General features: G+C 67.8%; 44 protein-coding genes (1 of these 44 running past the window's edge). 20 read left to right on the forward strand and 24 right to left on the reverse strand.

The genetic code is table 11. The annotated features are described in order from the left end of the window. Both K2R93_12735 and K2R93_12740 read right to left on the reverse strand, forming a co-directional pair. On the reverse strand, positions 1-1,723 hold a 1,723-nt coding region (locus tag K2R93_12735), incomplete at its 3' end, for a DPP IV N-terminal domain-containing protein (GenBank protein ID MBY0490700.1). 78 nt (positions 1,724-1,801) lie between these two features. Then, the gene (locus K2R93_12740; protein ID MBY0490701.1) at positions 1,802-3,610 is read right to left on the reverse strand and encodes an alkaline phosphatase family protein; all 1,809 of its coding nucleotides are present in this window, start codon (positions 3,608-3,610) and stop codon (positions 1,802-1,804) included. A gap of 63 nt (positions 3,611-3,673) precedes the next feature. Here K2R93_12740 and K2R93_12745 point away from each other — a divergent pair, with 63 nt between their 5' ends. From K2R93_12745 to K2R93_12755, 3 genes are all read left to right on the forward strand, one after another. Beyond that, positions 3,674-4,813, forward strand: a complete 1,140-nt coding sequence (locus K2R93_12745; GenBank protein MBY0490702.1) for a TonB-dependent receptor plug domain-containing protein — start codon at positions 3,674-3,676, stop codon at positions 4,811-4,813. A gap of 2 nt (positions 4,814-4,815) precedes the next feature. Continuing rightward, positions 4,816-5,229, forward strand: coding sequence for a hypothetical protein (locus K2R93_12750; protein ID MBY0490703.1), 414 nt, complete (start codon positions 4,816-4,818; stop codon positions 5,227-5,229). A 97-nt stretch (positions 5,230-5,326) separates the two neighbouring features. Beyond that, entirely contained in the window at positions 5,327-8,638 is a 3,312-nt protein-coding gene (locus K2R93_12755) for a hypothetical protein (GenBank protein ID MBY0490704.1), read from the forward strand. Between the two features lie 148 nt (positions 8,639-8,786). Here K2R93_12755 and K2R93_12760 read toward each other — a convergent pair whose 3' ends face one another. Beyond that, positions 8,787-12,047, reverse strand: a complete 3,261-nt coding sequence (locus tag K2R93_12760; GenBank protein MBY0490705.1) for a hypothetical protein — start codon at positions 12,045-12,047, stop codon at positions 8,787-8,789. 77 nt (positions 12,048-12,124) lie between these two features. After that, the gene (locus K2R93_12765) at positions 12,125-13,342 is read right to left on the reverse strand and encodes an NADP-dependent isocitrate dehydrogenase (GenBank protein MBY0490706.1); all 1,218 of its coding nucleotides are present in this window, start codon (positions 13,340-13,342) and stop codon (positions 12,125-12,127) included. 300 nt (positions 13,343-13,642) lie between these two features. On the opposite strand from K2R93_12765, the gene K2R93_12770 reads away from it, so the two are divergent. Then, positions 13,643-15,829, forward strand: a complete 2,187-nt coding sequence (locus K2R93_12770) for a carboxypeptidase-like regulatory domain-containing protein (GenBank protein ID MBY0490707.1) — start codon at positions 13,643-13,645, stop codon at positions 15,827-15,829. Positions 15,830-15,841: 12 nt separating this feature from the next. Here the strand turns inward: K2R93_12770 and K2R93_12775 are convergent, their stop codons facing one another. The 4 genes from K2R93_12775 to rpsP are packed head-to-tail and all read right to left on the reverse strand — an operon-like array spanning position 15,842 to position 18,022. Next, entirely contained in the window at positions 15,842-16,354 is a 513-nt protein-coding gene (locus K2R93_12775) for an asparaginase (protein ID MBY0490708.1), read from the reverse strand. Continuing rightward, positions 16,351-17,154 (reverse strand): tRNA (guanosine(37)-N1)-methyltransferase TrmD, encoded by an 804-nt coding sequence (gene trmD / locus K2R93_12780; protein ID MBY0490709.1) that lies wholly within the window; start codon positions 17,152-17,154, stop codon positions 16,351-16,353. Before trmD ends, K2R93_12775 begins: the two co-directional genes overlap by 4 nt. A 24-nt stretch (positions 17,155-17,178) precedes the next feature. Further along, the gene (gene rimM, locus K2R93_12785) at positions 17,179-17,679 is read right to left on the reverse strand and encodes a ribosome maturation factor RimM (protein MBY0490710.1); all 501 of its coding nucleotides are present in this window, start codon (positions 17,677-17,679) and stop codon (positions 17,179-17,181) included. 28 nt (positions 17,680-17,707) lie between these two features. Further along, positions 17,708-18,022: a 30S ribosomal protein S16 gene (gene rpsP / locus K2R93_12790; protein ID MBY0490711.1), complete on the reverse strand. Its 315-nt coding sequence runs from the start codon at positions 18,020-18,022 to the stop codon at positions 17,708-17,710. A gap of 334 nt (positions 18,023-18,356) precedes the next feature. On the opposite strand from rpsP, the gene ggt reads away from it, so the two are divergent. Next, complete coding sequence (gene ggt, locus K2R93_12795) at positions 18,357-20,081, forward strand: gamma-glutamyltransferase (GenBank protein MBY0490712.1); 1,725 nt, start codon at positions 18,357-18,359, stop codon at positions 20,079-20,081. Between the two features lie 180 nt (positions 20,082-20,261). Here the strand turns inward: ggt and K2R93_12800 are convergent, their stop codons facing one another. The 5 genes from K2R93_12800 to K2R93_12820 form a co-directional block, all read right to left on the reverse strand. Continuing rightward, positions 20,262-20,840, reverse strand: a complete 579-nt coding sequence (locus tag K2R93_12800; protein MBY0490713.1) for a DUF2911 domain-containing protein — start codon at positions 20,838-20,840, stop codon at positions 20,262-20,264. 150 nt (positions 20,841-20,990) lie between these two features. Continuing rightward, positions 20,991-23,972: a hypothetical protein gene (locus K2R93_12805; protein MBY0490714.1), complete on the reverse strand. Its 2,982-nt coding sequence runs from the start codon at positions 23,970-23,972 to the stop codon at positions 20,991-20,993. 240 nt (positions 23,973-24,212) lie between these two features. Continuing rightward, the gene (locus K2R93_12810) at positions 24,213-24,608 is read right to left on the reverse strand and encodes a hypothetical protein (GenBank protein ID MBY0490715.1); all 396 of its coding nucleotides are present in this window, start codon (positions 24,606-24,608) and stop codon (positions 24,213-24,215) included. A gap of 64 nt (positions 24,609-24,672) precedes the next feature. Beyond that, a complete protein-coding gene (locus tag K2R93_12815) occupies positions 24,673-26,301 on the reverse strand; it encodes a D-aminoacylase (GenBank protein ID MBY0490716.1) in 1,629 nt (542 codons plus the stop codon). Beyond that, positions 26,298-27,986: a D-aminoacylase gene (locus tag K2R93_12820; protein MBY0490717.1), complete on the reverse strand. Its 1,689-nt coding sequence runs from the start codon at positions 27,984-27,986 to the stop codon at positions 26,298-26,300. Before K2R93_12820 ends, K2R93_12815 begins: the two co-directional genes overlap by 4 nt. Before the next feature lie 118 nt (positions 27,987-28,104). On the opposite strand from K2R93_12820, the gene K2R93_12825 reads away from it, so the two are divergent. After that, positions 28,105-28,758: a carbonic anhydrase gene (locus K2R93_12825; GenBank protein MBY0490718.1), complete on the forward strand. Its 654-nt coding sequence runs from the start codon at positions 28,105-28,107 to the stop codon at positions 28,756-28,758. Positions 28,759-28,768: 10 nt separating this feature from the next. Next, positions 28,769-29,251 carry a hypothetical protein gene (locus K2R93_12830; protein MBY0490719.1) on the forward strand — a complete coding sequence of 161 codons (483 nt, stop codon included), beginning with the start codon at positions 28,769-28,771 and terminating at the stop codon, positions 29,249-29,251. A 94-nt stretch (positions 29,252-29,345) separates the two neighbouring features. On the opposite strand, the gene ffh is transcribed toward K2R93_12830, so the two are convergent. Continuing rightward, positions 29,346-30,704, reverse strand: coding sequence for a signal recognition particle protein (gene ffh / locus K2R93_12835; protein ID MBY0490720.1), 1,359 nt, complete (start codon positions 30,702-30,704; stop codon positions 29,346-29,348). A 306-nt stretch (positions 30,705-31,010) separates the two neighbouring features. Here ffh and lon point away from each other — a divergent pair, with 306 nt between their 5' ends. After that, complete coding sequence (lon, locus tag K2R93_12840) at positions 31,011-33,491, forward strand: endopeptidase La (GenBank protein ID MBY0490721.1); 2,481 nt, start codon at positions 31,011-31,013, stop codon at positions 33,489-33,491. Here lon and K2R93_12845 read toward each other — a convergent pair. Genes K2R93_12845 through K2R93_12860 form a run of 4 tightly spaced genes read right to left on the reverse strand, consistent with a single transcriptional unit; the run spans position 33,483 to position 37,834 of the window. Beyond that, positions 33,483-34,784, reverse strand: a complete 1,302-nt coding sequence (locus tag K2R93_12845; protein MBY0490722.1) for a DUF445 domain-containing protein — start codon at positions 34,782-34,784, stop codon at positions 33,483-33,485. The genes lon and K2R93_12845 overlap by 9 nt on opposite strands. A 24-nt stretch (positions 34,785-34,808) precedes the next feature. After that, the gene (locus tag K2R93_12850) at positions 34,809-36,110 is read right to left on the reverse strand and encodes a hypothetical protein (GenBank protein MBY0490723.1); all 1,302 of its coding nucleotides are present in this window, start codon (positions 36,108-36,110) and stop codon (positions 34,809-34,811) included. Between the two features lie 7 nt (positions 36,111-36,117). Continuing rightward, a complete protein-coding gene (locus K2R93_12855) occupies positions 36,118-37,008 on the reverse strand; it encodes a prepilin peptidase (GenBank protein MBY0490724.1) in 891 nt (296 codons plus the stop codon). A gap of 25 nt (positions 37,009-37,033) precedes the next feature. Then, positions 37,034-37,834: an RNA methyltransferase gene (locus tag K2R93_12860; GenBank protein ID MBY0490725.1), complete on the reverse strand. Its 801-nt coding sequence runs from the start codon at positions 37,832-37,834 to the stop codon at positions 37,034-37,036. 128 nt (positions 37,835-37,962) lie between these two features. On the opposite strand from K2R93_12860, the gene K2R93_12865 reads away from it, so the two are divergent. Next, positions 37,963-38,808 carry a M48 family metalloprotease gene (locus K2R93_12865; protein MBY0490726.1) on the forward strand — a complete coding sequence of 282 codons (846 nt, stop codon included), beginning with the start codon at positions 37,963-37,965 and terminating at the stop codon, positions 38,806-38,808. Positions 38,809-38,832: 24 nt separating this feature from the next. On the opposite strand, the gene K2R93_12870 is transcribed toward K2R93_12865, so the two are convergent. Genes K2R93_12870 through K2R93_12885 form a run of 4 tightly spaced genes read right to left on the reverse strand, consistent with a single transcriptional unit; the run spans position 38,833 to position 42,878 of the window. Then, positions 38,833-39,681, reverse strand: coding sequence for a purine-nucleoside phosphorylase (locus K2R93_12870; GenBank protein ID MBY0490727.1), 849 nt, complete (start codon positions 39,679-39,681; stop codon positions 38,833-38,835). A 31-nt stretch (positions 39,682-39,712) separates the two neighbouring features. Beyond that, positions 39,713-40,789 (reverse strand): adenosine deaminase, encoded by a 1,077-nt coding sequence (add, locus tag K2R93_12875; protein MBY0490728.1) that lies wholly within the window; start codon positions 40,787-40,789, stop codon positions 39,713-39,715. Beyond that, complete coding sequence (locus K2R93_12880) at positions 40,786-41,049, reverse strand: hypothetical protein (GenBank protein ID MBY0490729.1); 264 nt, start codon at positions 41,047-41,049, stop codon at positions 40,786-40,788. The genes add and K2R93_12880 overlap by 4 nt, the downstream gene beginning before the upstream one ends. Continuing rightward, on the reverse strand, positions 41,049-42,878 hold the full coding sequence (locus K2R93_12885) for a 5'-nucleotidase C-terminal domain-containing protein (GenBank protein MBY0490730.1): 1,830 nt from the start codon (positions 42,876-42,878) through the stop codon (positions 41,049-41,051). The genes K2R93_12880 and K2R93_12885 overlap by 1 nt, the downstream gene beginning before the upstream one ends. A gap of 244 nt (positions 42,879-43,122) precedes the next feature. Between K2R93_12885 and udk the strand changes: the two genes are divergently transcribed. From udk to K2R93_12900, 3 genes are read left to right on the forward strand one after another with little or no spacing between them, the layout of a single operon-like run. Continuing rightward, positions 43,123-43,791 carry a uridine kinase gene (gene udk, locus K2R93_12890; protein MBY0490731.1) on the forward strand — a complete coding sequence of 223 codons (669 nt, stop codon included), beginning with the start codon at positions 43,123-43,125 and terminating at the stop codon, positions 43,789-43,791. 23 nt (positions 43,792-43,814) lie between these two features. Further along, positions 43,815-44,537: a response regulator transcription factor gene (locus K2R93_12895; protein MBY0490732.1), complete on the forward strand. Its 723-nt coding sequence runs from the start codon at positions 43,815-43,817 to the stop codon at positions 44,535-44,537. Between the two features lie 30 nt (positions 44,538-44,567). Continuing rightward, positions 44,568-45,959, forward strand: a complete 1,392-nt coding sequence (locus K2R93_12900; protein MBY0490733.1) for a cell wall metabolism sensor histidine kinase WalK — start codon at positions 44,568-44,570, stop codon at positions 45,957-45,959. Positions 45,960-46,011: 52 nt separating this feature from the next. Here K2R93_12900 and K2R93_12905 read toward each other — a convergent pair whose 3' ends face one another. Then, complete coding sequence (locus K2R93_12905) at positions 46,012-46,695, reverse strand: PEP-CTERM sorting domain-containing protein (protein ID MBY0490734.1); 684 nt, start codon at positions 46,693-46,695, stop codon at positions 46,012-46,014. A gap of 190 nt (positions 46,696-46,885) precedes the next feature. After that, complete coding sequence (locus K2R93_12910; GenBank protein MBY0490735.1) at positions 46,886-47,716, reverse strand: NAD-dependent deacylase; 831 nt, start codon at positions 47,714-47,716, stop codon at positions 46,886-46,888. A 180-nt stretch (positions 47,717-47,896) separates the two neighbouring features. On the opposite strand from K2R93_12910, the gene K2R93_12915 reads away from it, so the two are divergent. The 8 genes from K2R93_12915 to pstB all read left to right on the forward strand — a co-directional run. Next, the gene (locus K2R93_12915) at positions 47,897-50,677 is read left to right on the forward strand and encodes a carboxypeptidase-like regulatory domain-containing protein (protein ID MBY0490736.1); all 2,781 of its coding nucleotides are present in this window, start codon (positions 47,897-47,899) and stop codon (positions 50,675-50,677) included. A gap of 144 nt (positions 50,678-50,821) precedes the next feature. Continuing rightward, on the forward strand, positions 50,822-52,576 hold the full coding sequence (locus tag K2R93_12920; GenBank protein ID MBY0490737.1) for a hypothetical protein: 1,755 nt from the start codon (positions 50,822-50,824) through the stop codon (positions 52,574-52,576). Between the two features lie 113 nt (positions 52,577-52,689). Next, a complete protein-coding gene (locus K2R93_12925) occupies positions 52,690-53,355 on the forward strand; it encodes a hypothetical protein (protein ID MBY0490738.1) in 666 nt (221 codons plus the stop codon). Positions 53,356-53,358: 3 nt separating this feature from the next. Continuing rightward, the gene (gene pstS, locus K2R93_12930) at positions 53,359-54,471 is read left to right on the forward strand and encodes a phosphate ABC transporter substrate-binding protein PstS (GenBank protein MBY0490739.1); all 1,113 of its coding nucleotides are present in this window, start codon (positions 53,359-53,361) and stop codon (positions 54,469-54,471) included. Beyond that, positions 54,468-55,418 carry a phosphate ABC transporter permease subunit PstC gene (pstC, locus tag K2R93_12935; GenBank protein MBY0490740.1) on the forward strand — a complete coding sequence of 317 codons (951 nt, stop codon included), beginning with the start codon at positions 54,468-54,470 and terminating at the stop codon, positions 55,416-55,418. Before pstS ends, pstC begins: the two co-directional genes overlap by 4 nt. A 77-nt stretch (positions 55,419-55,495) precedes the next feature. Next, entirely contained in the window at positions 55,496-56,341 is an 846-nt protein-coding gene (pstA, locus tag K2R93_12940; protein MBY0490741.1) for a phosphate ABC transporter permease PstA, read from the forward strand. Positions 56,342-56,376: 35 nt separating this feature from the next. After that, the gene (locus K2R93_12945; protein MBY0490742.1) at positions 56,377-57,156 is read left to right on the forward strand and encodes a phosphate ABC transporter ATP-binding protein; all 780 of its coding nucleotides are present in this window, start codon (positions 56,377-56,379) and stop codon (positions 57,154-57,156) included. Next, positions 57,153-57,671, forward strand: the 5' portion of a protein-coding gene (pstB, locus tag K2R93_12950; protein ID MBY0490743.1) for a phosphate ABC transporter ATP-binding protein PstB. Its footprint extends 267 nt past the window's final position; 519 of the gene's 786 nt are visible here — the first part of the coding sequence; it begins with the start codon at positions 57,153-57,155; its stop codon lies beyond the right edge, outside the window. The genes K2R93_12945 and pstB overlap by 4 nt, the downstream gene beginning before the upstream one ends.

The following is a 57,671-nucleotide window of genomic DNA, read 5'->3' on the forward strand; positions in this document are numbered from 1 at the left end:
CTGCTGCGCGCGCGCTGTCGCGCGGCGCGGCCGGCGCCGCGGCACTGTCGCGCGCCACGCGCGCCGTTTCGTCATCGCTCTCCGGCAGCAGCGGCGACGGCTCCCCCTTGGCGAGCACCATCAGGTACAGCGAGCGCGTCTCCGGCTTGTCATACGCCGACATGTCGAGCAGCGACGAATGCAGCCCCACGTTCGTGGACGCCATGAACCACAGGTACTTGCCGCTGGCATCCCACGCCGGCATCTCGGCGTCGGCGAGACCATCGGTGAGCTGCTGCACCTTGGCGGTTTCCGTGTCGTACACATAGAGCGCACGCATCAGCGACTTGAGGCGCTTGGGGTACGCGATGTAGCGCGAATCGGGGCTCCACACCGGGATGATCGAACGGTCGGCCATGAAGTACGGATCGGCATCCGCCACCTTGGCGGTGCCGGCAGCCACATCGACCAGCCACATGCGGAAGTGCGTGTCCTGGAAGGCGATGTACTTGCCATTCGGGGACCACGCGGGGTAGTACGGGCGGCTCGGGTCGGACCAGACAATCGTGCGCGCGACGCCGAGGCCGTCCTGCGGCGCAATCACCAGCTGGTACTCGCCGCTCTTGTCGCTGAAGTACGCCACCGACTTGCCGTCGGGGCTCCACAGCGGGGCGATCTCCGCCGACCCGCTGCTGTTGGTGAGGTTGCGAACATCCCCCTTCTCCGCCGGGATCGTGAAGATCTCCCCGCGCGCTTCCACCGCCGCGCGCTTCCCGGTGCTCGAGAGCGCAAGACTGCTGATGCGATTGCCCACGTCCTTCCACTGCGGCAGCATCCAGGGGAAGTCGCCCGCCGCGGTGATGGAGACGATCTTGTGCTGCCCCGTCTTCGCATCGAGTTCGTGCACGTACCCGCCCTGCTCGAAGACGACCGTGCTGCCGGCCGCATCGATCGACTTCACGTCGAAGTCAGTGAACTTCGTCACCTGCGCGAGCTTTCGCGCCTTGGTGTCGTAGCTCCAGACGTTCGACACGCCGTCCCGATCAGACAGGAAGTAGACGTTGTCGCCCACCCACACCGGATCCATTTCCTTTGAACCGGCGAACGGTGTGGTGTCGAGCGCGAAGCTCTTGAGGTCGAGAATCCAGATCGGCTTGTTCTGACCGCCGCGGTAGTTGCGGCGCTCTTCATCCCACGAGCTCGGCATGCGATAGGCCACGCGACCGCCGTCGGGCGAGATCTTCCCCTGATTGGCACGCGGCATCGGCATGGCGGTTTCCACGCCACCGTCCACCGGGACCATCCAGAAGCGCGGCGCCGCACTGGGCGCCCACGTCGCGCGCGGCGACGCAAACACGACGGACTTGCCATCGGGCGTCCACCCCTGCACCACGTCCGCCGACGGATGCCAGGTCAGTCGCTTGGGCTGCCCGCCTTCGACCGGCACCACGTAGACATCCGTGTTGCCACTGTACTCGGCGCTGAACGCGACCAGCTTACCGTCGGGCGAGAGCTTGGGGTTCTGCGTCTGCCCCTGGAAGGAGGTCAGCCGGCGGGCCGCCCCACCGGCACGGTCCACCACCCAGACATTGTTGGCGTAGGCAAAAGCGATGTGTCGGTCGCTGACGCTGGGCGTACGGAGGAGCCGGGTTCCCCCCTGCGCCGCGAGAGGAGAGAGCGCCGGGAGCAACGCGCAGCCGGCCGCGTACAGTGCCACACGCCGTGTGGCCGAGAATCGGGACATGACCATCACCGAAAGGAGGGAGACGGGCGCGCGCAGGCACGCCGTTCAAAGAGGCGCCGCTACGTTAGCGGGCGTGCGTCAGAAGGTCCACGGTACGCCGTCGCGGGCGCCGCGCACGGTGGTCTCGACCAGCGTTCTCGCCCAGCGCTCGGTGGACCCGTCGGCCCGCCGGCGGATCCCGTCGGCCCGCACCTGTACCAGGTAGGACTCCCCGGGTGTCAGATCGATGAGCCGGAGATCCCGTGCCGGAATCGCCCAATCGCGACCATCGTGGGAGCTGATCCATCGCGTCGCCGGTAGGGCCGTCGTGGCCATGAGCCGATCGCCCCGCGTCTGTCGAAGCGCCACCTGCAGCCACAAGGAGTCGGTCGGCAGGGGGCGGACGCCGTCGGCCACGCGCACCACCAGGAGCGGCGTGGTGTCGCCCCACACCGCGGGGAGCGTTGGCCAGCGGCTGGCGGTGAAGCGATCGGCACGCAGCATGGGCGCGGTCGCCACGCGAATCCAGGACCGGGGGGTGCCGGGGGCCAGCAGATCATCGAACCCACCGAAGCGACGGCGCACCGACATGGCGAGCTCGTCGGGCATCTCCTGGAAGTTCGTCATGACCACCCCCAGCGCATTGGTCGCCGACAGGGCGCCGTGGGTGCCGCCGAGCGGGCGCAGGCGGTTGGTCACCGACACGAAGCCGAGCCCGACGCGATAGCGATCGTCGAGCGACACGAGAATCGGTGCCGGATTGCGGGTCGCCTCCAGATGGCCGTGCACAATGCGCACAACGGCGGCGGGGTAGTTGTCGGCCGCCGTGTAGCGCAGCCAGGTGTCGGCGTCAGCGCCGCCTTCACCGAGGACGCCATCGCGCCGCATGCGCGCCACGGCGCTGTCGGCTCGCAGCGGGTCACCGGTGATGGGCTCGTACGCATAGCGCAGCGCGTCCGGCGCCCCGCTGGTACGAACGCGGGCCCGCCCCCGATCCGAGTCCACCTCGAACAGCGTACGACTGAGGCGGCGCGTCACGAGGTCCACTCCTTCGAGGCGGGCGATCACCCGCGACACGCGCTCCGTGGAATCCGGATCGCAGAAGACGCCGAAGCCGGTGGTGACACCATCCACGCTGAAGGCCACGTCGTTGGGCGCCTGCAGCGACTTGCTGGTCACGAAGCCGCGCGCCTTGAGCCCGTCCACGATGGGGAGAAACGTCGCGTCCCGCGCGCGATTGTGCCCGTGATCGGAGAGCAGCACGATCTCGAGCGGGCGCCCGGTGCGCTGCCGATACGCCTCCTGCAGCGTGGCGAGCGACTGATCGAGATACGCGAGATACTCGGCGATGTCGCCACGCGTATGCTGCAGGGCGTCCGGACCGACGTTGTAGATGTACACCGTGCGTCGGCCGCGGGTGCTGAGCACGGTCCGCATATCGGTATCGACCTCGCGGCGGGCGACCGGGGCCGAGATCAGATACGCACTGAGGTGATGGAATTTCGCATCGAAGGCGGCGTCCATCCGCTGCTCGTATTCGATCGGCCGGATCGCATCGAGCGGATCGCCGAGCACGGCGTTTTGCCGCAGGCTGTAGAAGACGCGCTGGTAGCCATCGGGCGGCTGCACGCCGAAAATGGCGTGCCAGGCGATATCGCTGATCGACGGAAAGGTCGAGATGAGCCGCCCCGGCGGGCGAAAGTCGCGGAATAGCCCGCGCTGTCGCGCCGTCTGGATATCCCGGTAGTCCACACCATCGAGCGCCAGCACCATGCGGCGCGGCAGGGTCTCGTCTCCGGCGCCCGTTGCGGCGGTGGGTGTGGCTGATCGACACGCCGCCAGCCCGCCCACCGGCAGCAGGCGACACAGGGCATGGAAAAGCTTGCTCGTACCGAGGGGCGCAGGCATCTATTCATCAATTACCCTCGTCGCGCACCCAGACAAGGTTCTGCCATGCTTCCCCGTCCCGTCATGGCTTCTCTCGTAAAGTGGCTGGCGCCGTGCTTCGGCCTCGCCCTCGCGTCCGCCCTGCCGGCGCAACCCGCCGGCAAGGGGCTGATTCGCGGCATTGTCCGAACCGACGGCGATGCCACGCTGGAAGGCGCCCAATTGCGCCTGCTGTTCGGGTCCGTGCCCGTGGCGCGCACGGAAACCGATGAAAGCGGGGCATACGCCTTTGCGAAGGTGGCCGGCGGCGCGGCGCGCATCGAGGCCAAGCGCATCGGCTTCAAGCCGGAGACGCTGCACGTCTCGGTGTCGGAATCGGAGCCCTTGCTGCTCGACATCCGGTTGACCCGGGCGGCGACGGAGCTGTCTGCCGTGCGCGTGCTCGGGCGCCGCGAGATCAATGGCCCCATGGCGGGCTTCTACAAGCGGCAGCAGACGGGCAGCGGGCGCTTCTTCAACTACAACGAGATCGCGCGGCGGAATCCGATCAACATGACGGATCTGCTGCGCAACGTGCCCGGCATTCGTATTGAAGGGCGCGGCCAGCAGAACTTCGTCCGCATTCGCGGCAATCGCTGCGCCCCGCTGGTGGTGCTCGACGGGCAAGCGCTGATGGCGGGCGAGGTCGATCTCGACGCCTGGGACCCCAAGTCGTTCGACGGTATCGAGGTCTACAGCGGCCCCGCGGCCGTCCCGGTCGAGTTTCAGCGCAATCAGCGCATGAGCAGCTCCTGCGGCACCATCGTGCTCTGGACGCGGATGCCCGAGCCGCGGGAACCCAGGCGCAAGAAGGGCGACCTCTCACCGGCGGCGCGCATTGCGGCCATGCTGGAGGAGGGGAAGACGTTCCTGCCCACCGAGGTGGATCGTGCGGCCAGCCCCGACTCGTTCAATCTGATCAAGCCGCTCTATCCGGACTCGCTCTTTTCGGAGGCGGTGGGCGGGCGGGTCGTGGCCGAGATCGTGATCAACACGTCGGGGGAGCCGATCATGGAGACCTTCAGCGCCGTCACGACCACGCACCGGAGCTTTGTCGAGCCGGTGCGGCGCGCGCTGCGCGAACAACGCTTCACCCCGGCGGTGCGCCGCGGTAGCGTTGTGCAGCAGGTGCTGCAGCTCCCCTTCGAATTCGTCCCCGACTCCACGGCCCGTCGCCGTCGCTGACTGTGCGCGCTCTCCTCGTTCTCTCCGCCACGTCCCTGTTCGCCGCTACCCGCCTCTCGGCGCAGGCGCTGCAAAGCATCGGCAGTACCTCGGCCGGAACGCCGGTCATGCTCGAGCCCAAGTCGGTAAGCCGTGCCAACGGCATCGTGACGGCGACGGTGCGGGTGCGCCTGGTGCCGCCGCTCAAGGCCGCCGAAGGGGAATTGCGGAGCTCACGCACGATCGCGATGTACGACTGCGCCAAGCACACGGTCGCCACCAAGGAATCGTGGTATTACCTCGATGACGCCGGCACCAAAGAGGGGATGCACAAGGTCGTGAAGGTCCCCGGCTATGGCCCGGTCTTCAAGGGCAGCTTGGCCGACGTGGCGATGACCTATCTCTGCGCGCCGGCCGCGCCCCCCGCCAAGAAGTAGCGGGCCCGCCCGTCAGGGCTCTCCGCACGGCGAACCCGTTCGACGCGCTGTACACTTGGGGATACTCCCGCTCCATATCCCCAAGCCCCTCTGGCCCATGCCAGCCATTCTGCCCCGGTGGCCGCTGTTCGTCGCGGCCGCTGCCCTCGCCCTGCCGGCCGCCACGGCGGCCGCTCAGGGCGCCGCCGATTTCAGCGCCATGCACTGGCGCGCCATCGGTCCGACCCGCGCCGGCCGCGCCCGCGCCCTCGCCGGCGTGCCCACGCAACCCAGCGTCTTCTACGCCGGCTTCGATAATGGCGGCGTCTGGAAGACCACCGACTACGGGTCGAACTGGTTCCCGCTGTTCGACAGCCAGCCCACCGGGTCCATTGGCGCCATCGCCGTGGCGCCGTCGAACCCGAACATCGTCTACGTCGGGAGCGGCGCCGGGATCATTCGCCCCGACCTCGCCGTCGGCGACGGCATGTACAAGAGCACCGACGCCGGCAAGACATGGACGCATCTGGGGCTCCGTGAAACGCAGATGATCGCGAATGTCGACGTCGATCCGAAGAACCCGGATCGGGTCTTCGTCGCCGCGCTGGGCCATCCGTACGGCCCCAACAGCGAACGCGGCATCTTCCGCTCGCTCGATGGCGGCAAGACGTTCGAGAAGGTGCTCTACAAGGACGAGTACACGAGCGCGAACGATGTGCGCATCGATCCGCAGAACCCGAACATCGTGTACGCGTCGCTCTGGCAGCAGCAGCAGAGCTTCATCGAAGGTCAGGGCTTCGGCAGCGGCGGTAACGGCATCTTCAAGAGCACTGACGGCGGCACCACGTGGAAGCAGCTCACGGTGGGGCTCCCCAGTGTGCTGCAGGCCAACATCGCCCTCGCCCCGGGCAAGTCGAACGTACTCTATGCCATGGTCGCGTCGGCGCCGCCGGCCAATGCCCCGGCGGGCGCCTCCGGCCCGGTGCAGTTCTACCGCAGCGATGACGCCGGTGAGCACTGGTATCTCGCGGTGAATGGGCCCAACGCGCCGGCCGGCGCGCCGCCCAAGATCGTGGACAACCGCCCGGTGGGGCGCATCGGCGGCGGCGACCTGCCCACCATCACGGTGGATCCGTCCAACGAGAACGTGGTGTACAGCGCCAGCACCGTCATGTGGCGCACCGAAGACGCCGGTCAGACATGGAGCGCCGTGCGCGGGGCACCGGGCGGCGACGACTATCAGAAGATCTGGGTGAATCCGAACAACCCCGATCTCATTCTCGTCGTAGCCGACCAGGGCGCGGTGGTGTCGGGCAATCGCGGCCAGAGCTGGAGCAACTGGTACACGCAGCCCACCGCCGCGATGTACCACGTGACCACCGACAAGGACTTCCCGTACCGGGTGTGCGGTGGTCAGCAGGACTCGGGTTCCGCGTGCGTCGCCAGTCGCTCCGACGACGGGCGCATCACCTTCCATGACTGGCATCCGGTCAACATTCAGGAGTACGGATACGCCGCGCCGGACCCGCGCAATCCGAACATCGTGTTCGGCAGCGCGCGGACCAATGTGTCCAAATACGACCGCAGCACCGGCCAGACCGTGAACGTGGGCCCCGATCTCTCGCAGCGCGGCCCCAAGGGGGAGAACTACGGGCGCAACGTCCGCACGATGCCCCTGCACTTCTCGCCCGCCAACGACGGCGTGCTCTTCTACGCCAGCAACGTCGTGTGGAAGTCGCTCGACCGCGGCCAGAGCTGGACGCGCATCAGCCCGGACCTGGCGCGCCAGGATTGGGCGGTGCCGGCCAACGCCGGGAAGTACGCGGCCAGTGTGAAGCCTGCGCCGGCCGGCGCTATCACCGCACTGGGGCCGTCGGCCCTCGATGTGAACGTGCTCTGGGCCGGTACCGACGACGGCAACGTGCAGGTCACCATGAACGGCGGCCTGTCGTGGAAGGACGTGACGCCGGCGGCGATCAAGCCCTGGACGCGCATCTTCAACATGGAAGCCGGGCACTTCGACACGAAGACCGCCTACATCGCCGCTAACACGCTGCGCCTTGATGACCTGCAGGCGCACTTCTATCGCACGCACGATGGCGGCGCCACGTGGACGGAGATCTCCACCGGCCTGCCGAACAACGCGCCGGCGAATTCCATCCGCGAAGATCCCAAGGTGAAGGGGCTGCTCTACGGCGCCACCGACACGCAGGTGTGGGTCTCCTTCGACGACGGCGATCACTGGGAGTCGCTGCGCATCGACATGCCGGCGATCTCGGTGCGTGACCTCGAGGTGAAGGATGACGCGAGCTGCCTCTGCAGCGATCTGGTGGCCGGTACGCACGGCCGCGGCTACTACATCCTCGACAACATCACTGCGCTCCGGCAGATGGCGAGGGCGCGCCAGCAGGTGGCGGCGGGCAAGCCGTATCTGTTCACGCCGGCCACCGCGGTGCGCGTGCGCTTTGCGGTGAACGACCCCACCCCGTGGCCGCCCGAAGTGCCGGCCGGTGAAAGTGCGCCCAATGGCGCGTTCATCGACTACGCGCTGCCGAGCGGCTACACGGGCCCGGTCACGCTCGAGATCCTGGATGCCACGGGGAAGCTCGTGCGCTCGTACCGGAGCACCGACAAGCCGTTCAGCCCGCACCCGTACTCCGAGCGCGACAAGTACAACGAGATCTGTAAGAAAACGCCGAGTGCGCCGTATTGCGGCCTCCCGCTCTACTGGCCCGGCCCGACGCAGTGGCTGAGCAACGAGCCCGGCGTGCATCGCTTCGCGTGGGATCTGCACTTTGATCCGGTCACGCCCGAAGACGCCATTCCGCAGGGCGATGATGACGCAACCGGCGCGGTGCCGGGGCGTACGCTCCCCGTGGTCAACGCCCCGTGGGCCCCGGCCGGTCGCTATACCGCCAAGCTGACGGCGGGCAGCGTGGTGCTCTCAGCACCGTTCACCCTCAAGCTCGACCCGCGCGTGAAGACCGCCCCGGCGGCACTCGCGCAGCAGGCCGCGCTGAGCGTGGAGATGTATCGCGGCGCGGTGGCCACCCATGCGGCCTTCGTGCAGGCGCGCGCGCTGGCCAAGCAGCTCGAGGGCATGAGCGGCGCCGACGTGGATGCGCTCAAGGCCAAGCTCGAAGAGGTCGCGCCGGCGTCGCAGACGCAGCGCGTCCGTCGCCGGCGCGGCCCCGGCGGTGGCGCCGCGGCTGGCCCGTCGCTCGAAACCGTTTCGAACGCGATGCTCGCCGCCGCGATGGCGATGCACAATTCCGACACCGCACCGACCGCCGTCCAGGTCGCTGCCTGCACCGCCGCGCGGAAGCAAGGCGCCGAGGTGATGCCGAAGTGGGACGCACTCAAGCGTGACGTCGCGGCAGCGAATGCCAAGCGAAAGGCTTCCGGCGAGGCGCCGATTGAGCTGCGGTAGCTGAGATCGCCGGAACAGCACGCACAGAGAACACAGAGGGTTGGAGAACACAGGGGCCCGCTTCGGATCGTTTCGAAGCGGGCCCTGTGTCCTCTGTGGCTCTGTGTTCTCTGTGCGATCAGTTCAACCCAACCATCCGCTCACTTCACTACGGCACGATACGCGCCGGCGCCCCACCCTTGTCGACGATCTTCGGCAATCCCTTGCCTTCGAGCGTCTGGTTGAGCGACGGCAGCTCCGCCTTGAGCAGCGCGTCGAGCGCGCGAATGGCCGCCTGATTCTCGGTCGTGAGAATCGACTGCACTTCCACCGCCTGGTTCGTGGGCTTGAAGTCGCTGACCGCGATGCCGTTCGAGAGATAGCCCATCTTGCTGATGAGCTTCGACCCGAAGCGCACCCCGTCCTGGCCGCCGCCGGTCTGCCGCAGATCGACCAGCTTCATCTCGGCATCGATCAGCTTCGCATCGAGGGCACGCATCTGGCGCACCGCATCGGCGTCGGCGAGCCGCTGCACCTGCTGGAGCTGGAGGCGCACCGTCTCGACGCGGGCCACGGCCACGGCCGCATCATCCAACTGCTGCTTGAGCCCCTGGAGCGAGCGGACCTGTTCGGCAATCTCGGCCACGGTGCCCGCGCTGTTCGGGTCCTTGCGGACCTCGAACGTCTGGGTCTGCACCTGCCCATCCACCGTGAGCCGCGCCGTGTACTGCCCCGGCGGCATCAGGATGGACAACCGGTTGGTGCCGGGCGCCACGCGCCCCTGCGGGCCGGGAACGATATGCTCGGCGTACAGGGGACTCGTGAAGAGCCGCACTTCCATGCTGGGCTCATCGCGCAGATCCCAGGCGAGACGATTCATCCCCGCCGCATTCGGGCCCCGCAGCGTGCGGACCAGCTTCCCGCTGGCATCGAGAATCTCCAGCGAGGGCACCGCCTTGGCGGGCGCCTTCAGGAAGTAGTTGATCGTGGCCCCGTACTCCGGGTCCTCGCCGGCCGTGGGATCATCGTACGTCGTGCTCGGTGCCGTGATCGGGCGATAGCGGTACGCCGCGCGCACCGGAAACAGATGCGCGGACTTCGCGAGCACCGCGGCATCGAGCTGCTGCAGCCACCCGATGTCGTCCATGATCCAGAAGCCGCGACCATAGGTGGAGATCACCAGATCGTTGAAGTGCTCCTGCACCACGATCCCCGACACCGGCGCATGCGGCAGGTTGTTCTGGAGCGGGATCCAGTGATCGCCACTGTCGTACGTCACATAGATCGCGTTCTCGGTGCCGAGGTACAGCATGCCTTTGCGGACGGGATCCTCGTACACCACCTTGGCATAGGAGAGCTGACTCACCGGAATGCCGGTGACGACTTTCACCCACGTCTTCCCGAAATCCGTGGTGCGATAGACGTACGGATTGCGGTCGTTCTCCTGGTGCGCGTCCACCGTGATCCATGCCGTGCCGGCATCCCATTTGGACGGCGCGAGCGAACGGACCGAGCCCCACGACGGAATGCCCGGGATGTTGGCGGTCACATTCGTCCACGTGGCGCCGTTGTCGCGCGAGAGTTGGACCAGGCCGTCGTTGGTGCCGACCCAGAGCAGCCCCTTCTGCTTGGCCGACTCGGCGATCCCGTATACCACGCCCGAGTACTCCACACCGATGTTGTCGCCGGTGAGTCCACCGGAGCTCTCCATCTTCGTGCGGTCATTCCGGGTGAGGTCGGGGCTGATCTCCTGCCAGCTCTGCCCGCCATCCGTGGAGCGGTGCACGTGCTGACTGCCGGTATAGAGCGTGTTGTGATCGTGCGGCGAGATCAGGAACGGCGCATCCCACACGAAGCGATACTTGAGATCCTTGGCCGGCCCGTTGAGCTGCTGCGGCCACACCTCGACGTTGCGGAACTGGCGACGGGCTTCATCGAAGCGCACCACGATGCCGCCCACCATGCCGGACCCCGACGCCGTGCTCCAGATGATGTTCGGGTCAACCGGATCGGGGGTGGCCCAACCACTCTCCCCACCACCCACGGAGTGCCACATCCCGCGTGAGATCCCGGCCGAGCGACCGCCCTGCACGCGACTGTTGCTCGGCCCGCGATAGCTCGGCTCGTCCTGCTTGTTGCCGTACACATTGTACGGAATGAGGTTGTCTACGGTGACGTGGTAGATCTGCGCGTTGCTCAACCGCTGCCGGAACCACGTCCGTCCACGGTTCTGCGTGATGGAGAGCCCCTGGTCGTGCGCCACGATCTGCCGATTGGCATTCGTGGGATCGATCCAGATGTCATGGTGATCGCCACCGGGCGCCTCCTGCCCATTCACCGGCAGGAGCGTGCGCCCGCCGTCGATGGTCTTGGAGTAGCCGGCGGTGAGGAAGTACGCCTCGTTGTCGTTGTCGGTGGCCACCGCCATGCGCGAGTAGTAGTGGGCTCGCCCCATGGCGTTGCGATCGCGTGTCATGAGCTGCCAGCTGTCGCCGAGATCGTCGGTGCGCCACAGCTGCCCGCTTTCGGTGGCCTCGCCGTTGTTGGGGACCCCGTCACCGGTCTCGATGAGCGCGTAGTAGCGCGAGGCGTTCGAGCGCGCCGAGGCGAGCGTCACCTTGCCGACCGGTTTGACGGGCAGCCCGTTGCCGCGCAAGCGCGTCCAGGTCACTCCGCCGTCGGTGCTGCGGAACAGCCCACCGCCGGGGCCACCACTGAACCGGCCCCACGTATGAATCACCATCGTCCACATGCCCGCGAACATGATGCGCGGATTGGCGGGATTGATGGCGAGGTCGGAGCAGCCCGTGTTCTCGTCGATGAACAGCACGCGCGTCCACGTCGCCCCACCATCAGTCGTGCGGTAGATGCCGCGCTCCTGCTGCGGGCCGTACAGCGTGCCAAGCGCGCACACGACCACCACATCCGGATTGGTGGGATGGATGATCACCTTGCCAATGCGGCCGGTCTTCTCGAGCCCCATGAGCTGCCAGTGCTTGCCGGCATCCGTGCTCTTGTAGATCCCCTGGCCCAGGGAGATGTGCGAGCGGATGTGCGGTTCGCCGGTGCCGGCCCACACGACGTTGGGATCGCTGGGCGCAACCGCGAGTGACCCGATCGACTGCACGGGCTGATCGTCAAAGATCTCATCCCAGTGCACACCCCCATCGGTGGTCTTGTAGATGCCGCCGGACGCGGCACCCACGTAGTAGGTCAGGGGGTCACCGGGGACGCCGACGGCCGCACTGAAGCGGTTGCCTTCGGGGCCGATGTGGCGCCACGCGACACCGCGCAGGTGCTCGGCGGACACCGCCGGGGCAGCGGCGTCGGCTGGCGCCGGCTTGGGCGTGGAACGTTGGCCACTCGCGGCGCTGGGCAGCGCCACCACGAGGGCGAGGGGGAGGAAGCGTCGAACAGCAGCGGGATGCATGACGGCCCCGGGATGGAGGAAGCTCTACGCTACCTCCATCGGCCGAGGCCGTCAAAGAACCACGCGCTGCCGCGGGATCAGGCCATCTTGGCCTGCAACCGCCGGTCGATCGCGTCGAGGAACGCCTCCGTATGCAGGTACGGGGTGTCCTTCGAAATGAGGATCGCGAGATCCTTGGTCATCTCACCCGCCTCGACCGCCTCGATGCACACCGCTTCGAGCGTTTCGGCGAACTTCACCACGGCGGGCGTGCCATCGAGCTTGCCGCGATGCATCAGGCCGCGCGTCCAGGCGAAGATGCTCGCGATGGGGTTCGTGGAGGTCTTGTTCCCCTTCTGGTGCTCGCGGAAGTGGCGCGTCACGGTGCCGTGGGCGGCTTCGGCTTCCATCGTCTTGCCATCGGGCGTGAGGAGCACGCTCGTCATGAGGCCGAGCGAGCCAAAGCCCTGCGCCACGATGTCCGACTGCACGTCGCCGTCGTAGTTCTTGCAGGCCCACACGTAGCCGCCTTCCCACTTGAGCGCCGAGGCGACCATGTCGTCGATGAGGCGGTGCTCGTACGTGATGCCGGCCTTCTCGAAGTCGGCCTTGAATTCGGCGTTGTACACGTCTTCGAAGATGTCCTTGAAGGCGCCGTCGTAGGCCTTGAGGATCGTGTTCTTCGTGGAGAGGTACACCGGATAGTGGCGCTGCAGGCCGTACGTCAGGCTCGCGCGCGCGAAGTCGCGGATGGAATCGTTGAAGTTGTACATCCCCATCGCCACACCGCCGTCCTGGCCGAACTTGGCGACTTCCATCTGCATGGGCGCGCTGCCATCGGCCGGCGTGTAGGTGATGGTCACCGTGCCGGGGCCGGGCACCTTGAAGTCGCTGGCCTTGTACTGGTCGCCGTGCGCATGACGGCCCACGACGATGGGCTTGGTCCAGTGCGGCACGAGGCGCGGGATGTTCGAGATGATGATCGGCTCGCGGAAGATCACGCCGCCGAGGATGTTGCGAATGGTGCCATTGGGGCTCTTCCACATCTTCTTGAGCCCGAACTCCTTCACGCGCGCTTCGTCGGGCGTGATAGTGGCGCACTTCACGGCCACGCCATGCTTCTTGGTGGCCTCCGCGGAATCGATCGTGACCTGGTCGTTCGTCGCGTCGCGGTGCTCGATGCCGAGATCGTAGTAGTCGAGCTGCACGTCGAGGTACGGCAGGATCAGCTTGTCCTTGATGAACTGCCAGATGATGCGCGTCATCTCGTCGCCGTCCATCTCGACGACGGGGTTCACAACCTTGATCTTGGCCATCGGTGCCGAGGAGTGGCTGGTGGTGAGCGGGTGGCCCGCCCAAGGGCGAGCCGGAGCCGACCGCCAGCGGCCGGAGCCGCGGCGGCGGGATGCGCGGAAGATGGGCGCGGTACCGGAGGCGGACCAGTGCCACGACGGGCAAAGGCGCGGACGCCGGTTACGGCATGCAGACGGCGCCGCGCGGTCGGCTGCGGCGCGGCGGTGACGTCGTGCCAGCCCGGTCTATTCCCGTCGGTTTCACGCGCAACCGCGTGTCATCGCGCGTCTTGCGCCGCTTCGCCTCGCGGCGCAGCGTGGGGGATGCGCTGGTCCCTCCCGCCCGCTGTCCGCCGTGCTGCCGTGGTGTGCGCCCTGCTCGCGCCGTGGCCCGCCGGTGCGCTCATCGCGCAGACGCTGCGTGGCACTGTCGTGCGCCCGGACGGTGCGCCGGTCGCCGGGGCCATCGTGCTGGCCGTGCGCAACGGGCGCGACTCGGTGCGCACCATTACCAGCGCGCGTGGGCTCTTTGCGCTGTCGGTGCGCGTGGCCGGTACGTATGCGATCACGGTGCATCGCATCGGGTACCGCCCGACGATTGGCCCCACGGTGTCGCTCACCGCCACCGAGACGCCAGACCTCCGGATCGTGACGACGTCCGAGGTCATCCAGTTGGGCACCATCACCGCCACCCGCGGCCGCAGCTGTCGCGGGCGCACCGATGAGGACGCGGTCGCCGTGGTCTGGGAGGAAGCGCGCAAGGCGCTCGAGGCGTCCACGCTCGCGGCCGAAGCGGGGCCCATTACGGGCCAGTGGATCGAACATCGCGGGACGCTTGCCCCCGATCTACAGGTGGTACGAGAACAGGCCATCGTAGTGCGCGAGCAGCCCACCCTGCAGGTGTTTCGCAGTGTGGCGCCGCAGGATCTGGCGACCAACGGCTTCACGACGCAGGGCGGTGACACCCTGGCGTACTTCGCGCCCGACCAACGGGTGTTGCTCTCTCCCGAGTTTGCGGCGAGCCACTGTTTTGGTCTCGAAGCGTCGGCCGGGGACTCGCTCATCGGTATCACCTTCACGCCGCGTGAGCCGCCGCTGGGCACGCGCACGGACATCACCGGCGTCGTATGGCTGCATCGCCGCAGTGCCGAACTGCGCCGGGTGGATTTCGAGTACGTGGGCGCCGTCGAGGCGGCTGCGCTCCCGCAGCGCGCGGGATCGGTGCGCTTTGCGCGGCTCGACGATGGGCGCTTCGTCGTGACCGGCTGGCGCGCGCGCCTGCCGCTCTTCACCGTGCGCCCCGGGCGCGTGGTGCCCGGCATGACGCGCATTGTGCGCCATGACACGCTCGTCCGCGCGGTCGCCGAAACGGGTGGCGATGTCCTCACCCTCGCCAACGGACCCGCGGTCCTCTTCCGGCAGCCGGCGCCGATGGCGCTCGTTCAGCTCGAGCCCGGACGTACGGGTCCATCCTTCAGCGGCGCGGAAGTCCTGGTGGCCGGCACGAATGTCGTGGCGAATGTGGACGCCACGGGGATCGCGCGGATCGGTCCGCTCCCCGTGGGGCGCTACGCGGCCACTGTGAAGGTGCCCGCCTATGACACGCTTGGCATCGAGCCGCTGTCGATCACGGTGAAGGCGGCGCTCGCGCCGGCCATCGATACGCTGGTCCTTCCCCCGGTCGCGACGCTCTTCGCGGGGCTCTGTGGGCGCGAAGCGGAGGACGGCGCGCTGCTCCGCGGCACCGTGCGGAACGCCGATGGCGAACGGGTTCGCGGCGCCCGCGTGCTCCTGAGCTATCTGCGCACCGACGCGCGCGCCATTCGCAGCGGGGGCTTCGCGCTCAAACCGGAGAGCCGCAAGACCGGCAGCGACATCCTGGGCGACTGGCGCTTCTGCGGCGTGCCACGCGGCACCGACGTGGTGCTAGCCATCGAAGGGCCCGACGGCGGTGCGGTGCGCGAGCGGTTCCGCATAGACCCAGCCCGCATGACCCTGCGACGCGACGCCGTCCTCATTCCCGGCACCGAGCGCCGCGCCACGCTGGGATTCGACGGCCCGACCAACTCCGTGGACTCGCCGACCAACATCGCGCTCGCCGGCCGCAGCGTGCTGGGCGAATTCGACAGCCGTCATCAGCGCGGCGAGGCCACCCAAAGCCTGTCGCGCCAGCAGATCCTCGATCGGCGCTTCGTCCAGACGTGGCAGGTGATCTCGGCGTTGCGCGCCGTGCGCGTCTACCAGACGCGCGAGGGCACGTTTGCCATGAGCGGCCGCAGCAACCTGCCGTCGCTGCGCACGGTGGGCGCAGCCTGCCCGTTCACCATCGTGCTCGATGGCATCACGATGGTGGCCCGCAACAGCAACGGCGTGGATCTGAATGAACTCCCGGCTCCGGAGCGCCTGCATGGCGTCGAGCTGTATGCCGGCGGGACGCGCTTGCCGGCGCTCTACGCGTCGCTGGCGGGTGCCGGGTTCTGCGGCGTCATCGGTCTCTGGACCGAGCGCTAGCGACGCGGCGCGCTACGCGCCGGGTGCCGGATCGATGAGGTCTTCAAAGACGCCGACGTCGCGATTCTTCCGCACCTGCCCGGCCGGGAAGCAGCGCCCATTCATGGCGAGATACACCCCCGGCGGCAGCGCCTGCACGAAGCTCAACGCGCTCCCGAGGTTGAACAGCCCGTCGGAGCTGCCAAAGGCGTAGGGGACCATGGCGCCGGTCAGCACGATGGTCTTCCCGGTGATCTCGGCAGCGAGCACCTGCGCCGTTTCGGCCATCGTGTCGGTGCCGTGCGTGATCACGATCTGCGACTCGGTCGCCGCCCGGCACGCGGCCACCACCTTCTGCCGATGCGCCTGCGTCATCTCGAGCGAGTCGATCATGAGCAGCACCTCGACCTGCACGTCGAGCATGCAGCGCCCGCGGCGCAGCATCTCGGGGAGATGCGTCTCCTCGAAGTGCAGCGTGCCGGTGAGTTCGTCGTACTCCTTGTCGAACGTGCCCCCGGTAACGAAGACGCGGACCGGCTGGTTCATGACGCCTCCGGAGATTTCGGGATTGGGCGTCCCTTGCGACGCGCCTTCTTCGCGGCCTTTTCGGCAGCCTTGCGCTCTGCCTCGGCGATGATTGCTTCGCGCGCCGCGATCTCGCGTTCACGGTGGGCCCACGCGTCGCGATCACGCGCCTCGGCCTCGCGCGTCCGCCGCAGACTTTCGGCGTCGCGCCACGCGGCCACCTTGGCGTGATCGCCGCTCATGAGGACATCGGGGACCGATACCCCGCGGAACTCGGCCGGCCGCGTATAACTCGGCGCGCTGATGCCGCGATCGTAGAACGAGTCCGTGCGGGCGCTTTCGAGATCGCTCATCGCGCCGGGGAGCAGTCGCACCGTGGCATCGACAATGGCGAGCGCTGCCGGTTCACCGCCACTCAGCACGAAGTCGCCAAGCGACAGTTCCTCGGTGGCGAGATGCGACGCCACCCGTTCGTCGATGTCCTTGTAGTGCCCGCAGAGCAGCGTGAGCTCGCTGCCATTCGCAAAGCGGACCGCATCGGCGTGTGAGAAACGGCGGCCACGCGGGGACAGCAGGACGATCGGGCTCGTGGCGCCGAGCGATTCCACCGCCTCGAAGAACGGACCGGGCTTCATCACCATCCCCGGCCCACCGCCGAAGGGGTAGTCATCCACGGTGCGATGGCGATCGTGCGTGAAGCTGCGCAGGTCCACCACGCGGTACTCGACGCCCCCCGCCGCCGCGGCCTTCGCCGGAATGCTCAGCGCGAGCGGTCCGGCAAAGAACTCGGGGAAGATGGTGACGATGTTGATGCGCAGCATGCGGGCTCCGTCGCTGGGCGGCGGTCAGCCGTCGAGCAGGCCGTCGGGGGGCGTGATCACGATCGTGCGCGATTCCTCATCGACCGACTGCACGAAGTCGTCGTGCCACGGCATGAGCGGACGGCCGGTGGCCGTTTCGATCTCGATGATATAGCCCTGCGGCGCATCGTACACATCCCGCACCGTGCCCACGACGCCCTGCCCTTCGACGGCCACCGTCATACCGATGAGATCGCCGACATAGATCTCGTCGTCGCCGGCGTCGGGGAGGTCGGCCGCATCGCACAGCAGGGCGCGCCCGCGCCAGCTGTCGGCGACATCACGGTCGGTGATCTCCCGCACGCGCACGAGCCAATCCTTGTTCATCGGCCGCCCGTCCTCGATGTGCAGCGGCTCGAGCGGCTCGATGAGATTGCCCTTGCGGTCGCCCGCATAAAGGACGGCGCCGGATGCGAAGATCGCATCCGGCGCGTCGGTCACCGATTCGACGGCCCAGGCGCCGCGCACACCATGCGCGCGACGCACCGTGCCGACCACGATGTATTCAGCCAGCTCAGGCCTCGCCGGCGGGCATGGCCACGGCCTGCGCCTGCAGCTTGGCAGCCAGACGGGCTTCGTGACGGGCCTTGAGGATGCCGGCACGACGGAGGAGCGAACGGACCGTATCCGTCGGCAGCGCGCCGACGTTCAGCCAATGCTCGACGCGATCGGCCTTGAGGTTGATCGCGTTCTCACCGCTGCGGGGCTGGTACTGCCCGATGATCTCGATGAAACGGCCGTCGCGCGGGCTCTTGGAGTCGGCGACCACGATACGGTACATGGGGGTCTTCTTCCGCCCTTCACGGCGGAGACGGATCTTGACGGCCATCTCGGATCTCTCGGAACAGTGGGGTCTAGACAGGCGAAGGCCGAGGGCCGACGCCTGAGTGCGGGTTCCTCGCGCGACCGGCGATTCCGGTGCGCACCCGGCCGCCCGGGCCTGATCGGCTTGGGGGCAGCCTTTAAGCGTAAACAAGGCTTGGCCTTGTGACAATACGTGGCTGATCAGAATTCCGACCTCGGGCTTCTGGGTTCCGGCTCTGACGGCTGGTTTCCCAGAGACCGAAGTCCGAGGCGGGACTGTTTCTGAGGTCGGAGGCCGGATCTATCGGCAGCGCGGGCTGGTGTCGTACCGTATGATCCCCGGACTTCTACCCCTGCCCATGCTCTCACTCCAGAACTCCTGGCGCCGCGGTTCCGCCGCCGCCCTCGCCCTGCTCGCGCTTCCGGCCACCGCCCAGCCGCCCGCCTCCCAGCCCCCCGCGCCCAAGGCGGCGGTCGAAGCCGAGCATGGCATGGTCGTCTCGGCCAGCGCCATCGCCAGCCAGGTCGGGGCCGATGTCCTTGCCAACGGCGGGAATGCGATCGACGCCGCGGTCGCGACCGGCTTTGCCCTGGCGGTGACCTACCCCACCGCCGGCAACATTGGCGGCGGCGGGTTCATGGTGATCCGCTTCCCCGACGGGAAGGCCACCACGATCGACTTCCGCGAAAAGGCGCCGGCGGCCGCGACGCCCACGATGTTCACCGACTCCACTGGCGCGTACTCGAGCCGCATACACCACAATTCGTATCGCAGCGTGGGCGTCCCGGGCACCGTGGCCGGGTTCGACTACGTGCAGAAGAAGTACGGCAAGGTGTCGTGGGTGAAGCTCGTCGAACCGGCCGTGAAGCTCGCCGGTGAGGGCTTCGATGTGCCGATGGGGCTCGCAGCGTCGTTGAGCGGCGCCCGGACGCGCCTGGCGCAGTACCCGGCCTCGCTCGCCGCGTACTACAAGAACGGCCAGCCCTATGTCGCCGGCGAGAAGATCGTGCTGGGGGATCTCGCCAAGACGCTCACCCGCATCCGCGATGCGCGCCGCGACGGCTTCTACAAGGGCACCACGGCGCAGCTCATCGCTGCCGACATGCAGAAGCACGGCGGGCTCATCACCGAGGCTGATCTCGCCGCGTATCAGCCGGTAGAGCGGCAGCCGGTGCGCGGCAGCTTCAAGGGCTACGACATCATCGCCATGGGCCCGCCCAGCTCGGGTGGACCGGCGATGATCGAAATGATGAACATCCTCGAGGGCTTTGACCTCAAGGCCGCTGGTCCGAGTTCCCCGCAGTACTACCACTACCTCGCCGAGAGCATGCGGCGCGCGTTCCGCGATCGCGCCATCTACCTGGGCGACCCCGACTTCACCAAGCCGCCCATCGCGAAGCTCACCAGCAAGAACTACGCAGCCGAGCAGCGCAAGACGATCGATCCCCGGAAGGCGTCGCCCTCCAACCCGGCCGATGTGAATGTTGGCGGCGAGAGTGATCACACCACGCACTACTCGGTGGTGGACAAGGACGGTCTCGCCGTCTCGGTGACGTACACGCTCGAGTCGGGCTACGGACTCGGCGCCGTCGTCGAAGGCGCCGGCTTCCTGCTCAACAACGAGATGGGCGACTTCAACGGCAAGCCGGGCGTCACCGACACGACGGGGCTCATTGGCACCGCGCCCAACATCGCACAGCCGGGGAAGCGCATGCTCTCGAGCATGACGCCCACGATCATCGCCAAGGACGGCAAGCTCGTCGCCGTCGTCGGCAGCCCGGGTGGCCGCACGATCATCAACACGGTGATGGAAGTCGTGCTCAACCTGCTCGCCTTCGACATGCCGATTCAGGACGCCGTGAACGCGCCGCGCATTCACCATCAGTGGCTGCCGAATGTGCTGACCGTGGAGCGCAACGGCATTCCCCAGGCGACCATCGATGCCCTCACCGCTATGGGCCACACGGTTCGCGTGGGTGGCCAGCAGGGGACGGCGCACTCCATTGCGATCGACGCCAAGACCGGCAAGCGCCTCGGGGCGGCTGATCCGCGGGATCGCGACGCCGGAGCGCGCGGGTACTGACGAGCGTGCAACGTTGAGATCGCAGGAACAGCTCGCACAGAGGACACAGAGTCACCGAGAACACTGAGGCGCGCTCCGGATGCATTCGAAGCGCGCCTCTGTGTTCTCGGTGACTCTGTGTGCTCTGTGCGATCAGTTCATGTATCGATCAGAAAGCACGAGGCCAGCCGAAGCCGCCCCTTACTTGGCCGTGAAGCCGGTCTTCGCCACGTAGGTATCCCACGAGATCACGATCTCGCCACCCTTGCCGGCCGGCTTGACCTGGATCTCCATCTTCTCAACAACCGGGTTGTTCGACGTCACCGTCAGCGGGATGCGCACGAGATCCTGCTTGGCGTCGTATTCCGTGCCCCACTGGCCGGTCTGCTTGTTGATGATGAGCTCCCACTTGCCCGTCTCTTCGAGCTTCGTCCAGAGCGTGTACTTGCCGGCCGGCACCGCCTTGCCGCCGAAGTCGAGCGCCTTGCTCGTGGTGAACGCGGTCGCTTCGTTCGCGCCCGTGCGCCACACCATGCCCCACTTCATGTCGCCGAGGCCGTTGAAGAGCACGCGGCCACGCTTGGAGGGACGGCCGTAGTTCACCGTGATCTCGCTGCCACCGATCGTGGCCTTGAGCGAGTCGCGCGGCGACAGCGGCGCCTTGCCGGGCTGGTTGCCCATCTGCTGCATGCTGCCCTGCGCCTGCGCGGGCGCGGCAGCGAGGGAGAGGGCCGCCACCGCAGCGGCGCCGATGACGGAACGCGTCAGAGTACGGATCATGTCCTGGTCGGGATCAGGGTGAGAACAGTCACATCGAAGGAAAGACGTCGGGCGGCGGCCGGGACCCGAGAGTCCCCGACCGCCGCCCGAAGTTTACCACCGCGTCAACCGGGGGTTCCCGGCGGGATCCCGGCGGGATCCCCGGCCCGCTTACATCCGCTTCTGCTCGGGGCCGAGGGCCTTGTCGAGGGCGGCCCGCGCCTTGTCGAGCTCCTTCTTGAGCCAGTTGTAGCGCTCAAAGGCGTCGCGGCCCACGCGCTGGTCGGCGCGCGCCGTCATGCCGGCGAGGTAGGTGACGTGCGCCTGGAGCCCGGGCTTGCCGTAGCGGATCGGCTGCGTGTTGAGCACATCCGCCACCTTCTTCACCTGGGCAAGCGTATCGGCCGCCGCGCCCGTGGCGCCCTTGAGCCGCGTCTCCGCCTGCCGCGTACGCTGCACGAGGTTGTTCACGTCGGCGATCATCTCGCGCATCTTCACGTTGTGCGCGAACTGCGCCTGCAGATCGGCCTCCGTGGTCCCGTCCTGCGCGAGACGCGGGTCCATGCGCACCCGCAGCGGCACCGTCTGCGACTGGCCGGCCACCGTGACCTTCACCGAGTACTGCCCCGGCGGGGCCCCCAGGCCATTCTGGTGCTGCACGCCCCACACGAAGCGGTTCATGCCCACCTTGTTCGGCACCAGGTTGAGCGTCGGGCCGGTGGCACTCGCGGGGCCCGCATTGCCGCGCCCCGGGCGTCCTTCCGCCATCGCGGCTTCCGGATCATCCGGATCACCGCCCCCACCACCGAAGCGTCCACGCCCTGCCGCCGGCGGATTCACACCGCTCTTGTAGCTGTTGACCAGCTTGCCCGTGGCGTCGGTGATCTCGATGCGCACCGTGTCGCTGGGCGACGCCTGCGCGAGGTAGAAATCGACCGTGGGCCCGAGGAACGACTGGCCGATGTTGGTGCGGTAGCCGTCGCGCGGACGGAACACGGTGAACGCGGCGCTCGCCGTGGTCGGACCGATCTGCTGCAGTGCGGCGATGTTGTCCATGATCCACGCGCCGCGCCCCTGCGTCGCCACGACCATGTCGCCGCGATAGATCTTGATGTCGTTGATCGGCATCACCGGCATGTTCCGGTTGAACGGCTGCCAGTGCGCCCCATTGTCGAACGAGATATAGATCCCGAACTCCGTACCGGCGTAGAGCAGCCCTTCGCGCACCGGATCCTCACGCACCACGCGCGTCGGCACGTCCTTCGGGATGCCATTCGTGCCATCCGTCAGGCGCTTCCACGTCTTGCCGTAGTCGTTCGTGAGGTAGATGTACGGCTCGTAATCGCCAAGCAGGTAGCGATACACCGCGAAGTAGGCCGAACCCTTCCGATGCGGTGACGCGTCGATCCACGCCACGCGCCCGCCTTCCGGCAGGTCCTTGGGCGTCACGCGCACCCACGTCTTGCCATCGTCGCGCGTCACCGAGAACGGGCCGTCGTTCGAGCCGGTCCAGATGACGCCCTTCTCGAGGCCGGACTCGGTGATGGCGTAGAGCGTGCTGTAGAACTCTTCACCGGTGACGTCGCGCGTGATGGGCGTGCCCGAGCCGCCCTGGCAGCATTTGGGGAACGCCGTGAGATCGGGAGAGATGCGGTCCCACGTCGCGCCGTTGTTGCGCGTGCGATGGAGATACTGCGAGCCGTAATACACCACGTTCGGATCCCACGGCGAGGTCGCCATGGGCGTGGTGCGCTGCATGCGGTAGTCGAGATCGCCGCCGTCGTTGCCGTAGAGCGACTGGCCGCCGATCCAGTAGTTCTTGGTCACGTTCGCGGCGACGTTGAGGAGCGAGTACTGCCCCTTGCAGTTGCCGTGAATGAGGTTCGGATCCTTCGGGTGCGGAATGATCGGCCCCGTCTCGCAGCCGGGGCCCGTCTTCACCACGCTCATGTTGAACGGGTTGTTCAGGCTCGGCACGATGTACGTGCTGTTGTCCTGCTGCGCCATGTACAGGTTGTACGGGAACGCGTTGTCGAGCCACACGCCATAGAACTCGGCCGTCGGCTGATTGTCCTGCGTACTCCACGTACGCCCCCCATCGAACGACACGTTGGCGCCGCCGTCGTTCGCCTGGACCATCACCTTGCCATCATTCGGGCTGACCCAGATGTCGTGGTTGTCACCATGCGGGGTGCGCATGACCTGCACCGTCTTGCCGCCATCGGTGCTCTTGTAGAACGACTCGGCGCCACCGTACACGATGTCGGCGTTCGTCGGGTCAGCGCCCAACGTGGTGTAGTAGAACGGCCGCGTGATGAGACCGGCCGTCGTGTTCACCAGCTGCCAGCTCTCGCCGGCATCGTCGCTGCGATAGAGGCCACCCCCCGGCAGCGCTTCCACGAGCGCGTACACGCGGTTGGGGTTCGCGGCGGTCACGGCGATGTTGCCCTTGCCGATCAGCTCATTCGGCAGCCCCTTGGTGATGTGCTTCCAGGTCTCACCACCGTCGGTGCTTTTGTACAGGCCACCCTCGCGCGAGCCGGAGATGATCGTCCACGGCTTGCGCTCGATACGATTCATCCACGCGAACACCACATTCGGATTGCCCGGCTGCAGCTCCACGTCCATCGCGCCGGTGGAATCGCTGATGTAGAGCGTGTTCTTCCACGTCTTGCCACCGTCGGTGGTCTTGAAGAGACCGCGCGTCTTGTTCGGCTTGAAGATGTCACCGTACATCGCGGCCCAGACGATGTCCGGGTTCGTGGGATGGATGCGCAGTTCACCCGTCTGGCCGGCGTCGTAGAGCCCCTTGAACTCCCAGGTCTTGCCGGCGTCGGTCGAGCGATAAATCCCGCGGCCGGTGGAGACGTTGGAGCGCACGCCGTCGGAGCCGGTGCCCAGCCAGATCACGTTCGGGTTGGAGAGCGAGACATCCACCGAGCCCATCGAGGCGACCGGCACCTTCCCGTCGGTCAACGGCTCCCAGTTCTCGCCCCCATCGGTGGTGCGCCAGAGGCCGCCCGACGCGACGCCCATGTAGAACGTCTTGGGCTGGCTGGGCACTCCCGTCACGGTGGTCACGCGACCGCCGCGGGAGTGGCCCACGAGCCGGTAGCTGAGCCCGCGGAACAGGTTGGTATCGACCGACGCCATGAACGGCGCCTTGGGGGCGGCCGCCGGCTTGGCGGCGGTGGGGGCGGCCGGCTTGGCGGCCTGCGCGCCGGCCAGGGCGGGCGCGAGACCAATCAGGGTCAGAGAAGCCAGAGCGTGGCGACGAAGCATCGCAAAAACCGGGTTGGGGACGGGACCGGCCACCTGGCCGGCACGTCCAAGCTACGCGGTTTTCGCGCGGGCGTTGAGGGTCAGCGCCGCGCGGCGATGAGCGCGCGTCGATTACCGCGTAGCGAGAACCGCACCTGCGGCCGCGGCAACGGGCGTCCAGAGGTACATCAGCCCGTCGACCTTGTCGCAGGAGCTCGCAGCCCAGTACGCCGTAGCGCCCACGGCGTACGCCGCGCCCCCGGCCATCGCGCCGGCGGCCGCGCGCCCGCGATGCTGGTCGGCGACCACGGCCGCCACGAGCGCGACCGGGGTCGCCATCACCCCTGTCGCGCGCAGCGGATTCTTCCACCAGGCGCCCTGGCGCAACGGGCACGGGAGCGGCGCGCGTGTCCGCGCCCCGGTTGGGGCATCGCGGTGTGCCGCGCGCACCGGCCGCAGCGACACCGGCGCCAGCCGCGGCTGCGCGGCCATCACCGCGGGGGATCCGAGCAGGGCGAGCAGGGCCACGGTGCCCGCCCTCAGGCGTGCGGCACGCCGGCGATGGGTATGCGAGTTCGACATACCGCCACAATTACCGCGCGCCGGTATCCGCTCGCAATACGCCGCCCGACGTACGCCCGTTCGCGTGCTCGCCCCCCTGCACGGCCCACCGGCCATTCACGACCACATCGCGAATGCCAATCGGGTACTGAAAGGGATTCGCGAACGTCGCCGTATCGGCCACCGTCGCCGGATCGAACACCACCAGATCAGCCGCCATCTTCGCGGCAATGCGGCCACGATCGGCGAGTTGCACCCGCTGCGCCGGGCGAAGGGTCATCTTGTGCACCGCCTGTTCCAGCGAGAGCGCCTTCCGCTCGCGCACATAGCGCCCCAGCACGCGCGGAAAGGTGCCGGCGCCGCGAGGATGCGGACTCCCGCGTCGCGTTGGGCCGTCGATCGCGAAGCCGCCTCCGTCGGAGCAGACCATCGCGAAGTCATGCGCGAGAAGGCGATCGAGATTGTCTTCGCTCATCGCGAAGCCGAGCATGCCCACATCGGTCGCGTTGCGCTGCAGCAGCCCCACGGCCGCCTCGTACGGATCGAGCCCGCGTACCTTGGCCCACGCCCCCAGCCGCTTGCCCTCGGCGTCGCGATCCTCGGCGTTCGCCACGCGCGAGATCTGCACGTTGTCCCACCCGCCAATGAGCTCCACCTTGCCGATCGCCTCGGTGCGAATGCGGGCGGCCGTGGCGGGATCGGTGAGGCGCGCCAGGAACGCCGCATCGCCGCCGTCCTTGGACCAGGTTGGAAAGAGATTCGTGAGCCCGGTGGAATAGGCGACATACGGATACACGTCGAACCACGCGTCCACACCCGCCTTGCGCGCATCGGCGAGGCGCGTGAAGCAGGCATCGATCTTGGTCCAGTTGCGCGTGCCCTGCTGCTTGAGGTGCGACACCTGCAGGCCGCACCTCGCGCCGCGCGCCACGGCGATGGATTCGTCGATGGCCTCGAGCAGCTGGTCATCTTCGTTGCGCATGTGCGTGGCGTAGCTCAGTCGCCGCGCACTGAGCGGGCGGCAGAGCGCGACCAGCTCGTCGAGTTTCGCGAACGCGCCCGGCGTGTACTCGAGCCCCGTGCTCGCCCCGCACGCGCCCTCGGCGACGGCGCGTTCCACCATCGCGGTCATCTGCGTGAGCTCGGCAGCGGTCGGTTGGCGGTCCATCTCGCCAACGACCTTCCCGCGCACGCTCCCCAGCCCGATCATGCTCGCCACATTCACCGCTGGCGCGAGCGCCTGCGTGCGCGCGGCCCAATCGGCGAACGAGTCGCCGGCTTCGCCGGTAAATCGTGAGCTCCCGTCGGCACCGACCACCATCGTGGTGACCCCCTGCCGGATCACGCTCTCCACGCGCGGATCGTCGCGCAGGTTGCCGTCGCCGTGCGAGTGAATATCGATGAACCCCGGCGCGACCGTCATCCCGCGCGCATTGATCTCCTCGCGGCCCGTGTCCTTGAGCGTCGCGCCCACCGCCACGATCCGCCCGTTGCTGACCGCGATGTCGGCCACCCGGGCCGCGGCACCAGTCCCGTCGAGCACATGGCCGCCGCGCACCACCAGATCATAGGCCCGGCGCTTCGGGACGAACGGAGCGCCCACGGCAACGACGCCCAGCGTTGCCGCGCTGGTGGCGACGAACTCACGCCGCGTGCTCATCGCTTGGCCCCCGGGCCGAGCACGACGCGCCCCGGCGTGGCGCCGGTATGTTCGCCATTGCGGAGCACCGGCACGCCGTTCACGAGCACATCGCGCATCCCGCTCGCGTACTGGTGCGGCACTTCAAAGGTGGCATTATCGCGAATCGTCTGCGGGTTGAAGACCACCACGTCGGCGTAGAACCCCGGCTTGAGCTGCCCCCGGCGGGCGAGGCGCAGATTCATCGCCGGTAGGCTCGTCATGCGGCGAATGGCTTCCGTGAGCGTGAGCACCTGCTCATCGCGTACATACTTGCCGAGTTCGCGCGCGAACGTCCCATACGCTCGCGGGTGCGTGCTGCTCTTGAGGAAGACGCCTTCGAGCGCCATGGAGGCGGCATCCGACCCGAAGCTGACCCACGGCTGCTTCATCCCCATCACGAGATTGTCCTCATCGATGATGAAGTAGATCGTCCCGACACGGCTGCCGTCCTGCACCACGAGGTCCATGGCCGTCTCTTCGGGCGAGGTCCCGCGGATCTTGGCCACGGCGGCGAGCGTCTGGCCCGCATAGTGCTTGAGCGTGTCGTTCTTGAAGCCAGTGAGGATCACGCGCTCCGGGCTGCCGGACATGAGCAGCAGGCTCTCCCACTGGTCGGTGGGCGTGCGCATCTCCTGCGCGACCTTCCGGCGAATGGCCGGATCCTGCAGTCGCTTGGCCCACGCCGCGTAGCCGCCCTCCTGCACCCAGGGGGGCATCGCGGCATCGAGCCCGGTCGCCCCCGCGGTATAGGGGTACATGTCGGCGGTGATCTCGAGCCCCTTCGCGCGCGCCGAGTCGATCTTGGCCAGCACGCGCGCCATCTTGGGCCAGTTCGCTTCGCCGGCGGCCTTGAGATGATAGATCTCCGCCCGCGCGCCGGTGGCCTGCGCGATCGCGATGAGTTCGTCGACCGCCTGCTCGAAGCGCGCCCCTTCGCTGCGCAGATGCGAGATGTACATGCCGCCGTACGGCGCGGCGGCTTCCACGAGCGCGATCAACTCCGGAGTCTTTGCATAGAACGCCGGCGCGTAGATGAGCGACGAGCCCACCCCGAGCGCGCCCTCTTCCATGGCCTGGCGCACCTCGGCCTGCATCGCCTTGAGTTCCTCGGGCGTGGGCTCGCGATTGGCCCACCCCACGTGATTGATGCGGACCGTCGTCGCGCCCACGAACGACGCGATGTTCGTGCTGATCCCCTTCTTCACCAGCGAGTCCTGATAGCCGCGCAGCGTGCGCCAGGTCACCGGGTACTTGATGTCGCCCTGACTGTTCGTCATGTCGGCAAGCAGCGTATCCGATACCGGGCCCATCGAGTCGCCCTCGCCCATGACCTCGAGCGTGACGCCCTGCCGGATCTCCCCCTGGGTCTTGCCGTCGGCGATGAGCGATTCGTTGGACCAGCTCAGCATGTTGATGAAGCCGGGCGCCACTGCCATGCCCGTGGCGTCGATCTCGGTCGTGCCCGCCCCGGTCACGGTGCCGATGGCCACGATGGAATCGCCCACGATCGCGACGTCCCCCTGCACCGGCGGCATCCCCGACCCGTCGTACACGGTGCCATGACGAATGACCACATCATAGGCGGCCTTGCCGCGGCAGCCGGTCAGCAGCGCGAACAGCGCGAGCGTGGTCGTCAGCGGGCGCCGCAGGGAGAGTCGAGACATGGAGGCGGGGTGATGCTGGTAGGGAGCCGGACGGGCAATTAGAGTCCCCCTAACTTGAGCGCGCCCCGCCGCAGCGCCAGCACCGTCCTCCCCCCGCCCCCGCCCCCCGCGCCCCGCGATGGACAACTTCCGCCGGATCATCCAGAACAACCGCGAGTGGGCCACGGCCATGAAGGCAGCCGACCCGGCGTACTTCGACAAGAAGGCGCTGCGGCAGGAACCACTCTTCCTGTACATCGGCTGCGCCGACAGCCGGGTCCCCGCCAACGTCGTCACCGGCACCGAGCCCGGCGAACTGTTCGTCCATCGCAACATCGCCAATGTGGTCCTGCCGAGCGATCTCAATGCGATGAGCGTGCTCCAGTTCGCGGTGGAGGTGCTCCATGTGCAGCACGTGATCGTGACGGGGCACTATGGGTGCGGTGGGGTGCGGGCGGCGCTGACCGGCGAGTCGTACGGACTCGTGGATCACTGGTTGCAGCCCATCCGCAACGTGATTCGCTGGAACAAGGCGCAACTGGACGCCATCAGCGACGACAAGGAGCGGTCGGATCGGGTGGTGGAGCTCAACGTCCTCGAGCAGCTCTACCACCTCTCCGAAACGCCCATCATTCAGCACGCGTGGGAGAAGGGGAACCGCCCGCTGCTGCACGGGCTGGTGTACGACATCCATGAGGGCATCCTGCGGGAGATCGCCACCGGCATCGACTCCCAGGAGAAGGCGGACCAGCTGGCGGCGCGCCGCTTCGCCGGGCAGCCCCTCGCCCATTAGCTTGCACGCCATGGCCAAGACTCCCTCTCCCTACAAGCAACTGACGCCGGAGCGTCGCCTGTGGCTGGTGCAGCAGGCGCTCGCCCGCCACAAGGGCGCCCGCGCCCTCTATGCGCAGCGCCTCGCCGCCAAGGGCGGCGGATTCCGCGCCGCGACGCTCCTGACGTGGCCCCCCGACAAGCTCGCGAAGGAATGCCTGCGCGTCGGCGCGCTCACGCCGCAGGACGAGCTCGAGCTGCTGCAGCTGCTGTACGTCGACATCGAGCCGCAGTACCAGATCACGTTCCTCGACGCCTGCGGCGTGAAGCACGAGAACGGCGTGATGCCCGAAGATCTCGAGGCGCCGTACGCGCCCGCCGAGAAGGTGAAGCCCGCCGCCGAAGCGGTGCTCGCCGCGCATGGTGACGCGGGGCGGCACTACTTGAAGACGCTGGTGACGTACAATCTGGTGGGGTGGCCGGGGCTGGATGAGGTGGTGCCCCCGGGGGAGTAGTTCACCCACGACCCACAACCAAAAACCCGGAACCCTCAACTGATCAGTTGAGGGTTCCGGGTTTTTGGTTGTGGGTTGTGGGTTGGGCTGCGGACTACCGCATCCCAAACATCCCGCCGCCGCCAAACGGCAGCCGCGGCATGCCGCCGCCCTTTCCGCCGCCGCCGGCGCCCATCTTCTTCATCATCTTCTGCATATCGCGGAACTGCTCAAGGAGGCGGTTCACCTCGTTCACCGGGCGGCCGCACCCCTTCGCGATGCGCGCGCGGCGCGAGCCGTTGAGGATCTCGGGCTTCTTCCGTTCCTGCGGCGTCATGCTCAACACGATGGCCTCGATGTGCTTCATACGCTTCGGGTCCACCTTGATGTCCTTGAGCATCTTCGAGTTCACGCCCGGGAGCAGCTTGAGCAGGTTCTCGAGGGGGCCGAGCTTCTGCATCTGGCGCATGGCCGTGAGGAAGTCCTCGAGATCCATCCCTTCCTTGCGGACCTTCTTCTCGAGCTTCTTCGCTTCGGCGGCGTCGAACGACTCCTGCGCCTTCTCCACGAGCGAGACGATGTCGCCCATCTGGAGAATGCGGCCGGCCATGCGCTCGGGGTGGAACTCCTCGAGGGCATCGGGCTTCTCGCCCACGCCGATGTACTTGATCGGCTTCTTCAGCACGCCGTAGATCGAGAGCGCCGCACCACCACGAGCGTCGCCATCGAGCTTCGTGAGGATCACGCCGGTGACGTCGAGGGCCTCGTGGAAGCCCTGCGCGATCTTCACCGCTTCCTGGCCCGTCATGCCGTCGGCCACGAACAGGATCTCATCCGGCTTGATCGCCGCCTTGAGCCGCTTGAGCTCGTCCATCATGTCGGCGTCGATCTGCAGGCGGCCGGCCGTGTCCACGATGACGACGCGATCACGGTTCCGCACGCCCTGATCGATACCGGCCTTCGCGATCTTGACCACGTCCTGCGTGGTGCGATCCGCGTACACCGGCACATCGAGCGCCTTGCCGAGCGTTTCGAGCTGGTCGATGGCGGCCGGGCGATAGACGTCGGCGGCGACGAGGCGCGTGCTCTTGTGCTCGAGCTTGAGCTTGCGCGCCAGCTTGCCGGCCGTGGTCGTCTTACCCGACCCCTGCAGGCCGACCATCATGACGATGGTCGGCGGCACCGAGCTCATCTTGAGCGGCTCGCGCGCGCCACCCAGCATCGCCGTGAGCTCGTCGTGGACGATCTTCACCAGCTGCTGCGCCGGCTGGACGGTCTTGAGCTGCAGCACGCCCACGGCCTGCTTCTCGACCCGCTCCAGGAACTCGCGCGTCAGCGCAAAGTTGACGTCGGCTTCGAGCAGGACGCGGCGGACCTCGCGCATCCCGTCCTTGATATCGGCCTCGGTCAGAACGCCGCGGCCGCGAAGCTTCGCGAAGACGTTGCCGAGTTTGTCGGAAAGTTCGTCGAACATGAAGAGAAGGGTACGCAGGGCCGAGGCCCCCCGAAACCCCGCCCCAACCCAAAACCCACGACCAAAAACCCGGAACCCAGAACTGATCGGTTCCGGGTCCCGGGCTTTAGGTCGTGGGTCGCGGGTTTCCATCCCCACTCCCCGGCGCACCCCCTAGATTCCAATGGCATAACGATCCGGGCCACCCCACGCCGCCCTTGCGTCGGAATCACGCGTGATCCGTGACCCGGATCCCCCTAGATTGGCCCGTAAGGGCTGCCCTGAAGGTCACAGCTCAGGATAGACGGTCACCTACCTGCCCCGCCCGTGTCCCGACCGAACGCCAAGTTTCCCGCCATCGCGATGCCCCGTGGCCAGCGGAAGGAGGAAATCCTTCGCGCTGAGCTGCCGCCGACGCTGCCCCTGATGGCGCTGCGCTCCACGATCGTGTATCCCCTGGGAACGATCGCGGTGCAGATGGGCGCCCCGGAAAACCTCGCGCTGCTCCGCGCGCACGAGGAGTCGGGGTTGGTGGTCGCGCTGGTCGTGGCGTCCGGCGACGGCGATGATGCGATCGACCCGAACCGCTTCGTGGGGCGCGTGGGCGTGGCCGCTCGCGTGCACGAGCGGATCAACCTGCCGGGTGACACGGTCCAGATCACGCTCCAGGGGCTCCGGCGCATCACGATCGACGCGATCGATCAGGTCACGCCCTACGCCATCGCGCAGATCCAGGGGGCCAAGGAATCGCCGGCGGATGCGGCCGAACTCGACGAGCTCGTGGCCCGCACCGTGGCCGCCGCGGAAACGCTGGCCGAGCTGGTGGACCGTATCCCGAACGAGGTGCCGCAGATCCTTAAGATGAACGTCTCCGACCCGGGGCGTTTCGCGGATCTGGCCGCCACCAACATGAACCTCCGCATCGCCGACAAGGAGGAGGTGCTGCAGCGCCTCGACATCGGCCAGCGCATCCGGTTCATCCTCTCGCGCCTCGAGCGCGAAGTGGCGCGCGCCCGCGTCATGGAAGACGTGAAGAAGCAGACCGAGATCAAGATCGAGCAGCACCAGCGGGAGTTCTATCTCCGCCAGCAGCTGCGCGCCATTCAGGCCGAACTTGGCGAAGCCGATCCGAACGAAAAGGAATCGGTGGATCTGCTGCGCAAGATCGAAGACGCCAAGCTGCCGGAGAAGGTGGCGACCGAAGCGCGCCGCGAAACCGAGCGCCTGCGCATGCTGTCGCCGGCGTCGAGCGAGTTTCAGGTGCTGCGCACCTATCTCGACTGGGTCCTCGCGCTCCCCTGGAACGCGCGCAGTTCGAGCGATCAGGACATCGCGCTCGCCAAGGTCGAGGAGGCGCTCGACGAGCGGCATTACGGGCTCGACGAGGCCAAGGAGCGCATCATCGAGTACCTCGCCGTGCGCAAGCTGCGCGGCGGCGATCCGACCGGCCCCATTCTCTGCTTCGTGGGCCCGCCGGGCACCGGCAAGACCTCCCTCGGCGAAGCCATCGCCAACTCCATCGGCCGCGAGTTCTATCGCATCTCGGTGGGTGGCGTCCGCGACGAAGCCGAGATCCGCGGCCATCGCCGCACGTACGTGGGCTCGATGCCCGGGCTGCTCCTGCAGGCGCTCCGCCGCGTGGAGGTCCGCGACCCGGTCATCATGATCGACGAGATCGACAAGATGTCGCACGGCGGCCCCTCGGGCGATCCGACCGCCGCCATGCTCGAAGTGCTCGACCCGAGTCAGAACACCACGTTCGTCGATCATTACCTGAACCTGCCGTTCGACCTGTCGAGCGTGCTGTTCATCTGCACGGCCAACAACCTTTTCGACATCCCGGGCCCGTTGCGCGATCGCATGGAAGTGATCCGCATCGCCGGCTACACGATCGAAGAGAAGGTCGAAATCGCGCAGCGCTACCTCATTCCGCGGCTGCTCGAGGATCACGGGCTCACCAGCGAAGACCTGCACCTGAGCGAAGCGGTGCTGAGCTTCATCACGTCGCGCTATTCCCGCGAGGCGGGGCTCCGCACCTTCGAGCGCTCCATCGCCTCGCTCATGCGCAAGCGCGCGCGCGCGAAGGCCGACGGCGACGACAGCGCGTGGGAGATGAGCGTGGCCCGCGTCGAGGAAATCCTCGGGGCCCCGCGCTTCGCCATGGAAGAAGCCGAAAAGGAGCCGGAGATCGGCGCCGTTACCGGCCTCGCCTGGACGAGCACCGGCGGCGAACTCATGACCATCGAAGCGCTGCGCATGCCCGGCACCGGCAAGCTCACGGTCACCGGCCAGCTGGGTGATGTGATGCGCGAATCGGTGGATGCCGCGTACAGCTTCGTCCGCTCGCGCGCCGCGACGCTTGGCATCGATGATCGCGAGTTCCGCGAAGCCGACATGCACCTGCACTTCCCCGCCGGCTCCATCCCCAAGGATGGCCCGAGCGCCGGCATCGCCGTCACGCTCGCCCTCGCCAGCGCGCTCTCACGCCGCCCCGTGCGCCGCGACCTCGCGCTGACGGGCGAAGTCACCCTGCGCGGCCGCGTCCTCGAGATCGGCGGCGTGAAGGAGAAGGTCCTCGCGGCATATCGCGCGGGCCTTCGCGAGGTGATCATGCCCAAGGGCAACGAGAAGGACGTCCGCGACGTGCCGCAGGAGGTGCGCGACAAGATGGCGTTCACCTTCGCAAGCACGATGGATGAGGTGCTGCACCTGGCGCTGCTGCCGCATCCCTCGCCGGTGAAGGCCGACGCGCGCCCCAATGGCGACGACGGCTTTACCGATCGCGAGGTCGTCTCCGAGCTACACTAGCGCCTTGCTGACCGCGTACAGCAACACGCCCACCAGCCCGCCGACAATCGTCCCATTGATCCGAATGAACTGCAGGTCGCGCCCGATCTGCAGTTCGATCTTGCGGGACGTCGCGTCGGCATCCCACGCCGCGACGGTGGTGGCAATGAGCTTGGCCACCTCTTCGCGCGCCTGCTCCACCGAGTAGGTCACCAGCTCCACGATCCAGCCGTTCACCTTGTCGGCGAGCACGGGATCCTCGAGCACCTTGGTGCCAAGCCCCGCGAGCCACCGCTCGAGCTGATCGGGCTCCGCCTCGGTGTCCTCGCCGAGCTTCTCGGCGTACTGCGCGATGCGCTCCTTGACCTCGCCCCACACCTCGCGCGAGAACTCCGCGACGCTCGGGTGGTTGAGCACATCGAGCTTGATCTGCTCGGCGCGGGCAATCGTCTCCGGATTCTCGCGGAGGTTCACCACGAACCGCTCCACCGCCTCGTTGTAACGCTCACGCAGCGGATGCGTCGGGTCGGCAGCCACCGCCACCAGCGTCTTCTCCACCCCGCTCACAATCTTGTCGCCGAGGCGGTTCTCCACTGACCCCGGCACCCACCAGGGGCTCTCCTGACGGATGCGCTCCCGGATCATCTCCTCGTTCTCATCGAGGAAGCGAGCGGCGAGCCGCAGGGCATCATCGAGCAGCGCCTGATGACGGCCGCCGGCCGTGAGCAGCTCGAAGACACGCGCCATCAACGGGGCCGCCTGCAGGCGGCGGAGGCGCGAGACGATGCCGCGATCCACCAGCTCCTGCACATCGTCGTCGCGCATCACATTGGCCGCGCCACTCAGCCCGTGCGCCGCGGCGCGCGCCAGGCGGCGACTGTTCTCCGGGCGCGCCAGCCACTGCGCCGCGCGCTCCCCGAGGCGCATCGCGGCGAGCTTCGACGCGACGACATCGCGCGTGAGGAAGTTGCGCTGGACGAAGTTGCCGAGCGCCGTCCCGATGCGGTCCTTGCGGCTGGGGACGATGGCGGTGTGGGGGATCGGCAGCCCCAGCGGATGCCGGAAGAGCGCCGTGACGGCGAACCAGTCGGCAATGCCACCCACCATGGCCGCCTCGCAGAACGCGCGCAGATAGCCCAGCCAGGGATACCGGCTCTCGTAATAGCGCGTCACCAGGAACGCGAGCGCGACCACCACCAGCATGATGGTCGCGACGCGCTTCATCTGCCGCAGCCGGACCCGACGGACTTCGTCGTCGGGAGTGATGCGGAGCGCCGCGGGGAGGTCGGCCTCGGCCGTCACGAGCTCACTCATGACTTACCACGGGCGCCAGGGCGGTCAGCGCCCGAGGGTGATCTTGGCCGCGTCGATCAGCGCGGCGGTGCCGGCAGGGAGGTCCATGAACAGCACTACGGGCTTCCCCGTCCGCTGTTCCAACGAGAGCGTCACCGTGCGCGCCCCGCGCTTGGGCGTCGCCGGAATGTCGAACCGGCGCGAGGTGGCGCCGGCCGCGACCTCCGGCTTGGGGAGTTCGTAGCGGCGCCGCGCGGCGTCGCCCATCACATCCAGGAAGTCCGCGGCATCCACCGGCGAATCCCACGCCGTCGCCCACACCAGCGCGTCGCCGCCACTCGTCTTGATCACCGCATAGCGATCGCCGGCCAGCCCGCTCGCGGCGCGGCGCACATCTTCCGGGTTCTTGATGAACTGGGAGAGGTTGAGGCGCGTCTCGAACTCGCCGAACTGATTGCTGAACACCACCGAGCCGTTGGCTGGCGTGGGAAGCGTCACCGTCACCGGCACCGTTCGACGGGCCTTGTCGGTGAAATACGACGAGTCCTCGAGGATCTGTCGCGTCGAGACGGGCAGATCGATGAGCAGCTCCTTCTCGGGGCGCTGCATGATGAAGCGACGCACGAAGTCGGCGCCGCCGAGATACGGGAACAGCAGCCCTTCCCGCACGGTCTTGGGCGCCGAGGCGAACACCGGCATCCCCGTGGAGCCATCGCGAATCATGTCGCGGATCTGGTCCCAGCCCCCCGGCATCTTCAGCATGGGGCCGGCACTCGGGTCGATGCGCAGTTGCATGTACACCGCCTGCCCCTCGAGCACCGCCTGTGCCGCGACCTGCCGGTCGGCATCTTCGGTGGCATTCTGAATGGAATCCACCTTGATGTACTGATCCTGCAGCGCGTGCACGAGCTCGTGACTCACCGTCTGCTTGAGGAGCGCCTCCGGCGCGCCATCCACCACGTACAGCACCTTGGTGGCGGGATCGTAGTAGCCCACGATCTGTTCCTCGAGCAGCTTCTGCAGCAGCGCCCCGAGGTTCATCGTATCGGGAATCACGCCCAGAATGCGATAGGCCGCCTGCTGCCCGGCAATCTGCGACTTGCCGCGTTCACTCTCGAGCTGCGCGCGGACGAACTTGGCCACCTCGTCCTTGCTGCGCTGCTCGAGCTTTGGCGGCGTCTTGAACGGCAGCCCCATCGTCTGCTCGATCTTCGGCACAAAGTCGGCGACGAGATCGGCGTACGGGCCGCTCCCAGTCTTGGCTTTGTCGCCGCAGGCCACGACGATCGGTAGGCACGACACCAAGGCCGCCGCACGCAGCGGCCGCCCGAAGCGGAAAGCAGTCATGTCAGTCTCAGGCGGAAAACGCGCGCTGTACGTACCAGGAAATCAGCGCGTCCCCCCAAAGCAAGACCAGCAGCGCAGCAGGCGCAAGGAAGACGCCAAAGGGGACATCCGGAAAGGCGAACTCCTCACCGCGGCGGCTGGCGCGCACCTTCGCAATCGGGCCGACGATCAGCACGAACGTCACCGCGCCCACGAAGGCACCGGCCACGATCGTGAGGAAGGCCCGCTCGGCGCCCACGGCGGCACCCACGACCGCCATCAGCGTGGTATCGCCAAAGCCCATGGCCTCGCGCTTCATGATCACTTCGGCGATCCATCCGATGATCGTGATGGCGCCGGCACCCGCACACGCGCCCACGAAGGCGGCCCAGGGGGTCGCGAAGTGACTGGTCTCTTCCACGAAGAGATTGGCAATCGCACACCCCAGCACGATGACCAGCCCACTCACCGTGAAGCCGTCGGGGATCAGATAGTGCTTGGCATCGGTCACGGCGATGCCAAAGAGAATCGTGCCGAAGACCGACACGCGCAGCGCTTCGAAGGTGAGCCCGAGCCCGCGAAAGGCGGCCACCCAGCCCAAGGCGACCAGCAGTTCCACCAACGGGTACTGGAGCGAGATCGGCAGGCTGCACCCGCGGCACTTGCCGCCCAGCAGTAACCAGCTGAGCAGCGGGATGTTCTCGTGCCACTTGATCTGGCGCTCGCACTGCGGACAGCGCGACGCGGGGCGCATGACACTCAGTTCGGCCGGCCAGCGCGAGATGCACACGTTCAGGAACGACCCGATCGAGGCACCAATCACGAAGACGAAGCCGAAGATGAAGAGCGCCTCGCCGAAGGTGAGGTGCCCCATGATCCCCGCCGTCAGCGGGCCGTTGTAGACGATCTCCTCTTGCATGCCGGGTAGACGACTCAGGGGGCCGTCACGCCACCGGCACAGCCCCGGTCGCCGGGAGCCGAACCGGGCGCAGGGCCTGCAGCAGGATACCGGTGGCCACGGCCACATTGAGCGACTCGATCCCGGGGGCCATCGGAATGGCGACCCGGGCGGCCACCGCCGCCTCGATATGTGGGGACAGGCCGGCGCCTTCGTTGCTCACCACGAGCGCCAGCCGTGCCGGCAGCGCCGCCCGATCCAGCGCGTCGATGGACTGCCCATCCATGTCGGCGGCCCAGCAGGGGGCGCCCTGCTCCGCCAGGAACGCCTGGCACCGGTCCCAATCCGTCGCCACCACCGTGTGGGTAAAGAGCGCACCCATGGCGCTCCGGACCACCTTGGCGTTCCAGACATCCACGGTCCCCGGGAGGGCGATCGTGGCGGTCACCCCCAGCGCCGCGGCCGTTCGGACCACCGTGCCGACATTCCCCGGATCCTGCAGGGCGTCGAGCACCAGGTAGCGCGCCGAGGGACCGGTCGGCGGCGTCAGCGCCGCCTCGGGCATGTGGGCCACGGCCAGCACCCCCTGCGGCGCATCGGTATCGGCCGCGCTTTCGAACTCGCGCGCCGTCACGGTCCGCACGGCGATCCCCCGCCCCTCGGCCAGGTCGATCAGCGCCGCGACGCGCACGTCGTCACGGGCGTCCTCGGCCACGAGCACCCCGTCCACCGGGCACGGCGACGCCAGCAGGCTTTCCACGGTCCGCACGCCTTCGGCCACGAACTGCTGGTGCCGTTCGCGGGCCTTCCGGCGTTGCAGATCTCGGGCGAGTGTGAGCAGCTTCACGGCCACCCCGGCGCCAAAACGCCGGTCCAGGGGTATCGAAGGAAGACCACGCGCGGGTCGGGTCGGTTGAACGATAGCCGCCACGCCGCCCGCGGGCGACCGTCCGACAGGAGTGCACCGAAGTGCTGATGATTCGTCCGATCTTTGCTCGCTACGCGCGCACGGCGCGGCCCCTGGCCGCTGCCGCGCTCATGGGGGCATCCACGTTCGTCGTGGGGTGCGTCCCCAATACGGCGGAGGAAGTCACGCTCGGCAACCAATACGCGCAGCAGGTCGAGCAGCAGTTGCCGATGGTGCGCGACCCCGAAGTCGTCCGCTACATCAACGTGCTCGGCGATTCCATCGCCCGCGTGGTCGACGACCGCGGCCTCACCTGGCACTTCAACGTGGTGGACCAGAGCGACATCAACGCGTTCGCGGTGCCCGGTGGGCACATCTACGTGAACCGTGGGCTCATCGAGAAGACCACCAACATGTCGGAGCTGGCCGGCGTGATCGGCCACGAGATCGCGCACGTCACGCAGCGCCACAGCATGAAGCAGATGGCCGCCGCCCAGCGGGCGAATGTGGGCGTGACCGGGCTGTGCATCCTCGCGCCGGCGGCCTGTCAGGGCGCCGGTGGCGCGCTCGTGCAGTTGGGCGCCGGCGCGGGCTTTGCCAAGTTCAGCCGCGACGACGAAGCCGAAGCCGACAAGTTCGGCGTGAAGTACGTCACCCGTGCCGGCATCGACCCGCGCGGTATGCCCAGCATGTTCCGCATCCTCCTGCAAGAGCGGAAGCAGAATCCCGGGGCGCTGGAGACGTGGTTCGCCTCGCACCCGATGGAAGAGAGCCGCATCGCCGCGACCGAGCAGGAGATCAAGCTGATCGATCCGGTGATCCTCAAGTCGCTCACGCGCGACTCGCGCAGCTTTCAGGCGTTCAAGTCACGCCTCGCCAGCTTGCCGCGCACCCAGACGCGCAGCCAGCGGTAGCCGCGCCAGCGTTCGTGCGCCGTCTCAGGGAAGCCGGCGCACGAACTCCGTAATGAGCCCTTCGAAGTGGGCCGCCACGGCCTTCCCCGCTTCCATCACTTCGGCGTGGCTCAGCTTTTCGTGGCTGAGCCCCGCGGCCTTGTTGGTGATGCACGAAACGGCCACGACCTTCATGCCGATCGCACGCGCCATGATCACCTCGGGCACGGTGCTCATCCCCACGGCGTCCACGCCGAGCCGCTCGAGCATGCGCACTTCGCTCGGCGTTTCGTAGGTCGGGCCAAGCAAGCCGCAGTAGACGCCTTCGTGCAGCGGCACACCAACCTGCTGCGCGGCGTCCCGCATCAGAGCGCGCAGCGACAGGTCATACGGGTCCGACATGTCCGGAAAGCGCTCGTCTCCCGGCTCGGTGGCACCGATGAGCGGATTGCGGAACATGAGGTTCATGTGATCGGCGATCAGCATGAGATCGCCGGCATTGAACGTACGGCGCACACCGCCCGCGGCATTGCTGGCGATGTAGACCGGGGCGCCGAGCGCCTTGAGCACGCGCACCGGAAAGGCGGCCAGCGCGGCGTCCTGCCCCTCATACATGTGGAAGCGACCGGCGAGCGCGACGACCGGTCGATCGGCCAGCGTGCCCACGAGCAACTGCCCCGCGTGTCCGGCCACCGTCGCGGTGGGAAAGCCGGGCACGTGCGAGAACGGAATGCGCACGGCGTTCTGAATGCGTTCGGCCAGGCCGCCGAGCCCGGAGCCCAGCACGATGCCGGCCACCGGCGCGATCTCGATCTTGGATCGCTCGCGGATATAGGCGGCTGCCGCCGCGGCCTCTTCGGCGCCGACCTTGGGCGCGGGGACGGCGAAATCCATGGTTTCGTAGCGTCGCGTGCTCATGCGGTGGTCATGCGCTGGTCATGGGCGACAGCGTCCGGGCGTCACGCAGGATCTCGTCGATCTCGCGCGCGGCTTCGGCTCGCAAACGCTGCCGGGTGGGATACTCCACAAACGCCGAATCGAACGCCGCCAGCGACAGCGCGGCGAGCTGCCGGAGATCAAAGCCGAGATGGACGGCGCAGCGCACGTACTCCTCGGTGAGCGAGACGCCGCTCATCATCCGATTGTCCGTGTTGATCGTCACGACGGCGCCCCGCTCGAGATACTGCTTGAGCGGGTGCGCGGCAAAGGTGGGCGACACCCGCGTCTGCACGTTGCTGGTGGGGCACACTTCGAGCGGGATCTGCCGGTCAATCACATACTGCTGCAGCGCGCGGTCTTCCTGCAGCCGCGTGCCGTGCCCGATGCGGTCGGCCGCGCAGCGATGCACCGCTTCGGCGATGCTCGGCGCCCCGTCGCCTTCCCCCGCATGAACCGTCACGGCGAGGTTGTTCGCGCGCGCAAAGTCAAAGGCCAGCGCGTGCACATGCGCCGGATTCCCGAACTCGCCACCCGCCAGATCGAACGCCACCACCCCACGATCCTTCCAGGCGACGGCCAGTTCGGCCATCTCCATGGCATGGGGCCACGGGAAACTGCGAAGCGCGCAGACGATCATGCGCGCCACGGTACCCGTTTCCTTTTCGCCGCGCGCCAAGCCCTTCGCGGTCGCCGCCATCACGTCGTCGAGATGCAGCCCTTCACGCGTATTGAGCGCGGGGCAGAAGCGCGCCTCGATGTAGCGTACGCCATCGAGCGCCGCGTCGAGCACGAACTCGTGGGCAATGCGCTCGATCTCGGCGGCGGTCTGCATCACCGCCAGCGTGCGCTCGAAGCGCGCCAGATACTCCTCGAGGTTGTGCGCGTCGTCCACGCGCATCCAGTCGGCGAGGTCTTCGGCGGTGTGGGCGGGCAGCACAATGCCGCGCGCCACGCTCAGCTCGTGCAGGGTGTTGGGGCGCAGCGAGCCATCGAGATGGCAATGCAGCTCCGCCTTGGGGAGCCGCTGCAGGACTTCAACGAAGGCGGGCGACAGCGTGCTCATGCCGCGTGCTCGTCGGCGTCGCCGGGCGCACTCTCGCCCAGCGGCGCCCGCGCGGATACGACGCGGTAGATCGCGCCATTCACCAGCGCTTCGCTGGCCTCCACCGGCAACCCGCGGCTGTCGGTGAGGCGGCGGCTCCCGCCTTCGATGGCGGCCGCTTCGTCGGGCAGCAGCGCACGTACCGCATCGAGCGCCGTGGCGCCGGCGGGGACACTCACCCCGCGCTCATTCACGAAGACGCGGACAGTCGCGTCGGACATCAGAAACCTCCGGAGGGTGATCGCCGGTCAACCGGCGGCTTGGGCGGCGGCTTGGGCGCGCTCGGCGCGCTCCCGCTCGCCTCGGCGTTGCGGCCACGCATTTGCTCGTCGAAGGCGATCGCGCGCGCGGCCGCCGGTTCGAGCGTCCAATTGCGGCGCGCATACTGGGCCGGGTCCAGCACCCCGGCCTTCTGCACTTCGTCGATGATCAGCTGGCGGATATCGACGTCCTTCTGAAACACCACCGGCGCGCCGGCGAGCATGCCGTAGCCTCCGCCGCCGCCCTGCCGATAGTTGTTGAGGGCCATGGTGAAGGAGTCCTGCGGCGCCACCGGCTTGCCACGGAACTCGAGGCGCGTGATGCGGCTGCCGGCCGGTCGCGACACATCGATCGTGTAGTCCACCCCCGACACCACGTCGAAGTTGAACCCCGGCACCTGCGGATCGATCAACCCGCCCGCGGGCGCCCGGCCGTCTGGCGCGAGCTGCCGATAGTAGCGCGCCGAGTGCTCGAGAAAGAGCCGCAGCTGCGCCCCCGAAATGCGGACGGCGCGCAGCGTGTTGTCGTACGGGTAGAGCTTGGAAAGCATCGCCTGCGTGATGTTCCCTGGCTCGAGCCCCGCGTCGAGCGAAAAGGCCGCGGTGGCGGAGAGATCCGCGCCCGTCGCCCGGCGCATCACCTCATTCACCAGATCTGTGATGGGCAGGTCGGCCACCCGAGCACTGTCGGCGCGCCACGGCGTCGCCGTTCGTCCAACCGGCTGATTCACCCAGAGCAGCGTCTTGTTGTGGGTGCCATTTGACGCCGCCACGACCATGGGGGACTCGGCGTGCCCGGCCACCTTCACACTCTGCCCCCGGTGTCCCACGACCTTCCAGTGGCGGCGCTCCTTCCGCAGCGTGATCGTGCCCAGCGCCACACTGGCCGCCCAGTTCCGCGGCTGCATGACGAGCGCACCGCCAATCACCGTGTCGACCATCTCCTTGTGCGAGTGGCCGTAGACCACGACATCGATCCCCGGAATGTCGCGCGGCACGCGCGCGGCCACATTCTCCGACGGCAGTCCAGTCGTCACCGTGTCATAACTCGCGGGCTCATTGAGCCCCGAATGCAGCAGGACGATGACCACATCGGCCTTGCGACGCGCCTGCTCCACCGCGCGCTTCACCGCCGGCACGATGTCCGTGACCGTGAGCTCGGCGCTGCGGAGATTGTCCCGGTCCCACACGTTCGAGCCGGGCGTCGTCGCGCCGATGATCGCGATGCGGATCCGGTTGCCGTCGATCTTGCGCTCGGTGAGCATCCACGGGGCGACGAACGGTTTGCCACGTCCCGTCTCGATATTGGCGGCGAGAAACGGGAAGCGCGCGTCGTTCATCGCCTTGCGCAGGAACGGCACCCCGTAGTTGAACTCGTGATTGCCCAGCACGGCGGCGTCGTAGCGCATCACGTTCATCGCGGCGATCACCGGATGCGCCACCGGCGGCGCCACCTTGGCGGCGACGAAGGTGAGCGGGTTCCCTTGCAGGATGTCGCCCCCTTCGACGAGCACGACGGCCCCCGGATTCGCCGCGCGCACCGAGTCCACGATGGTGGCGGCACCGGCCAGGGTCCGGCTTGGGTCGGCGGCATTGGCGTAGTAATCCCACGCCCGGATGCGTCCGTGCACATCGGTGGTCGCCGCCACCACGAGCGACACCTGCTTTTGCGCCCCGGCGGTGACCAGCGGCACCAGCCCAAGGCTCAGCGGCAGCCCAATGGCCGCGAGCGTCCGCCACCGGCGGACCAACACCCCGCGGCGCGACACGCCGACATGGGGACAGGACATCCGTTCCATAGGGGAATGCTAGTCGGGCTCCCGGACCCTGTGGAGGGGGCGCCACCCGGCCAACCGGCCCCGCCCCCGGGATTTCCCGGCTTGCCCGCCCCACCCGGGGCCGCGAACTTTGCCCCGGCGGCGGTCCAGTGTGGGATCTTCCGTCGATACCGATCCGTTACCCGTTCGTAACGGCCCGGACATGCCTCCTTTGCAGGTTCCTCATCGTGTTGCGATCACTCCGGAACATCCGCCCATGAAACCGCTCATCATCGGCATCGCGGGCGGCACCGGTTCAGGGAAGTCCACCGTGGCGCGCAAGGTGGCCGAGGCGCTCCCCGAGGCCTCGGTCGCGTTCCTCGAGATGGACGCGTACTACCGCGATTTCCGGCATCTCACGCTGCAGCAGCTGCACCAGGTCAACTGGGATCACCCCGATGCCTTCGATGTGGAGTTGCTGGTTGCCCATCTCGAGGCGCTGTCCCGGGGTGAGCCGGTCGAGATGCCGGTCTACGAGTTCGCCACGCATTCGCGCAGCGAGCGCACCCGTCGCATCGAACCGGCCACCGTGGTGGTGATCGACGGCATTCTGCTGCTCGCCGATGCCAAGGTGCGCGCGCTCTGTGATGTGAAGGTGTTCGTCGATGCCGACGCGGACATCCGGCTCATCCGCCGCATTCGCCGCGACACGGCCGTTCGTGGTCGCACGCTCGAGTCGGTCCTGGATCAGTACCTCACGACGGTGCAGCCGATGCACCTGCAGTTCGTCGAACCGAGCAAACGCTACGCGGATGTCATCGTCCCGCGCGGCGGCAGCAATACCGTGGCCATCGAGATGATCGTGGCCAAGATCCACCGGCGGCTCTACCAGCGCGCGCTCGCCCCCACCCCCACGGGTGTGGAAGCGCAACCCGCGCTGGGCTAGCCTCTTCCCTTCGACTGTCTCGCATGACCGCCCCTCCGCCAACTGCCGAACGCATTCTCGTCGTCGATGACGAACCCGAGATCGTCGCGCTCGTGGCGCACCATCTCAAGAAGGCCGGCTATTCGGTGGCCATCGCCGCGTCGGGTCCCGATGCGCTGGCCATCGCGCAGCGGGAACGTCCGGCGCTCGTGGTGCTGGACCTCATGCTGCCGGGCATGTCGGGATTCGATGTGCTCGAAGCGCTCCGGCGCGACGAGCAGACCCGCGACGTGGCCGTGCTCATGCTCACCGCACGGCGCGAAGAACCCGACCGCATTCGCGGCCTGTCGCTCGGCGCCGACGACTACCTCACCAAGCCCTTCTCCCCGGCCGAGCTCGTCCTGCGCATTCAGGCGATTCTCCGGCGCACGGGGAGCACCTCGGCGCCGCTGAGTGCCGACATCCTGGCGATCGGCCCGCTCCAGATCGACCGCGGCGCAATGGCCGTGCGGGTGGATGGCGCCGAAGTCGAGCTCACACCCACCGAATTCAAGTTGCTGCTGACGCTCGCCGAGCGGCGCGGCCGCGTGCAGGGGCGCGGGCATCTCCTCGAGACCGTGTGGGAAGCGGCGCCCGACATTCAGACGCGCACGGTGGACATGCACGTGCAGCGCCTGCGCACCAAGCTCGGCGTGGCCGGTGAGCTCATCGAGACCGTTCGCGGCTTCGGCTATCGGTTGCGCGCTGGCTCACCGCGTGGCCTCTAGGACCGCGCGTCGGCGCGCGGGGAGCGTACGATGCGGCTGACCCAGCGCATCGTGCTGAACAGTGCCGTGGTGGCCTCGTTGCTGATGGCCATCGTGCTCGTCGCGGTCGAACGGCGCGTGACCGAGCGCGTCCGCAATGAGGAACCCGTCGCCGCCCAGTCCACCGATGACCTGCTCGCGGCCATCCGCCGCGACATCGTCCTCGCCGGTGGGGCGGCGATTCTCGTGGGCGTGGTGTTGGCGCAACTGCTCGCGCGCCCGGTCGCGCGCCCCATCGAAGAACTGCGCGACGTGGCGCGTGGCATCGCCGCCGGTGACCTGACACAACGCCCGTCGCTCTCCATTGTGGGCGGCGAAATGGGCGACTTGGCCGAAGCGCTGCGCCGACTTGCGGAGCAGCTCGACGCGCGGCTGCAGGCGCTGCACGCCGAGGAATCGCTGCTGGTCGCCCTCACCGAGTCGCTGAACGAAGGGGTGATTGCCGTTGACGCGCGGCAGCGCGTGGTCCGCATCAACGACACGGCGCGCGAGCAGCTCCGACTTCGCGAGCCGGTGCCCTTCCCCGCCGACTACCTGCCACGCGACCGCACCCTGCGCGAGGCGCTGGCGGCGGTGCTCGCGGGCGAAGAAGCGCACCCGGCCGAAATGCGCGTCGACGACCGCACCCTCTCCCTCACGGCGCGTCCGCTCGAGGGCGGTGGTGCGGTGCTGGCGCTCTACGACCTGACGCCGGTTCGCCGCCTCGAAGCCGTTCGACGCGACTTCGTCGCCAACGTTTCGCACGAGCTGCGCACGCCGCTCACCGTCATCAACGGCTTTGTAGAGACGCTGCAGGACGATGACCTCCCGCTGGAGCTGCGGCACCAGTTCCTCGGGATGGCCGCCGCGAATGTCCGCCGCATGCAGCGCATCGTGGACGACCTGCTCGACCTCTCGCGCATTGAATCGGGCGGGTGGCTGCCCAATCCCACCGAGCTGGATGTCGAAAGCCTGGCGACGGAGATCTTCGCGCCGTTGCAGGCGGCCGCCGCTGGCAAGGCGGTGGCCCTGCGCCGCGAACTCGGCGTCGACACCGTGTACTGTGATCCCACCGCGGCGCGTCAGGTGCTCAGCAACCTCGCGGAGAATGCGTTACGCCACACCCCGTCGGGTGAGGTGGTGCTCTTCGCCACCCCTGAGGACGGCGGCGTGTGGATGGGGGTGCGCGATACCGGTATCGGAATCAGCGCTGAACATCTGCCCCGCATTTTCGAGCGCTTTTACCGGGCGGACCCGGGTCGCTCGCGCGAAGCCGGCGGCACGGGGCTCGGCCTCTCGATCGTGCGCCATCTGGCGGAAGCGCACGGCGGGCGTGTGAAGGCGGAGAGCACGCCCGGCGTGGGCACCACGATCGCGGCGTTCTTTCCCGGACGCGGGGCCTGAAACGTCAAACGCCACCCGGTGCGGGTGGCGTCGTGGCAGCGAGCGTCGGTCGTTAGCGCTTGCGGCGCCGGGCAGCTACGCCGATGCCGGCGAGACCGGCGGCGAGGAGCGCCACGGTGCTCGGCTCGGGGACGGTCGACGTGTTGATGTTGTCGATCGCGAAAGCCGTTCCCGAATCGCCATACCCAGGGGTATTCGAGCCGTAGGAGGTCAGGAACGTCACCTTCTTGACGTTCTTGAACCCCGGTTCGATGAACTTCGCAACCGGCGAGAGCGTGAACGTCCTCGTGGTGGCGATGTTATTGATATCGTAACCGACCATCGTCAGTGTGACGTCCGACAGCCACGCCGACGCAACCCAGGCGTTCAGGAAGTCAAACGTCCCTGAATTCACCGAGATCCACGTAGTCGGCGTCAGCGTCGGATCAAAGCGCGAATCGACGTAGGCGTTTGCAAAACCAACGCGGGTGCTCGCCGTCTTGGCGGCGAGGTTGCGATAGCCGGACGGATCAAGCGACGCAGTCGAGGGCTGCATCACCCAGAAATTGGTCCAGGTCCATCCCTTGTAATTAGTGGCGACGTAATTGACCCCGGTCAGATAAGGATCACCGACGCCATCCTCAAACGTCACCTGCTGCGCGATCGCAATCGACGGCGAAAACGCCGCAACAGCGACCGCCAACGAAGCGACACCGCGCGCAATGCGAGACCGAGAGGACACAAGGGAATTCATCACGTCCAACACTACTGCACAAACGGGACCGTTGGCGAGGTCAGGTGCAAAACTCTCGTAAGTCGCTCCGAAACAACAACCTCGACGATTCTAATCACCCGTTCAGCTAGCTCAGCCGTAGCCCACACGCATCACGCTGTATCGTACGGTCGAGCTTGCTACAAGCCGTCGATATAGATGAGCTCGCCTTGCGTCAACGACGCGCGCGGCGCCCCGCATAGGCCTCGGCAATCAACCGCGGCAGCATCACCCCCGCCGGCCCTTCAATCGGCAGAATGCTCGGGCCGCGCTTCTGCCCCTCCATCGTGGGATTCACCACGATGACCGTGGCACCGTGGGTCGCCGAGATCCACGGCAGGCTGGCGGCGGGCTCCACCAGGTTGGAGGTGCCGACGCTCAGGAACACGTCGCAAGCGATGGCGGCGTCGCGCGCCGCTTCGAACGGCTTCATCGGCAACGGCTCGCCAAACCACACAACGTCCGGCCGCATCCGCTTCCCACAGCTTTCGCACGGAATGAGGGCCCCGGTGTCCTCGAGCGGCGCCGCCACCCGGGTCCCACAACTGCCGCTGCAGCGCAGATGCATGATCGACCCGTGCAACCGGATGACGTCCGTGCTGCCGGCCCGTTCGTGCAGATCGTCAACGTTCTGCGTAATGAGCGTGCAATGCGCCACCCGGCTGGCCAGCGTCACCAGCGCCTGATGGGCGGCGTTGGGCTGGGCCCCCCGGATCATGGCCCGGCGGGCCGCATACCACTGACTGACCCGGTCCGGATCGGCGGCGAACGCCTCCGGGGTGGCGAGTTCCTGCGGCGAGAAACGCGCCCAGATTCCCGTTTGGGCCTCACGGAACGTCGGGATACCACTTTCCGCTGACACCCCGGCCCCGGTCAGCACACACACATGTTCGGCGGAGCGGAGGGCGCGGGCGGCCAGCGAGAGCTGTTCGGCGCGGGTCTGGGGGTCCGTCGGGGGCGGCGAAGCGACGCGACGGCGCTGCTGGGCTGGATCCGGTGGGGTCATGATGGCGCGACTATACAACAGCGTCGCGCCACGCACCAGACACCCCCCGGGGGTGCCGACCGTGACAAAGTCGTTGCAATTCCGTGGGCAACCCGAGACCTGTGTCACGGAGCTTACGGCATCCGGATCGACCACCCGACGTGGTCCTCCGTGTGCCTGACTCCAACTCCTCGTCTCTATATGCGGCTCAGCGCTATGGTGCTTTCCCAGTCGGTTCGCCGCTTCGTGCTGGCGGCGGCGGCAGCACTCGTTCCCGCTTCCACATCCTTCGCCCAGGCGCCGGCTGCATCGGCGACGGGAAAGATTACCGGTCGCATCATCGATGCGGCCACCGGCCAGGGGATCGCCGAAGCCGGCGTCCAGGTGGTCGGCACGACGATCGGCGTCCAGTCCGGTGTCGATGGTCGCTTTACGATCGCCCGGGTGCCCGCGGGCACGGTCACGCTGCAGGTGCGGCGCCTGGGCTACGGCGCCAAGACGGTGACCGGCCTCATGGTCTCCGCCAACGGCACGCTCGAGCAGGATATCTCGCTCAAGAGCGCCGATGTGCAGCTCGCCGCCGTCACCACCACGGCCAATAAGGAAAAGGGATCGGTCAACGATGCCCTCAACGCGCAGAAGAACGCCACGAATGTGGTGAACGCGATCACCGCCGAGCAGATCGCCAAGAGCCCCGACGCCGATGCGGCGCAGGCGGCGCAGCGTGTGAGCGGTGTGACGGTCCAGGACGGCAAGTATCTGCAGGCGCGCGGCCTCGGCGAGCGCTACACCACCGCCTCGCTCAACGGCGCGCGCATCCCGAGCCCGGAGCCGGAGCGCAAGGTCGTGCCGCTCGACCTCTTCCCGGCCGGCCTGCTGCAGGAAGTGTCCATGAGCAAGACGTTCACGCCGGACCAGCCGGGCGACTTTGCCGGCGCCAACGTGAACATCCGCACCCGTGAGTTCCCGGCGCGTCGCCAGATCAACTACAGCACCAGCGTGGGCGGCAACACGGCCGTCACCGGCCGCACCCTGCCCTTTGCTCCGCGGGCTGGCGGTGAGCTGCTCGGGATGGCCAACAGCTCGCGCAGCATTCCGTCGGCGATCTCCAGCGCCAACTTCTTCAGCAACGTCACGCAGGCGCAGTACAACCAGATGGCGCTTCAGCAGCGCAACGTCTGGAACGCGACGCCCCGCAACGGCGGCATGAACGGCTCCTTCGGCGCCTCCACGGGCGGCAACAACATCCTCGGCAAGCGCATCGGATACGTCCTGAGCGGCAACTACGGCTACTCGGAAGAAGCGCGGACGAACGAGCGCTACGCCGTGGGCCAGCAGGGTTCGAACAACACCGTGCTCCCGCTCACCCAGGTCGCCGGCCAGACGGGCCGCTCGAGCGTACAGTGGGGCGGCATCGCGAACATCTCCACGATGCTCGGCACCTCCAACCGGCTGTCGCTCAACACGACGGCCACGCGCAGCGCCGACAATGAAGCCCGCACCGACCGCGGCTTCGACGAGAACCTGAACGACTCGATCGCCCGCACCACCCTCCGCTATGTGGAGCGCGGCGTGGCGACGGCCAACCTCCAGGGCGAGCACCAGCTGACCGAGCGCAATAAGACGTCGTGGTCCACCACGTACGCCAGCACCACGCGCAAGGAACCGGATCGCTCGGACGTGGTGTACGCGCGCGATCGGAGCGGCAAGTATTCGCTGCTCGGCTCGCTCGACGGCGCGCGCCGCCTGTACTTCAACCTCGATGAGCGCAACGCCACGGCGCAGGTGGACCACAGCCTCAACATCGGCTCGGTCGCCAGCCAGAACGTGGTGAAGTTCGGCGCCTACATGCGGACGACGGATCGTACGGCTGCGGCCCCGATCTACGCCTTCATCTCGCGCGCCGACGAGTCCGTTCGCTCGCAGTCGCCGAGCGTGATCTTCGGTGCGAGCCAGGCCTGCGGCAACTGCTCGCTCATCAACGTGCAGCCGATTGGTCAGGCCGGTTCATACACCGCCAACGACCGGACGGTGGCCGGCTACCTCATGACGGACTGGGGGCTGACGAGCAAGATCCGCATGATCGCCGGCGCCCGCTATGAGAAGGCGGACATCGAAGTGAATTCGAGCACGCAGGGTGGCTTCACGGCCGCGGCCAAGCTCAACAACGCCGACCTCCTCCCGTCGCTCCTGCTCAACACCAAGCTCACCGAGAACCAGAACCTGCGCTTCGGCATCACGCGCACGCTGGCCCGCCCGGAGTACCGCGAGCTGGCGCCGATCACCTTCCGTGATGTGCTCGGTGGCGTGTCGGTGACCGGCAACGACAAGCTCCGTCGCGCGCTGATTGACAACGTGGACCTGCGCTGGGAAGCGTTCCCGAACCCGGGCGAAGTGCTGAGCGTGGGCGTGTTCTACAAGAAGTTCGATCGCCCGATCGAGCGCGTCGAGTCGGCCACGTCGGGCGCCTACCAGGCGCGCTTCCAGAACGCGATGACGGCCACGAACATCGGCCTCGAACTCGAAGGGCGGAAGCAGCTGGGCAGCCTGCTCGGCTCGTGGGCCGATCCGTTCACGGTCTTCAGCAACGTGACGGTGATGCAGTCGAAGGTGAACCTCGACACGACGCAGGGGCTCACGGTGACCGACAAGTCGCGCCGCCTCGTGGGCCAGGCGCCGTATGTCGTCAACGCCGGCATGAGCTACTCGAACCTCAGCGGCTCCACGAATGCCACGCTGCTCTACAACGTGGTCGGCGACCGCATCTTCGCGGCCGGCGTCCTGCCGCTCCCGAACATCGTGGAGAAGTCGCGGCACGTCGTTGACGCGTCGCTGCGCTTCCCGGTGCTTGGCAGCCTGTCGGGGCGCTTCGACGCCCGCAACATCCTCGATGCCCGCTACCGCTTCATGCAGGGCAACCTGGAACGCGAAGGCTACAACAGCGGTCGGTCCTTCTCGCTTGGGTTCTCCTGGAAGCAGTAAGCCCGTAGCAACGATCTAGCCCGTGCATGACCCGGTGACGGTGACACAACCGTGACCGGGTCATGATCGTTTGGGCACAATGTTTCGCCTTCTTAGAGACACTGCGGTACCCCCGCCCTCTGTACACCTATCCAGCTCTCAGCGATGACAACCTTCGCTCGTGTCCGTGCCATCGCCGTGGCCGTCTTCGCCGCCACGTCGTTTGCCGCCTGCAGTTCGAGTGACTCCAAGGGAACCACCGAGCCGACGGCGACCACCGGCACCCTGACGGTCACCATCTCCGGCTTGCCGACGGGGGCGAACCCCGCCGTGACGATCACCGGGCCGAACTCGTACTCGCAGACGCTCGCGGCGTCGAACACCGCGACCGTGCCGGCGGGCGTGTACACGGCCAATGTCAGCGCCGTGACGGCGGGTGGCCTCCGCTACAACGCCACCGTCTCGGGCAACCCCGCCATCGTCACCGCAGGCGCGACGAGCACCATCACGGTGGCCTATGCCGCCGGTACGACGCCGACCGTGGTGCTGCAGGGGACCATTCCGACGAACCGTACGCTGACGGCCGACACGGCCTACATCCTTCGCGGCTTCACCTACGTCGCGAACGGCGCCACGCTCACCATCGAAGCCGGCACCAAGATCGTCGGTGATTCGACGGCGCTGGGCTCGGCGCTGTTCGTGCTCCGCGGGGCGCGCATTGTCGCGAACGGCACCGCCGCGGCGCCGATTGTCTTCACGTCGCAGCGTACGGTCGGCAACCGCCAGCCCGGTGACTGGGGCGGCCTGATCATCGTTGGCAACGCCCGCAACAACCGCTCGGGCAGCATCATCGTGGAAGGCTCCGATGGCTCGGTGGTGGGCTCCCAGCAGGGTGGCATCGTGTATACCGGTGGCACGAACGACGCCGACAACAGCGGTACGCTCCGCTACGTGCGTGTCGAGTTCGCCGGCTACGCCACGCTGCCGGACGCCGAGCTGAACTCGTTCACCTTTGCGGCCGTCGGCAGCGGCACCACCTTCGAGTATCTCCAGTCCGTCTCGGGCCTCGACGACGCCTTCGAGTGGTTCGGTGGCACCGTGGACGGCAAGTATCTCGTGTCGTACGAGTCGGGTGACGACCACTTCGACACGTCGGAAGGCTACCGCGGTCGCAACCAGTTCCTGATTGCCTACCAGTCCACGTTCCTCACGCCGCGCGCCGGCGCCGGCGCCGTGTCGGCAGACCCGCAGGGCTTCGAAGTGGACGGCTGCAATGGCGGCGGCTGCACGGCCCCCAGCGGCGCCAGCGCGCAGAGCTCGGGGCGCGATGACGGCCTCTGGACGATGAACATGTTCGCGAATTACACGCTGATCGGCGTGGGCGCGTCGCAGACGACCCCGACCAACGGCGGCGTGGGCGCCGTGCTGCGTCGTGGGACGGGCGGTTACTACTTCAACGGCGTGATCGCGCGCTGGCCGCGGCAGGCGATCTCGATGCGCGACTCCACGACGAACAACCGCTTCCAGGTCGACTCGCTGTTCTTCAAGAACAACTATCTGGCCGAGAACGGCACCCAGAACGGCGGCGTGATCTTCGATCCGGTGGGCACGAACTTCGGCCAGGAAACGGCGTTCACGGGTCGTAACCAGAACAACACGGTGGCCGCGTCGGGTGTGACGGCCGCCAGCCTGTTCGCCTCGTTGCCGGCCGGGTCGGCGACGACCACCGCCGCCAACTTTGACTGGGCACCGGCGGCCGGTTCGCCGATCGCGACCGGTGGTCTGAGCTCCTTCGCGAGCGATCCCCGCATTGCGGCCCGCGCCAGCACCTTCATTGTCCCGACGGCGTACCGCGGCGCGGCCGATCCGGCGGCGACCACGAAGTGGTGGGCCGGCTGGACCAACTACGCGCGCAATTGATTCCTGGGTGAGGGCCGCGACTCTCGCGGCCCTCGCTCCCGGCAGTAGCTTAGACAACCCGACTGGCCGGCGCTCGTGATCGGGCGCCGGCCCGTTGTTTTCCTGACATCCTGATGCTTCGTCCGTACCGTCTCCCTTCTCCGCTGCATCGCGTCTCCCGCCGCCTGCCGCTCGTGCTCGTCGGCGCGGGATTGCTCGCCTGCACCAAGGAGCCCACGCCGGCCGAGCGGGAAGCCGCCAAACAGGCCGCGCATGTGCGTGAGGTTGTCGCGGCCGGCGGCGTGGTCGACTCGATCCTGCCGGTCGCCGAGGCGTTGCGTCGCTTTCGGGCGCCCATCCCCCGAACCGACACGCTGCTGCATGCGAGCCCATCGGTGCAGGCGTTGGTGCAGCGGCTGGCGCATAGCCTCCAAACACGCGACACCGCCGACCTTGCGGCCATGATCATGACGCAGGCGGAGTTCGCGTGGCTCTTTTACGAGGAGTCGCCGCTCAGCAAGCCGCCGTACGAAGCGCCTCCGGGCTTGCTCTACGGGCAGCTGCTCTCGGCGTCGGACAAGGGGGCGCGCGAACTGCTCGAGCGGTTCGGGGGCAGCGCCGTTCGCGTCAGTGCGCTCTCGTGCCCGGATCCCGAAATCGAAGGGCGCAATCAGCTCTACAAGCGCTGCACCGCCACCTTCTCGGCGCCCGGCAAGAAGACGCTGACGGGCAATCTGTTCGGCACGATCATCGCCCGCGACGGTCGCTTCAAGTTGCTCAGCTACGCCAACCGGATCTGATCCATGCGACGAACTGTCCTGGTGGGTGCGGTACTCCTGAGCGGCGTCTTGCTCGCGAACTGCAACCGCGGTGGTGATGGATCAGGCGAGGCGCGCACGTCGGCGCCGGTCGTGAACGGGGTGCGGGTGGATCTGACCGGTGCTGGCGCCACGTTTCCCTATCCGCTGTATGCGCGCTGGTTCAACGAGTACGCGCAACAGACCAACGTGCGCATCAACTACCAGTCGATCGGCTCGGGCGGCGGCATCCGTCAGGTGGTCGCCCGTACGGTCGACTTCGGGGCGACGGACGTCCCGATGAGCGATGAGGAGCTGGTCAGCGCCAACGTGAAGGTGCTGCATATCCCCACGGTGATCGGCGCCGTCGCCCTGACGTACAACCTGCCCGGCCTCAAGCATCCCCTGCGTCTCAGCGGCGAGGTCATCGCCGACATCTTCCTCGGGCGCGTCACCCGCTGGAATGACCCGCGTATTGCGGCGCTGAACGACGACCTTGCGCTGCCGGCTGCCGACATCCTCGTCGTCCACCGCGCCGATGGCAGCGGAACGTCGTACATCTTCAGCGACTATCTGGCGAGTGTCTCGCCGGCGTGGGCCTCGGGCCCGGGCCGCGGCAAGGAGGTGCGCTGGCCCGTGGGTATCGGCGGCAAGGGCAACGAAGGTGTGGCCGGTCAGGTGAAGCAGATGATTGGGGCGCTCGGCTATCTCGAGGTGGTATACGCCCGCCAGAATCGCCTGCCGGTAGTGCACGTCCGCAATCGCGAGGGGCGCTTCATTTCACCGATGCCCTTTGAGATCGCCTCAGCCGCGACCGCGGTGCTCGATTCGGTCAATGCGCGTGCGACCGGCGGCACCGATGCCGACCTTCGACTCTCGATCGTGAACGCGCCGGGGGCGCAGTCGTATCCGATCGCGTCGTTCACGTGGATGCTGCTGGCGCCGGACGCCATCGGCCGCGCCAAGACTGAGCAGCTGGTGGCGTTCCTGCGCTGGGCGCTGTTGGAGAGCGGAGACATCGCCAGCACGCTCGGCTATGTGCCGCTGCCGAGTGACGCGGCCGCCCGCATCGTGGAGCGACTCGAGCGCGTGACCAACGTCCCCGCCTCGTCACGGTGAGGGGTCCCGATTCGGTCGCCCCCGGACGTCGCAGTCTTGGGGATCGCTTTTATCGGCCAGTAACGGCGGCCTGCGCGGCCGCGATCCCGCTCGTCCTGACGATGCTGGCGGTCTACCTGCTGCACGGCGCCTGGCCCGTGCTGTCCACGCATGCCGGTCAGTTACTGACCGGCAGCGTGTGGGACGTGCCGCGCGGGCAGTTCGGCGCGCTCCCGGTGATCGGCGGCACGCTCCTGTCGTCGCTGCTGGCGCTGGTGCTGGCGACACCGCTGGCGTTGTCGGTGGCGATTCTGTCGGCCGAACTGGCGCCGCGCGCCGTGCGGGAGCCGCTCACGTTTCTGGTCAATCTGCTGGCGGCGATTCCGTCGGTCGTGTACGGGCTCTGGGGGATCTACGTGCTGCTCCCCTTTCTGCGCCGCACCGTCATGCCTGGGTTGATGCTCCTGCCGGGGAGCCTGTTTCGCGGTCCGGCGTACGGTCCAAGTCTCCTGGCGGCCACGCTCCTGCTGGCCGCGATGATCCTGCCGTTCATTGCTGGTGTGAGCCGCGATGTGCTGCTCGCGGTGCCGCGCGCCCAGCGCGAAGCGGCGCTCGCCCTGGGCGCCACGCGTTGGGAGATGATTCGCGACGCGGTGCTCCCCGCCGCCCGACCGGGGCTCTTCGGCGGGATCATGCTCGGCCTCGGGCGCGCCCTCGGCGAGACGATGGCGGTCACGATGGTCATCGGCAATCGCCACGCGCTGCCGTCGTCGCTCCTCGATCCCACCTATACGATGGCCTCGCTGCTGGCGAACGAGTTCGCCGAGGCGAGCAGCGCCACGCACCTGGCCGCACTCTTGGCGGTCGCCACTGTTCTGCTGGCCCTCACGCTCCTCGTCAACGTGATTGCGCGGTGGTTGGTCGCCCGCGTGGAGCGTGGGGCGTCCATGCCCGGACGATGGGCATGACGGCGCCCACACGCCTCCGCCCGGTGGGACCGGCGCCGCAGCGCTCGCTGCAGCGGCGGCGGGCAACCAGTCAGCTCATGACCGGGCTGATCTGGGCCGGGAGTATCGCCGCGCTGGCGCCATTGGTGCTGATCGTGGGCTACATCCTCGTGAACGGGATCGGCCAACTCACCCCCAGCTTCCTGACCCATCCCCCCGCCCCTCCGGGCGTGCGTGGCGGCGGCGTGGGGAACGGGGTCGTTGGCAGCCTGCTGCTCGTCGCCATCGCCGTTACGCTCGGCGTTCCCATCGGCATTGGCGCCGGTCTGTATCTCGCCGAACGTCGCCCATCACGGCTGGCAGCCATCACCCGCATGCTGGCCGACGTGATGAGTGGCTTGCCCTCGATCGTGATTGGGCTGTTCGCGTGGGAGCTGGTGGTGCGCCCCACGGGGCACTTCTCGGCGTGGGCCGGCGGCGTCGCGCTGGCGCTCATCGTGCTGCCCATTGTGGCGCGGGCGACCGAAGAAATGGTGCGGCTGGTGCCGGAGACGATCACCGAAGCGGCACTCGCGCTGGGGTTCAGTCGTTGGCGCACGGCATGGCAGGTCGTACTCCGCACGGCGCTTCCTGGCGTGACGACGGCGGTGCTCCTCGCGCTCGCCCGTGTCGCCGGCGAAACGGCGCCCCTCCTCTTTACCGCGTTCGGCAATCCGTTCTGGTCGGTTGATCCGGCACGACCGATTGCCGCGCTGCCGCTCCAGATTTATGCGTACGCGCTCAGTCCGTACGACGAGTGGCGCGCGCAGGCGTGGACGGGGGCCCTGGTTTTGCTCGTCCTGGTCGCCGGCATCGGCTTCGCCACCCGTTGGGTCACGCGGTCACGGGCCCGGTTGCTGGCCGCCGTCACGCCGCGCGTCGGTCGCCACGAGGAGCCGCTGTAATGCCCCCCACGACGGCGACGCCGCCGGCGAACGAGATGGCGCCAGGCGTCGCCATCGCCGAGCTCACGGCCGGATACGGGCCGCGCACCGCGCTGCACGAGGTGGCGTTCACCAGTCATCCCGGCCGCGTGACCGCCATCATCGGGCCGTCGGGCTGCGGCAAGAGCACGCTGCTGCGCTGCATCAATCGGCTCCATGAGGAGCAGCCGCTCGCGTGGGTCCGCGGTCAGGTGCAGATCACGCGTGGCGACCAGACCGGCGGCGATGTGGTGTATGATGCCGAAGCCGATGTGGCCGCCCTGCGGCGCCGTATCGGGATGGTCTTTCAGCGGCCCACGCCCTTCGTCACCATGTCGATTTTCGAGAATGTCGCCGCTGGCGTGCGCGCGCATGAGCCGCAGCTGTCGCCGCGCGATCTCGAGGCGCGCGTGACCGACGCCCTGCGTCGGGCGGGACTGTGGCGCGAAGTTGCCGATCGGTTGAATGGCAATGCGATGGCGCTCTCCGGCGGGCAGCAACAACGACTCTGCCTGGCCCGCGCGCTCGCCGTTGGCCCGCGCGTGCTGCTGCTGGACGAGCCCACCGCGTCGCTCGATCCGCTCGGCACGCAGCGCATCGAAGAGCTCATCTACGACCTGCGCGGCAGCGTCACGATGATCATGGTCACGCACAACATGCAGCAGGCGGCCCGGATTTCGGACGACACGGTGTTCCTGCTGCAGGGGAAGGTCGTGGAGCGCGCCACCACGCGGCAGCTGTTCACCGCGCCACGCGATCCGCGCACCGAGGCCTACATCACCGGGCGTTTCGGATGACGCCACTCGCGCGTGAGGCGACCGCGGCCGGCGGCGCCGTCACCTTCCAGCGCTATTCGGCGTGGTTCGACGACGTGCCGGCGTTGACGAACGTGTCGCTGGCCATTCGGCCACGCAGTGTCACGGCGCTGATCGGCCCGTCGGGCTCCGGCAAGAGCACGCTGCTGCGCGCGATCAATCGCCTCAACGATGGCCTGCCAGGGGTTCGCCAGAGCGGGCGTCTGCTGCTGGACGACGAGGAGATCCACGGCGAAGGCACCGACCTCACGCTGCTGCGCCAGCGCGTGGGGATGGTGTTTCAGCGCTCCAATCCGTTCCCGCGCTCGATCTTCGACAACGTGGCGTACGGACCGCGCCTCAACCGCCTGGCGAGCGGGGCCGACCTCGAAGAACGGGTGGAGCATGCCCTGCGGCGCGCCGCCCTCTGGGAGGAAGTCCGCGACCGGCTGCACGAGAGCGCGCTCACCCTGTCGGGCGGCCAACAGCAGCGCCTCTGCATCGCGCGGGCGCTCGCC

This window comes from Gemmatimonadaceae bacterium, from assembly GCA_019752115.1.
In the GTDB taxonomy this organism is placed as follows: Bacteria; Gemmatimonadota; Gemmatimonadetes; order Gemmatimonadales; family Gemmatimonadaceae; genus Gemmatimonas.

Bases quoted from the DNA above. Each gene is read 5' to 3' on its own strand.
- K2R93_12740 (MBY0490701.1), bottom strand. From the start codon at position 3,610: ATGCCTGCGCCCCTCGGTACGAGCAAGCTTTTCCATGCCCTGTGTCGC.
- K2R93_12745 (MBY0490702.1), top strand. From the start codon at position 3,674: ATGGCTTCTCTCGTAAAGTGGCTGGCGCCGTGCTTCGGCCTCGCCCTC.
- K2R93_12755 (MBY0490704.1), top strand. From the start codon at position 5,327: ATGCCAGCCATTCTGCCCCGGTGGCCGCTGTTCGTCGCGGCCGCTGCC.
- K2R93_12760 (MBY0490705.1), bottom strand. From the start codon at position 12,047: ATGCATCCCGCTGCTGTTCGACGCTTCCTCCCCCTCGCCCTCGTGGTG.
- K2R93_12765 (MBY0490706.1), bottom strand. From the start codon at position 13,342: ATGGCCAAGATCAAGGTTGTGAACCCCGTCGTCGAGATGGACGGCGAC.
- K2R93_12770 (MBY0490707.1), top strand. From the start codon at position 13,643: ATGCGCTGGTCCCTCCCGCCCGCTGTCCGCCGTGCTGCCGTGGTGTGC.
- K2R93_12775 (MBY0490708.1), bottom strand. From the start codon at position 16,354: ATGAACCAGCCGGTCCGCGTCTTCGTTACCGGGGGCACGTTCGACAAG.
- trmD (MBY0490709.1), bottom strand. From the start codon at position 17,154: ATGCTGCGCATCAACATCGTCACCATCTTCCCCGAGTTCTTTGCCGGA.
- rpsP (MBY0490711.1), bottom strand. From the start codon at position 18,022: ATGGCCGTCAAGATCCGTCTCCGCCGTGAAGGGCGGAAGAAGACCCCC.
- ggt (MBY0490712.1), top strand. From the start codon at position 18,357: ATGCTCTCACTCCAGAACTCCTGGCGCCGCGGTTCCGCCGCCGCCCTC.
- K2R93_12800 (MBY0490713.1), bottom strand. From the start codon at position 20,840: ATGATCCGTACTCTGACGCGTTCCGTCATCGGCGCCGCTGCGGTGGCG.
- K2R93_12805 (MBY0490714.1), bottom strand. From the start codon at position 23,972: ATGGCGTCGGTCGATACCAACCTGTTCCGCGGGCTCAGCTACCGGCTC.
- K2R93_12815 (MBY0490716.1), bottom strand. From the start codon at position 26,301: ATGAGCACGCGGCGTGAGTTCGTCGCCACCAGCGCGGCAACGCTGGGC.
- K2R93_12820 (MBY0490717.1), bottom strand. From the start codon at position 27,986: ATGTCTCGACTCTCCCTGCGGCGCCCGCTGACGACCACGCTCGCGCTG.
- K2R93_12825 (MBY0490718.1), top strand. From the start codon at position 28,105: ATGGACAACTTCCGCCGGATCATCCAGAACAACCGCGAGTGGGCCACG.
- K2R93_12830 (MBY0490719.1), top strand. From the start codon at position 28,769: ATGGCCAAGACTCCCTCTCCCTACAAGCAACTGACGCCGGAGCGTCGC.
- ffh (MBY0490720.1), bottom strand. From the start codon at position 30,704: ATGTTCGACGAACTTTCCGACAAACTCGGCAACGTCTTCGCGAAGCTT.
- K2R93_12845 (MBY0490722.1), bottom strand. From the start codon at position 34,784: ATGAGTGAGCTCGTGACGGCCGAGGCCGACCTCCCCGCGGCGCTCCGC.
- K2R93_12850 (MBY0490723.1), bottom strand. From the start codon at position 36,110: ATGACTGCTTTCCGCTTCGGGCGGCCGCTGCGTGCGGCGGCCTTGGTG.
- K2R93_12855 (MBY0490724.1), bottom strand. From the start codon at position 37,008: ATGCAAGAGGAGATCGTCTACAACGGCCCGCTGACGGCGGGGATCATG.
- K2R93_12865 (MBY0490726.1), top strand. From the start codon at position 37,963: ATGATTCGTCCGATCTTTGCTCGCTACGCGCGCACGGCGCGGCCCCTG.
- K2R93_12870 (MBY0490727.1), bottom strand. From the start codon at position 39,681: ATGGATTTCGCCGTCCCCGCGCCCAAGGTCGGCGCCGAAGAGGCCGCG.
- add (MBY0490728.1), bottom strand. From the start codon at position 40,789: ATGAGCACGCTGTCGCCCGCCTTCGTTGAAGTCCTGCAGCGGCTCCCC.
- K2R93_12880 (MBY0490729.1), bottom strand. From the start codon at position 41,049: ATGTCCGACGCGACTGTCCGCGTCTTCGTGAATGAGCGCGGGGTGAGT.
- K2R93_12885 (MBY0490730.1), bottom strand. From the start codon at position 42,878: ATGTCCTGTCCCCATGTCGGCGTGTCGCGCCGCGGGGTGTTGGTCCGC.
- udk (MBY0490731.1), top strand. From the start codon at position 43,123: ATGAAACCGCTCATCATCGGCATCGCGGGCGGCACCGGTTCAGGGAAG.
- K2R93_12895 (MBY0490732.1), top strand. From the start codon at position 43,815: ATGACCGCCCCTCCGCCAACTGCCGAACGCATTCTCGTCGTCGATGAC.
- K2R93_12900 (MBY0490733.1), top strand. From the start codon at position 44,568: ATGCGGCTGACCCAGCGCATCGTGCTGAACAGTGCCGTGGTGGCCTCG.
- K2R93_12910 (MBY0490735.1), bottom strand. From the start codon at position 47,716: ATGACCCCACCGGATCCAGCCCAGCAGCGCCGTCGCGTCGCTTCGCCG.
- K2R93_12915 (MBY0490736.1), top strand. From the start codon at position 47,897: ATGCGGCTCAGCGCTATGGTGCTTTCCCAGTCGGTTCGCCGCTTCGTG.
- K2R93_12920 (MBY0490737.1), top strand. From the start codon at position 50,822: ATGACAACCTTCGCTCGTGTCCGTGCCATCGCCGTGGCCGTCTTCGCC.
- K2R93_12925 (MBY0490738.1), top strand. From the start codon at position 52,690: ATGCTTCGTCCGTACCGTCTCCCTTCTCCGCTGCATCGCGTCTCCCGC.
- pstS (MBY0490739.1), top strand. From the start codon at position 53,359: ATGCGACGAACTGTCCTGGTGGGTGCGGTACTCCTGAGCGGCGTCTTG.
- pstA (MBY0490741.1), top strand. From the start codon at position 55,496: ATGACCGGGCTGATCTGGGCCGGGAGTATCGCCGCGCTGGCGCCATTG.
- K2R93_12945 (MBY0490742.1), top strand. From the start codon at position 56,377: ATGGCGCCAGGCGTCGCCATCGCCGAGCTCACGGCCGGATACGGGCCG.